Origin of the sequence: Thermobrachium celere DSM 8682, assembly GCF_000430995.1 — a bacterium.
Classification (GTDB): domain Bacteria; phylum Bacillota; class Clostridia; order Clostridiales; family Caloramatoraceae; genus Thermobrachium; species Thermobrachium celere.
On the sequence record NZ_HF952018.1, the window covers coordinates 581,897 to 639,567 of the forward strand.

The following is a 57,671-nucleotide window of genomic DNA, read 5'->3' on the forward strand; positions in this document are numbered from 1 at the left end:
AATGAATCAAAAGCTGCTTTACATGTTATGCTTTCTTATAATAGCGATTTAGCTATTGCTCATGCATTAAAAGAAAAGTTATTAAAAATTACTGAAACTGCATCTTCTTCTAAGGAAGCTCGTACTTTATTAAAGGAATGGATAAAACTTGCTCAAAATAGTGGTCTTAAAGAATTCAAAAAATGTGCTGATACTTATATTAGATATTTCGATGGAATAGTTAATTCTTTTGATATTCCTTACACAAATGCTTGTATAGAAGGATTTAATAACAAGATTAAAGTTATTAAAAGAAATGCCTTCGGCTTTAAAAATTTTGATAGGTTTAGAAATAGAATACTTCATTGTTGTAACTAAATTTTATAAAATATTATATTTAAAAGAACCCAACTACCGTTGGTCTTTTTGTCATGCAAACTTTTAGGCAAACTCCCTCAAAACCAATTTATCTTTCTAAAATTCCTCTCAAATAAGAAAGGACAGGCATTCTAAATGAATACCCGCCCCAACTATTGACAAAGAGCCAAAATAAAAAGGCAGAGACTATCTCTGCCTTCTACATTTCTAGCACCTTTATATATTCTACATTTGGATCCTCTGTTCCTTGAACGTATAGGTTTGCATCCTTTAGAGCCTGAACATAATCCAATACTTCTTCGTTTATTATTTCACCAGGGCAGATTATTGGAATTCCTGGAGGATAAGCAAGTAAGAACTCTGCAGAAATCAATCCTGTACTTTCTTTTAATGGAACAACTCTCTTCTTGCCATTAAATGCCTGTCTTGGAGTTACAGCTCTTTGAGGTATTCCAGGTAAATCAATCACTGTTCCAATAGTAGGCCTTGTTCCATAATATTTATCTGAAATTTCCTTGAGTGCAGAAATAAACTTATCGATCTTTTCCTTAGTATCTCCAAAGGAACCAACAGCAAGTATGTTGTATAAATCTGATAGCTCCATTTGTATATGATATTCATCAGCAAGTATCTGATCAAGCTCATATCCTGTAAGTCCAAGTCCCTTACAATTTACTGTAATCTTAGTTGGATCAAGGGCAAATACTCCAGGTTGACCAAGTATTTCCTCACCAAAACAGTATAGCCCTGGTATTTTATTTATCTCACGTCTTGCATAATTTGCAAGCTCAATAGCCTTATCTAATAGTTCCTTTCCTTTTGTTGCAATTTGCATTCTAGCCACATCTAATGACGCCATAAGAGGGTAGGATGGGCTGGTAGTTTGAAGCAGGTTCATAATCTGCTGAACTCTATTTATATCAACCCTTCCAGACTTAACTTGTAAAAATGATGCCTGTGTCATTGCACCTATAATCTTATGGGTGCTTTGGGCACAAATATCTGCACCTGCCTGCATAGCAGACATAGGAAGCTTATCGTTAAAACCACAGTGTGGTCCATGGGCTTCATCTACTATAAGTGGAATGTTGTAGCTGTGAACAATATTTGCTATTTTCTTAATATCAGTTGCAACTCCATAGTATGTTGGATTAATAATTAAAACAGCCTTTGCATCTGGGTTTTCCTTTAGAGCCTTTTCAACAGTCTCTGGAGTTACATTATGTGCAATTCCTAAATTCTTATCAACCTCAGGCTGCATATAAACAGGTACAGCACCTGATAAAATTATACCTGCTGTAACAGACTTATGTACATTTCTTGGGATTATTATCTTATCTCCTTCTCCTACAACAGACATAATCATTGCTTGAATTGCACCACTTGTTCCATGTATTGAAATAAAGGCCATATCAGATCCATAGGCATCAGCTGCAAGAAGCATTGCCTCCTTTATAGGCCCCTTTGGATGGTGCAAGCTGTCAACTAACTTAAACACAGTAACATCAATTGAAAGGATGTTTGTACCAACAAACTCCTTAAATTTGTTGTCCATTCCATCGCCCTTTTTGTGCCCAGGTACATGGAAGGGAATTGTTTCACGGTTATAATATTCCATTAGAGCATCAAAAATTGGTGTTCTAGTTTGATCCATCTTATACAATGTGATATCCACCCTCTTTCTATAAAATTAAAACCTTAATTATTATAGTCCTCTTAAATTAAAAATTCAATTACTTATTATAAATTTTTTCCTTAAATTTTAATAATATTCTATGTATAAAAAAAGTTAAATAGGGAAAACTCCTCTAATGTAGTAGATTGTTGTAAATAAAAAGGAGGAGTAGATATGCAAATAGAAGCAAGACTTAGAGAAAAGATATCCAAAACAGAAAATCACAGATTAAGAAAACAAGGAAGGCTTCCTGCAGTTATATATGGGCTTAACAAACAGAACTTCAACATCGAAGTTGCAATGGCAGATGTATTTGAAGTATTAAAACATGATGGTCCCCATGCAGTAGTTGATTTAAATGTTAACGGAGCACATGAAAATGCAATAATAAAGGATATACAGAGGGACCCAATAGATGGAAAAGTACTCCACATTGATTTTGAAAGAATAGAAGGTAACAAAAAAGTACATACAAAGGTTCCAATTAACTTCACAGGTGAAGAATACCTTAAATCTAGAGGCCTTCTTATCCAAAAGGAAATATCCTATGTAGAGGTAGATGCTCCAGCAGATAGAATACCAAAGAACATAACAATAGACGTATCAAGCATAACTGGAAGCTATAAAGTAACTTTAAAGGACGTTGAAATTGCAGAAGAGATTGCAATAGATCTTCCAGAGAATGCAACAATAGCTCAAATTTACTATTATAAAGAACAAGTTGAACAGGATACAAAAGAAGTGCAGAGCGAATAGGCTCTGCTTTTCCTATGTTAGATTTATTAAAGTAAATTAGGATTATTTAAAAATAATTACATATATTGCAAAATATAGTTATTAAATTGTGTTAAATAGGAGGTATTCGAATGAAAAGAATTAAAAAAATTGTTTTACTAATTTTAGTGATAACATTCTTAGTTCTTCCGTTAATTCAAATTGGTGCACAAGCAAAAGAAGTTCTTCCAAAAGTAAAAATAGTATCAGTAGTTAAATCTTCATATCTTGTTTATGAACCAATTTCAGTAACAGTAAATTCAAATTATTTAGGTAAAGTTCAGTACAGAGCCTATATTAAGAATGTAAAAACAGGAAAGGTATATGATGTATTTACAATAAGTAAGGATAAATACTCAACTGTTGTTAATGGAGGAGAAAACTTCAAATTTACAATAAGAGCAACTACAGCTGGTACATATCAAGTAGTTGTTATGGTAAAAAGAGAAGGTGTAAAGAAGAACTATGAATCAATTGTTTACTCAAGAAAAATAACTATAAAGGATACAAAGGCAGCAATAACAAATGTTAGCCTAAAGATAAATGGGAACAAAGTAATAACAGGCGTAACTGCAGGGCATACATTTTACTTTAACTTATCAAGCCTAAAGGATTCAGACAGAGTGACAAGACTTATAATTACTTCAAACAAGGATGCGAAGGTTAGATTAGCTGGAAAAGATATACCTCTTACTGCATATCAACCAAAGGAAATTTCACTTTCAATGCTTGGAATAAAGGATAATCCTCCAGAAGGTGCAACTCTTAAATCAATAAGAAATTTTAAGGATTCAAATGGATACTTAACAGGCAAGATTGAATTGTATATAAACGGTAAAATATACAAAACGTATGATGTAAAGGCCAAGGTAAATTAAGCTGCTGAGAATTTCTGCAGCTTTTTTTACAAAAATACCTTTAATATCTCTAAAAAAGTCAAATTCACTTTCAATAAATCCCATTTCATATTATTGTAAAATAAAAAAAAATATATTAAAATAAGTTTGATAAAATAAAAAAATGGGGTGATTTGTTGAAATATATAGACTACATAAAAAAAGAAGTAGAAAGGCTTTTATTTATAGAAACAAATAAGGATTTAACATTTAAAATAAAAAATTCTTTTGTATTAAAAAAGGGAGAATATCCAATTAATGTTGATAACTTAAAAGATATGGCTTTAAATGGTACATTTAACATAAACTTAAGCTATATATTAGATGGAATTATAACAATTCTCGGAGTGGATGAGAATTTTAAATATAAAGATGACTACTTTTCTATATTAAAAAGCATCCAAGGAATTGAAAGTTACATAATTTCACAGATTGAAGCGAATAGAGAGAAAAACATAAAAAAATCACTCATTTATGCAAATACATTAATTAAGCTTTCACCAAAGGAATCAAACCTTATAAATAGAATATATCTTTTATTTGACATTCAGCAAAAAACAGGACTGGACTTTAAAGATGAAATTGAAAAATCCCTAAAAGAGGTTTTAGATATAAATCCAGACAATCCAACAGCAAACTACAATTTAGCACTTTTATACCTAAATAATGACAACGATTTAGCAAAATACCACTTAAGAAAATGCCTACAAAGTCCGACGACAAAAAATGAGGCACAAGAGCTTCTTGAAAAAATAGAAATTGTCGAAAGCTTCGACAAGGCTGTTGATCTAATAAAATCACAACAATACAGACAAGCTCTTGCAATTTTAATTCCACTAATTGAACAACAGCCAGAAAATCTTAATGCAATATACTATACAGCTTTGTGCTATAGAAATCTAAACGCAAACCAAAAAGCTCTATACTACCTAAACATGTTAAAAGGATGTCCAGAAAGACCAGAGGTTTTTGTTGAAATTGGTTTAAACTTAGCCTCTCTTGGGTACTTTGAAGAGGCTCTTAAAAACTTTAAAGATGCTCTAAAACTTAAGCCAAACGACAGTACAATAATATGCAACATTGGTGTCTGCTATTACTATTTAGGACAAAATGATAAAGCTAAGGAGGCCTTTGAACTTTCATTAAGGCTTAACAAAGATGATGAAGTAACAAAAAAATGGCTGGAGCTCTTAAAGGAGGACTAAAAAATGGAACAAGAAATGACGATTGATTTAACAGAACTTTTTGCAATCATAAAAAAGAGAATTTGGCTTATAATCGCTATAACACTTGCTACAACATTAATTTCTGCTGTTTTAAGCTTTTTTGTCTTAAAGCCAGTGTACGAAGCGAAAATAAGCATAATTATAGGAAGAGCAGAAATAGGTGAAAAGGTTAAAACTGACTACAACGAAGTATTGATGTATCAAAAACTTGTAAAAACATACGCAGAAATTGCAAAGTCAAAGACAGTTGTAGAAAAAACAATAAACGAATTAGGAAAAAGTGTACAAGCAGATGATTACCTAAAAAACATAACAGCAATACCACAACCAGATACACAAATACTTGTTTTAAAATATCAATCAAAGGACCCTGTTGATGCAGCAACAACAATAAACACACATGCTAAAAACTTTATAGAGGAATCAAAAAGATTTTATCCAGATGGTAATATACAAATAATAGACGCAGCACAAGTTCCAGAAAATCCAGTAAAACCAAAGAAAATGCTAAATATAGCAATAGCCTTTGTGCTTGGAGTTATGCTATCACTTGGACTTGTATTTATACTTGAATACATGGATACAACAGTCAAAACAGAAGATGATGTAGAAAAACTACTAGATCTTCCTGTTGTAGGTATAATACCAAATAATAAAGATGAGTAGTTTTAGAAATTTTATTTTGTAATCATCTTGAATAGTATTTTAAATATGTTCAAATATTATCAAACATTACAGATGGAGTAATAATTGTTTTATTAAGAGATGGTAAAAGAAATTTGTAAGGAGTATAAAGGATCTACTAAATAAAGTTATTGTAAATATAAGTCTAGAAAAGATATGCTTACTATTATTACTATGGTGAAGAAGGAAGTGCTAAAGGATGATAGATATACACAGCCACATACTTCCAGGAATTGATGATGGTTCTAAGGACTTAGAAACTACTTTAAAAATGATAGAAATATATAAATCTCAAGGGGTTGACACTGTAATATCAACCCCGCATTTTTATCCATCCTATTTTGAAAACACAAAGGAAGTTGTTAATAAAACACTATATGAGATAAATGAAAAGCTAAAGGCGATGAATATTGACTTTACTATTTACCCAGGAAGCGAAGTCTTTGCAACACAAGATACCTTAAAATACGTAAAGGAAGGATATATACAGACTTTAAACAATTCAAGATATATATTAATGGAGTTTGATTACAAACATTTTCCAGAATATGGACTTGACTTAATATATGAACTGCACCTTTTAGGATATAGAGTAGTGGTTGCACACCCCGAGAGGTATTATTATGTAATAAAAGATATAACCTTTTTAAACGAATTAATTGAAGAGGGTTGCCTCATCCAAATAAACACATCCAGCATCACAGGATTATTTGGAAGAGAGGTTAAAAAGACAGCACTTAAGATAATTGAAAACGGCTCCTTTAACTTCATAGCAACAGATGCCCATACAACCAATGGAAGAGGCCCATATTTTGAAGAGGCTTTTAAGTTGATTAATAAATTTAAAAAAGATTATCGACAAACATTAGCGAATAATATAGAATTACTAATAAAAAATGTAAATATATGTAACAAACTTAACAAAATGGAAAAAAACAAAAGCTTTATTGATATATTAAAAGGAATTAGGAGGTAATTTCTACTAATTCCTTATTTTTTTTGTAAAGAAGCTGTATAGTTGTTTTAACAAAATATGTATTTCATGTTATTATTAAGGAGCTGGTGATCGATGAAGCTTACTCTGTATCTGGGCCCTTGGAGTAAGTCGAGATAGTAGGGCACCCACCGCCAAGCAGAGGGTTTATGTGTTGGGGGTGGTCTATTGGAAATTCAAGATATACTGCACATCATAAAAAAGCGTATTGTACTTATATCATCTATCACAGTTATGTCAGTTATAATATCAGCACTTATATCCTTTTATCTAATAACACCAGAGTACAAATCAACCTGCAGTATAGTAGTAACAAAACATATGGAAAAGGATGGAGAAAAGCTGCAGTATAACGACATAATGATGTATCAAAAACTTGTTAAAACATATGCAGAGATAGCAAAATCAAGAAAGGTTGCAGAAAATACAATAATCAGCATGGGGCTTAATATAAAGCCTGAGGAGCTTCAAAGAATGCTTACAACCAATATTGCACCAGATACAGAAGTTATGTATATATCAATTCAGCATAAGGATAAGAAGTTTGCAACAAATGTTGTAAATAAACTCTCAGAGGAGTTTATAAAAAGGGCAAATGAACTTTTGCCGGGGGGGAATATTCAAATAATAGACTATGCTAAGGTGCCAAAGTCACCAGTTAAACCTAAAAAGGTTCTTAATATGGCAATTGCATTTGTTCTTGGACTTATGACATCTCTAGGATTGACATTCCTTTTAGAATATCTTGATACAACTATTAAGACAGCAGATGAAATAGATTCATATCTTGATATACCAGTTATTGGATTAATTGCAAAGGTGGGTGAATAATGTGGTTGGGGTTGATTTAGTTACAATTGAAAAGCCAAAGAGCCCTATAGCAGAGGCCTATAGGACATTAAGAACAAATATACAGTTTTCATCCCTTGACAAAAAGGTTAAAAAGATTGTTATAACAAGCTCTGGTCCAGGAGAAGGTAAAACAACAACAGCTCTTAACCTTGCCGTAACACTTGCACAAAATGGACATAAAACACTACTGCTGGATTGTGATATGAGAAAACCAAGTATACATAAGAGACTTAGGATATCAAACTTAAATGGACTATCTAATATATTGGTTGGAGAAGTTTCTTTTGAAGATGCTTTAAATAAAGGACCTGTTGATAATTTAGATGTAGTAACATCAGGAACAAGGCCTCCAAACCCAGCAGAGCTTTTATCTTCCCAAAGGATGATAAACTTTATACAAGGTCTTGATGAAAAGTATGATTACATAGTTATAGATACGCCTCCTGTTCTAATGGTAACAGATGCACAGGTTCTTTCAAAATATGCAGATGGAACTCTTCTTGTTGTAGCATCTGGTGAGGCAGAAAAGGATGCAGTAAAAAGAGCTAAGGAACTATTAGATAAAGTTGATGCAAATATACTTGGGGTTGTTTTAAATAAACTTGATACATCAAGAAAGGGCTATTATGGATACTACTATCAATACTACTACGGACACGATCAAGATAAGAAGGAAAAGAAGAGAAAAGGGCTATTCTTCGGTAGGTAGGAATAAACTTAAAAGATTAATCAAGATTAGAAATTAAACAAGTATAAATCAATATTTTAAAAAAGAGAGGTGTTATTATGCAACCTCAGGTAAGTCATGAATATTATATTGATGAATACACACGTGGACAATTGTATGAAATTACAAAGCGATTAATAGATATTATAGGTTCTTTATTTGGAATTATATTATTATCGCCAATATTTATTATTACTGCAATAGCAATAAAGTTAGATTCAAAGGGACCAATATTTTTTATACAGGAGCGTTGCGGTAAAGATGGTAAAATATTTAAAATGTTTAAATTCCGTTCAATGTGTGTAGATGCAGAAGAAAAATTAAAGGAGCTTATAAAGAAAAATGAAATGTCTGGACCAGCTTTTAAGATGAAGGATGATCCAAGGATTACAAAGGTAGGAAAATTTATAAGGAAAACAAGCATAGACGAACTCCCGCAATTATTCAATGTATTAAAAGGTGATATGAGTCTTGTTGGTCCAAGGCCACCAATAGTAAGAGAAGTTAAACAATACACACCTTATCAAATGCAAAGGCTTCTTGTTAAACCAGGACTTACTTGTTATTGGCAAGTTATGGGTAGAAATAAAATAAATGATTTTGATGAATGGGTAGAACTTGATATAAAGTACATAAAAGAAAGAAGTTTTTGGCTCGATATGAAGCTTATATTTAAAACATTCTTTGTATTATTTGGAGATGAGAATGCTTGCTAAGGGAGTGAAGTAAATGCTTTGTGGACTTATAATGGCTGGGGGAAAGGGTGAAAGATTTTGGCCTCTATCAACAGATGATAGACCAAAACAATTCCTAAACCTTTTAGGCAAAGATACAATGATTCAAATGACAGTAAAAAGACTAGAAGGTCTTATACCAATAGATAGAATATTTGTAGTAACAGCAGAAAGGTATGTTGGACTTGTAAAGGAGCAGCTTCCTAATTTGCCAGAAGGAAATATAATTGTTGAACCAGTTGGAAGAAACACTGCACCTTGTATTGCGCTTTCTGCATTTTATATAAACAAAAAAATTGAAAATGCAACAATTGCAGTCTTACCATCAGACCATTTAATAAGGGATGAAGGAAAGTTTAGAGAGGTTTTAAAATCAGCCTATGAATATGTAAACAAAAACAAAGATGCAATTGTGACACTTGGAATGAAACCAGATAGACCAGAGACAGGTTATGGTTACATCAAAAGGCTTCATGAAGTAGAAAAAATAAATGAAAATTCAATACATAAGGTAGAATGTTTTGTTGAAAAACCAAATAAAGAAACAGCAGAAAAATACATACAAGAGGGTACATATCTTTGGAATGGTGGAATGTTTATATGGAAGGCATCAACTATATTAAAATGTACAAATCAATATCTTCCAGAGACATTTGAAGTTCTTGCAGAAATTGCAGCGGCAGATGAAGATTTCGAAGAAGTTTTAAAACAAAAATATGAAGAAGTTGAAGATATTTCAGTAGATTATGCCATAATGGAAAAGTCAAATGATATATACGTCATCCCTTGTGATTTTGGATGGGATGATGTTGGTAGTTGGACAAGTCTTGAAAGATATAGAGAAAAGGACGAAAAGGGCAATGTAGCAAATCAGAATTGTATTGCAAGGGATTCAAGAGGAAATATTATAATGGCAAACAAGAAGGTAATCTTAAATGGTATAGAAGACATTATAGTAGTTGAAACAGAGGATTGCATAATGATTAGCTCTAAAGATAGAGCACATGAGATAAAGGAAATAAAGAAAATGGTAGTGTGAGGTGTTGTTGTGAAGATAGCATTAGTACATGATTGGTTAACAAACATAGGTGGTGCAGAGAGAGTTGTTATAAATTTTAAACAACTCTTTCCTGAAGCACCTATTTATACTACAATATATAATCCTGATAATTTAGATGATGAATTAAAAAATATCGATGTTAGAACATCTTTTTTGCAAAATAAGAGAAAGGCAAAAACTAATCATCAAAGATATTTTCCATTTATGCCAATGGCATTTGAAAGTTTTGATTTAAATGAATATGATGTTGTTTTAAGTAGTAGTTCCTCATGTGCAAAAGGTGTAATAACAAATCCTAATACAGTTCATATTTGTTATTGCCACACACCTATGAGGTATGGATGGGAATTTTACTATGAATATTTAAACAAAGAAAGGTTAAGTGCTCTTAAAAAAGTAATTATGAAATATTTTATGAACTATATGCGTATGTGGGATAGAATTTCTGCAGATAGAGTAGATTATTTTATAGCAAATTCGCAAAATGTTGCAAAAAGGATATGGAAACATTATAGAAGAGAAAGTGTTGTTATACATCCTCCTGTTAGAACAAAGCTTTTTAATATTAGTAATGTTGATGAAGAATATTTTTTAATTGTATCTAGGCTAGTTCCATATAAAAGAATTGACCTTGCTGTTGAAACCTTTAATGAACTTGGATTGCCTTTAGTAATAATAGGCGATGGTTCAGAAAGGCAGAGACTTCAATCAATGGCAAAATCAAATATTAAATTTTTAGGTCGACAACCAGATGAAGTAATAAAAGAATATTATTCAAAATGTAGAGCATTTATTTTCCCTGGTGAAGAAGACTTTGGAATTACCCCACTTGAAGCACAAGCTAGTGGAAGACCTGTAATTGCTTATGGTAAAGGTGGGGCGCTTGAAACAGTAGTTGAAGGTAAAACAGGTATATTTTTTAAAGAACAAAGTGTTAATTCATTAAAAGAAGCAATAAATAGGTTTAAAAATTATGATTTTGATAAAATAGAAATAAGAAAACATGCAGAACAGTTTGATGAGGAGATATTTAAAAAGAAGATTGAAGAATATGTTAAATATTGTTATGAAGAACATAATTTAAAGATAAATAGTTTTAAGGTTTTATAATATTGTTTTAGATAGGTGATGATATGATAATATTTAATGCATTACAGACTTCTTTAAGTGGAGGCATAGGTCGCTATTCCTATGAAGTTGCTAAAGGAGTTTATAATTTAAAAGAAATTGATTTTAAGATAGTTATTAGAGAGCAAGATATAGATAAATTTAATTTTGCTAAAAAAGAAGATTTAATAATAATGAAAAACATAAATAATAGTAAGCAAAGAAATTATGTTGAACAATTTGTATTACCTAAAATGATTTATGAGAAATATCCCGATGCTATTATACATTATCCTGATACAATGGCACCAATATTAGCTAAAAACAAAGTGATAATTACAATTCATGATCTAGCATTTAAAGCATTAAAAAATGAATTTACATTAAAGACAAGGTTATGGAAAAATTTTATAACAGATTTTTCTGTTAAGAAGGCAGATAAAATTATAGCGATTACAAATTTTACAAAAAGTGAAATAGAAAAATATTATCCTTTTGCTAAAGAAAAAATAAATGTTATTTATAATGGATTTAATGACTTTTCAAAGGATCCAATTAATGAAGAAAATTTAAGGAAGGATTTTGAAAATATTATTTCGAAGAAATACATTTTAACGGTTTCTACTATTTCACCTAGAAAAAATATAGATGGCTTAATCAAGGCATTTAATTTAATAAAAGCACAAATACCTCATAATTTAATAATTGCAGGCAAAAATGGTTGGAATTATGAGCATGTTTTCAAATTAGTAGATGAATTAAATTTAAAAGAAAGGGTTATTTTTACAGGAGCAGTTACAGATGATGAACTAAAATTATTATATAAAAATGCAGATTTATTTGTTTATCCTTCTTATTATGAAGGTTTTGGTTTACCACCTCTTGAAGCAATGGCATGTGGTTGTCCAACATTAGTATCAAATCTAACCTCATTACCAGAGGTTGTTGGAAATGAGGAGATGACATTTGATCCTTATGATGAAAAAGAAATAGCAATGAAAATTATGTATATAGTAAATAATAATTTAATACTAAAGACTTTTATTGAAAATAGTTTAAGAATTGTAAAAAGATTTAATTGGGATAAATGTAGTTATGAAATGTTAAATATTTATTTAACTATTTAATGATGAAGAATAATAAGTTGATAATTGATATATATAACGTTAATAAAATTAACTAAATAATATTAATTTATAATTTAAAGTATTTATAGTATATTAGAAGTAATTAAAATTATTATACTTACTTAGTAATTTTGTTAGTTCTAAATATTTAATTTTAAGTAATTATATATAGTATGTTATTTAAAAAATTTTAAAATAAAAATTATGTAAAATAAATAATAAAAACAAGTGTTTAAAATATATTTCAAATACAATATTTTTATGTAGTAGTTTTTATATCGTAAAAAATTATTTGTTATGATCAATATATTTATTAATTTGATTAATACGTGTTAAAAAGCTAATTGTTTATTTAATAATATATAAAGAAATTACAATTAAAGTTATATTAGAATTATTATTTTAAAAATTTATGTTCTATTTAAATAAATTAATTTATAGGAGGATTTCTTGTGATCTATAGATTTCAATTGCTTAGTTTAGAAAATAAAATATTATATATTTCCAATTTAATAGTTTTTATTGTATATGCAATAAATAAAATATTAAAGAAGAAATATATAATTTCTCCTTTTAACGTAAATTTTTTTATATTTATTTTTATTTATTTATTTATTGGATTATTTCAATTTGATAATAAGGCTTGGTATGCATTAGGTTATGAAAGTAGTGATAAATATTTATTATATCTAAATTATAATTATACTATTAACTTAATTGGACTTTTAACAGTTTTAATAACATTATTTTATTATGAATTTAATACAATCAAAAAAATAAATTTAAATAAATTTACTAAAAAATTTAATGATATTACATCATTAAATGAAGTTATTACTATTTTATCTATATTTTTATGGGTATTTATTGTTTTTATATATTTAAAGGTTAATCCATTGTATAATAGGACATTTATTAATGAATATCCTTCTATACGACCAATTTATAATGCATTAAATAATATATTATATATTTGTTCAATAGTTACATCAATTAAATATTTAAATTTAAACAAAAAAAAATATCTATTATTATATATTTTAGCAGTTATAGTACTTTTTTTAACTGCTAATAGAGGACCTTTAATATCAGTAATTTTTATATTTTACATTGTAAAAACTCAAAAAAAATATGGGTTTAATTTTAAGAGTATGCTTAAAGTCTCAAAATTTATGATTATATGTTTAATCTTAGGAATTTTGATTGAATTTATAAGGAGTTCATCTTATTATAGTAAATTTTATATTTATGATATTGTAGATAAAATTATTTATGGAAATACTTTTTCTGATATAAGAGATGGTGCATATGTATTATATGGATTTAAAAATCTTTATGATAATTACTTGTATGGATTGAATTATATAGCAGATTTCATTTCTTTTATACCTAGAAAATATATACAATTTAGAAATATATATTCATATGGTATTTTTTCAACAAATACATTATTTGGAATGAGTGGGCATTATGGATTACGTGGAGGTATGTTTTTAGAACCATATATAAATTTTAGTTATGTAGGAGTGGTTATAGTTGCTATTATAGTTGGTTATTATTATGGGAAAATAGAGAATACATATTTTTATTTACTCAGTCAAAACAAAATAAAATCTAGCGATATTTTAGCTTTGGTATTTTTAAATTTTTTTATAAATAGTTTATGCATAAGTTCAGCTTTTCATACATTTTATGTTTACTTATTTATAATTATGTTAGCGAAAATATTTAATATTTTATTGAAGAAAATAGTTAAATATAGTTAAGCTTTATTTTAGTAACGAAATATTTAACTAAGCAAAATGTGTGATTAAAACTTATTGAAACATAACATTAATCAACAAAAATTAAATAATAACTATATAATGAGAAATACTATTAGATTTCTTTTTTAAATAAAAATTTAAACAAAAAATTGGTTGTATTTAAGAAATGTTTTTAATTACCATTAAATACTTGTATATAATGTGTTATGTCTTTTATAGTTTTTGTGCCACTAAATTCATATAAAATGATAAAATCCATTAAATTTATAAAATTTGTATGAATGAAAATAAACATTATTCTTGATTGTATACAAATAAGATTAATTTCTTTTTCAATATTTTATTCTAACTTATCATATTGTTTATTTTAGATAAATTTATTTATAAAGGTAGAATAAATTATATTATAAAAAATTAATGTGTAAAGTGATTGCAGTAATAAAATGTAGAAATGGTTATAAAAATATAATATTAAAAAGTTTGAGTTTTTATTATTAGTAAAAATAAATATATTTTATATATTTTATTTATTTTATTTATTTTATTTAAAATTATTAATAAATAAAATATTCATAGAAATAAAATAATTATTGATATTTATGTTTATGATATTTATTATAGCTAAAAAAATTAATTTAGTTTATTTTTAATAAATTAAATAATTGCGTGATAATAATTATGATGAATAAAACTGTATACATAATTTTAATGAACTATAATAGCTATAAAGGTACTACTTATTGTATTTAAAGCTTAATAATAAGAGACAATGTGCTACAAAAAATTTTGTTTTATATTAAACAAATATTCTGAAGAAAATAACCAAATCTAAACAAAATTTTGATTTTTTAGGCAGTAATAATTTGGATATAAATATGTTTCATGGCGTAAACTATAAAGTAATGATATTTAAGTAAAACCTGAGTTTATTGAAAATACGCTTAAAAATTACTAAAAATAATAAGAATATAGGTACTATTGTTTGTAAGATAAATTATTATAGTATACTGATAGACAAGTTAATTGGTTTCATTTTATAGTGAGAAAGTTAATAATAAGGATTATATAATTATAAAAAGTTATATTTATAGAAAATTATTATGTGTTAATGTAAGAGTAAATCACAAAACAAAAATAATATTAACAAGAGGTGAAGTTAATGAGTAGAATATTGTTAATTAATACTTTTTATTATCCTAATATGATAGGAGGAACAGAACATACGATAAAATTATTAGCAGAGGGATTAGCATCCAAAGGTCATAATGTAGCAGTATTTACTTGTGATTCAAATAAAGATTTTTTAAAAGAAGAAATTAATGGAGTAACAATTTATCGTGATAAAGTTGTAATTAAAAATAAAGGTTTTTTTAAACCAATTTATAAAGCAATAGAGTTAAATAATAGAATTATATTAAGTAGGTTAGATAAAGTTATAGATGAATTTAAGCCAGATGTAATTAATACACATAATTTATTTTATATATCACCATATATTTGGAAATATATTAAATTAAAATTTAGTATACCTATAGTTCATACAATACATGATTTATGGCTATATTGCCCAAAAGCAACATATTTAAAAAGAAATGGTCAACAATGTGAAAACAAACATTTATATTGTAAATATCATGAATTTGTTAATAAAAAGCATAGTATGTATGTAGATTTTGTAACTTCTCCATCTAGATATGCTATTGATTTTTTTGGTAAAAGAGGATATTTTTTAAAATCTAAAAAGATGGTAATACCAAATAACATTGATATTGACATAGAAAAAACTATTGATTTAATTAAATATAAAAATGAAATAAAAGATAAAAAAGTTAATTTTGTTTTTTTAGGAAATTTATTGTTTTCAAAAGGATTAAATTGGTTGATAGAAACTTTTAAAGAAATAGAAAATAAAAATATTAATTTAATAATATGTGGAGATGGACCTCTAAGAGATTATGTAATTAAAGAAACACAAAATGATAACAGAATTATTTACAAAGGTCATGTTTCAGGAAAACAAAAGGAAGATATACTTGTACAAGGAGATGTTTTAATAATGCCTTCAATTTGTAATGAAACTTTTGGTAGAGTAATCGTAGAAGCTTATAAATATGGTATGCCAGTAATAGGTTCAAACTTAGGTGGTATTCCAGAAGTAATTAAAAATAATGAAACAGGGCTTATAGTTGAAGCAAGTGACAAAAAACAATTAAAAGATGCAATAGAGTATATGGTATTAAGAAAAAATCAAATTAAATTTAGAGATAATATTACAAAATATATCAATAACTACAATAATAGTGAACATATAAAAAATTTTGAAAATGTATTTAGTGAATTATGAAATTAAAACTATGATTAAAAGGTGAGAAATATGAAAATTGCAGTAGCAGTAATGGGATATGTAGTCAATGGTTGTGCTTTTATCACAATATAATGAAATTGTAGTTGTTGATGTTCTACAAGAAAAAGCTGATATGGTAAATTATAAAATTACTCTAATAGTTGATAAGGAGATACAGGAGTTTTTACAAACAAAGGAATTAAATTTAAGAGCTACAACTGATACATATAAGGCATATAAGGATGCTGAATATGTAATTATAGCAACTCCTACAGATTATGATCCAGAGAAAAATTACTTTAACACAAGAACACTAGAGAGTGTCATAGCTACAGTTCTTGCAATAAATCCAGATGCAGTTATGGTTATAAAATCAACTGTACCTGTTGGATATACAAAAAGAGTTAAAGAAATGTTCCAAACAGATAATATAATATTTTCACCAGAGTTTTTAAGAGAAGGAAAGGCACTTTACGATAACCTTTATCCTTCAAGAATAATAGTAGGAGAAAAGTCAGAGAGAGCAGAAAAGTTTGCAAATCTGCTTCTGCAAGGTGCAATAAAGAAGGATGTACCTGTGTTATTTACAGATTCAACAGAGGCAGAGGCTATAAAGCTTTTTGCAAATACATACCTTGCTATGAGGGTTGCCTTCTTTAATGAACTTGATACCTATGCAGAATTAAGAGGATTAGATACAAGACAAATAATAGAAGGTGTTTGTCTAGATCCAAGAATAGGTAATTATTACAATAACCCATCCTTCGGATATGGTGGATATTGTCTTCCAAAGGATACAAAACAACTTCTTGCAAACTATCAAGATGTACCAAATAACTTAATAGAAGCAATAGTAAAGACTAATACAACAAGAAAAGATCATATAGCAGAAATGATATTAAAGAGGAATCCAAAGGTTGTAGGTATTTATAGACTTACAATGAAAACAGATTCAGATAACTTTAGACAATCAGCAATACAAGGAGTTATGAAGAGGATAAAAGCAAAGGGAATAGAAGTTGTTTTATATGAGCCTGTATTAAAAGAGGACAAGTTCTTTAATTCGAGGGTAATAAGGGATTTAAATGAGTTTAAAGAAATATCAGATGTAATAGTAGCCAATAGAATGTGTGTAGAGTTAGAGGATGTAAGAAATAAAGTTTATACAAGAGACATATTTTCAAGGGATTAGAGGTGGCTGAATGAAAAAAACAGCAATTATAATAATGGTAATAACAGTATTGTCTAAAATATTAGGATTTATAAGAGAAGTTTCACTTTCATATTTTTTTGGGGCAAATAATATTACAGATGCATATTTAATTTCTCAAACAATACCTACAGTATTGTTTTCTTTCATAGGTGCTGCATTAGGTACTGGATTTATACCTATGTTTAGCGAAATTAAAGTTAAAGTTGATGAAAAAAAAGCTATTCAATTTACAAATAATTTAATAAATATATTTATATTTTTATGTACATTTTTAGTAAGTTTAGCTTATTTATTTACAGAACCACTAGTAAAAATGTTTGCATTTGGATTTACTGGAGATACATTAAAATTAGCAATAAATTTTACTAGAATTAGTATATTTAGTATATATTTTTCTGGTTTAGTATATATTTTTATTGCGTATTTGCAGATTAAAAATAACTTTATAATACCTGCATTAATAGCTTTTCCAATGAATATTATTATTATTTTATCAATGTATATAGCTACCAAAACAAATTTTTTATATTTAGCTGTTGGAACTGTTATATCTTTTTTGGCACAATTATTATTTATTTTACCTTTTACTTGTAGTAAGGGATATAAATATAAATTTTATTTTGATTTAAAGGATAAATATGTTCTTACTTTATTCAATATTGCAGTTCCAGCAATATTAGGTGTATCAGTTAATCAATTAAATGTATTAGTTGATAGAACCATAGCTTCAAAAATTGTAGAAGGAGGCATATCTGCACTAAATTATGCCAATAAATTAAATGGATTTGTTTTTGGTATTTTTGTTATTTCTATAAGTACAGTCTTATTTCCATCCATATCGAAAATGGCTGCTGAAAAAAATTATGATGGTTTAAAAAAATCTTTAAATGAATCTATTAATTCAATAAACTTACTTGTTATTCCTGCTACAATTGGATTAATGATGTTTTCAACACCTATTGTTGAAATGCTTTTTGCACGTGGTGCCTTTGATGAAAGGGCAGTTAAGATGACATCAAGTGCATTGTTATTTTATTCAATAGGTATGATTGGGTATGGACTTCGTGAGGTTCTATCTAAAGCTTTTTATTCTTTGAAAGATACAAAAACTCCAACTATAAATGCTGTAATATCTTTGATTATGAATATAATATTGAACATAACATTATCAAGATTTATGGGAATTGCAGGACTTGCTTTTGCTACAAGCATTTCAGCAATTGTTTGTACAGGGTTATTGTTTATATCTTTAAGAAAAAAGATAGGTGGATTTGGGTTAAAAGAAATAATTATGTCTTTTATAAAGATATTTATTTCATCTATAGTTATGGGAGTAGTAGCTAAGGCTAGTTATAGTTTGCTTCTACAAGGTTTTAATAAGAATTTATCTTTAATTATTGCAATAATATTAGGTATAACGGTGTACTTTGCAATAGTTCCTTTTATGAGAATTAGAGAAGTTGATGATATAATTTTAAAGTTAAAAATAAAGTTGAAAAATATAAATTTAAAATATTAATGATATTAAAGATTTTTAAATAATTATTAGTGCTATCCTATATGGATAGCACTAATAATTACTGCTATATATTATTTATTTAAGGAGGATTAATATGCTTTATCCTTTATTTTTTAAACCAGTCTACAAAGAAATAATATGGGGTGGGCAAGGTTTAAAGAGAATTTTTAAAAGAGATTTGCCTTTTGAAAAAACAGCTGAGAGCTGGGAAGTATGCTGCCATAAAAATGGAATGAGTATAATAGAAAATGGAAAATTGAAGGGGAAAACCATTAAAGAAGCAATAGATTTATATGAGGAAGATTTAATTGGAAAGAAAGCTGTAAAATATGATAGATTTCCATTATTAATAAAATATATAGATGCAAATGATAAACTATCGGTACAAGTTCATCCTAATGATGAATATGCTTTAAAACATGAAGGTGAATTTGGAAAAACTGAGATGTGGTATATTGTAGATGCTAAAGAGGATGCCAAATTAATCTATGGCGTTAGAAAAGGTATAACTAAGGAAGAATTTCAAAGGTCACTTGATGAGAAAAAACTAGAAGAATGTTTAAATTATGTTTCAGTTAAAAAGGGAGAAGTAATATTTATTCCATCAGGTACTGTACATGCTATATTAGAGGGAATAGTTATAGCAGAAATTCAACAAAACAGCGATACTACATATAGGGTTTATGATTGGAATAGAGTTGACAAGGAAGGCAAAACAAGAGAATTACATATAGACAAGGCTCTAGATGTAATAGATTTTGATATAAGTGGTAAAGTTGAAACTCCAAATAAGATTATTATGGACGGCTATAGTATTGCTAATTTAACAAAGTGTGAGTATTTCAATGTAGATGAGATAGATATTGGAAATGTTTATAAGGACAAAACAAATGGAGAAATATTTTTTATTTATATGTGTATTGAAGGAGAAGGAATTTTAAATTATAACGGAGGTATTTATAATATATCTGCAGGACAAACATTTATGATACCAGCAAAAGAAGGTGAGTTTAAAATAGAAGGCAAATTAAAATTGCTAAAGGTATATTTATAATTATGTTTTAAATTTATTCGTATATATTAAACAAAATTTTTTGTCATCCTTGAAAAAAATTCTAAAAAATGATAATTTATTATCAGTTAAATTTTGATAGATTGGGGGAATCAATGTGGAATACATGTCAATGTATAAAAGATGGTTAGAGTTTGATGAAGAAACAAGAAGGGAACTTGAGGGGCTTGATGAAAAGGAGATAATGGAAAGATTTTATAAAGAGCTTGAGTTTGGTACAGGAGGATTAAGAGGTATAATTGGTGCTGGAACTAACAGAATGAACGTGTACACTGTTAGAAAGGCAACACAGGGCCTTGCGAACTTTATACTAAAGCAAAACATAGAAAATCCTTCTGTTGCTATAGCATATGATTCAAGAAAATATAGTGATGTTTTTGCTAAGGAGGCTGCACTTGTTTTAAATGCAAGTGGTATAAAGACTTACATATATGATGAACTAAAACCAACTCCAATGTTATCCTATGCAGTAAGACACATGAAGGCAACAGCAGGAATAGTTATAACAGCAAGCCACAATCCAAAGGAATACAATGGATATAAGGTTTACTGGTCAGATGGCGGCCAAGTTACAGAGGAACTTGCAGAGGGAATATTAAATGAGATAAAAAATGTAGACTACAGTGACATAAAGAGAATGGATTATGATGAGGCAATAGAAAAAGGGCTATTTAATTTTATGCCAAAGGAAGTTGAGGATACATATGTAAAGCTTGTTAAGGGTCTTACCGTAAATAAAGAGCTTGTTGAAAAGATGAAGGACAAGGTAAAGGTTATATACACTCCACTTCATGGAACAGGTAATAAGCCTGTAAGAAGGGTACTTGAGGAGCTTGGATACAAGAATGTATATGTTGTAAAGGAGCAGGAAAATCCAGATCCAGCCTTTTCAACTGTTAAATATCCAAACCCAGAGGAGTCAGAAGTATTTACAAGAGCAATGGAGATGGCTCGTGAACTTGATGCAGATGTAATAATAGGAACAGACCCAGACTGCGATAGAGTTGGCGTTGTTGTTAAAAATTCCGAAGGAAACTATGTAGTTTTAACAGGAAACCAAACAGGTGCACTACTAACTCACTATATGCTTGAAAACCTAAAGGCGACAAATACAATACCAAAGAACCCTGTTGTTATAAAGACAATAGTTACAACAGAGTTTGCAAGGGCAATATGTAAGGATTATGGTGTTGAAATACTTGATGTTTTAACAGGATTTAAGTATATAGGGGAAAAAATAAAGGAATTTGAGATAAATGGGGATATGAACTTTATACTAGGATTTGAAGAAAGCTATGGATACCTTGCTGGAACATTCGTAAGGGATAAGGATGCTGTAATAGCATCAATGCTAATTGTTGAGATGGTTTGCTACTACAAGGATAGGGGTATGAGCCTATATGAGGGACTAATGGAACTATACAATAAGTATGGTTTCTATAAGGAAGATCTTGTTTCAATTACCCTAAAGGGAATTGAGGGAAGCGAGAAGATAAAGAAAATAATGGAGGATTTAAGAAGCAACCCTCCAAAGAAGGTAGCAGACCTATCTGTTAAGCTTGTGAAGGATTATAAGATGAGTGTTACAAAAAATGTTGTAAGCGGAGAAGAGGAAGTGATTGAACTTCCAAAGTCAAATGTAATTCAGCTAGTTTTAGAGGATGGAAGTGTAATTACTGCAAGACCATCTGGAACAGAGCCAAAGATAAAGTTCTATTTTATGACAAAGGGAGAAACACTAGAAAAGGCAGAGGAAAACATAAAGAGGTTTAAGGAAGAGATTTTAAAGATGGCAGAGTAATAAAAGTGCCACCCAAGTGAAATGTGAAATTATCCATTTCTTGGATTTTACATTGTCACATGGGTGGCAAAGTTTTATGAGAGTTTTTTATTGGTTAGGAACATAATTAACATATATGTAATAGTTTGTTAATTTTATATTATTAACCTTGTAGGAAGCATATATCTAGATTATAGAATTTTAAATTATGATTCAAGTAGTATTTAATTTTAAAGGGGGACAAGTAATATCATTGGTTACTGCTGTTGCAGGCTGTGGAGTATTTGGAGACCACTGTTCGCCATTATCTGATACAACCATTCTTGCTTCAACAGGATCTGCTGCAGATCATATTGACAATGTTAAGACTCAACTGCCGTAAGTAATATTAAGTAATAGTTTGTGTTTTGATTGTTTAGATAGGATTTTTAATAATGGGATTGATTAATGTAAAAGTTGTTTAAAAATCCGTCTAAAAAATTAAGATCAGATTTTTTTAAAAATTTAAACTGTTAGATTTAGAAATTTTGTGTTATAATATTATTGCTGTTTATAGTTAGTATTTATGTAAATTTATGTTGCTTTGGGGGAGGAGTTAGTGTGAAGGTTAGAAAGGCAATAATTCCAGCTGCAGGGCTTGGAACAAGATTTTTACCAGCAACAAAGGCACAACCTAAAGAGATGCTTCCAATAGTAGATAAGCCAACTATTCAGTACATAATAGAGGAAGCTGTTGAGGCAGGAATAGAGGAGATACTTATAATAACAGGTAGAAATAAAAGGGCAATAGAGGATCACTTTGATAAGTCTGTTGAACTTGAGCTTGAACTTAAGGAGAAGAAGAAGGACGATCTTTTAAAGATGGTTCAGGATATTTCAAACATGGTTCAGATACACTATGTAAGACAGAAGGAACCAAAGGGACTTGGACATGCTATTTTATGTGCAAAGACATTTGTTGGGAATGAGCCTTTTGCAGTTATGTTAGGAGATGACGTTGTTGATGCAGAGGTACCATGCTTAAAGCAGCTTATAGATGTGTATAATGAGTATAAGACAACTATATTAGGTGTTCAGCAGGTACCAATGGCGGATGTAAGTAAGTATGGAATTGTAAAGGGAATGCATATTGAAGATGGTGTATATAAGGTTAAGGACCTAGTTGAAAAGCCAAGCAAGGAACAGGCTCCAAGTAATGTTGCTATACTTGGAAGATATATTATAACTCCACAGATATTTGAGATACTAGAGCACACTCGCCCAGGAAAAGGTGGAGAGATTCAGTTAACAGATGCATTGAAGGAGCTTTTAAATAGAGAGGCTATGTATGCGTATACATTTAAGGGAAGAAGATATGATGTAGGAGATAAGCTTGGATTCCTTCAGGCGACAGTAGAGTATGCATTAAAGAGGGAAGATTTGAAGGATGAGTTTTTTAAGTATTTGAAGGATATTGTAAATAATTATGAGGCTTCCTTTGAGGCTGCAGTAGATACAGATAAGGAGTAATTAATGGGTGCCACCCAAGTGAAATGTGAAAAGTCTTGCGACTTTATCACATTGTCACCAGGGTGGCACCTAGGGTATTTGAGGGGTGTTGATTAAGGTGTGATACCTAAGTGAAATGTGAAAAGTCTTGGGACTTTGTGACATTTCACTTGGGTTTTGGATTTGTATGATTGTTTTTAGGATGTTTTTATGTTATAATCAAGTAAAATTTTACTATAGTTCTAAAGGCTACTATGGAAATAGACGATAAATGTAAAGAATACTACATAAAGGGGTGTTATTATGAAGGCAAGAAAGTTTGCTCTAAGTCTTGCATTAGCTTTAACTGTATTTTCAACTACCTTTGCAAGTGCTGCAACAAAGCAGGATGTAATTAATGCTTTAAGAAGAGTTGGTGCCAATAGTGCAATTATCACTATGGCTGAAAATTATTTAAAGACTGTAAGTATTTCAGAGGATAAGCTTGATTTAGTAGTTCAAAACATCAATGATGTAAAGGCTCTAATGGATGCAAGAGGGGTTACAGATGTAACAAAATTAAGTAGAGAAGATAAGGAAAAAGTTATAGCAGAAATTCAAGATTCAGCAAGAATAGTTGGTCTTACTGCTGAAATTGTAACAGGTAAAAATGGGGTAAGAACAGTAAAACTTGTAAATGAAAAGGGAAAGATTGTTGCTGTTGTTGCTGGAAATGGGAAAATAATGAAAAAGACAGGAACAGCAAATGCTCTAGGTATGGCTGTAGGATCACTTACTGCTGTAGCAGGACTTTTAGCATTAAGAAAGAGAAAGTAATATGAGCTTTATGAAAAGGGGAGTTCGTCACTGGACTCCTTTACTTTTATATGCATTAGGTTTAGCCATTTTGTCCTACAGCTTTATAAATATGTTTTTTGATAGAATTGTTTATTTAGATTTACTATTTAAAAAATCTAAAATTGAAAGTGGGGTAAAAAGCGAAAAGTTTAAGATAAATGGGTATTTAATTGATTATCCTCTTTGGGGAGATGTTATAGGTAAGATAGAGATTAAAAGGTTAAATATATCTTCAGTTATATATCAAGGAGATGATGACGAACAGCTTATTAAGGGTGTTGGACACTCGTTTGCAAGTTTAATCCCAGGTGAAGGTGGAAATTGTATATTAGCAGGGCATAGAGATACTGTTTTTAGAAGGCTAGAAGGAATAAGGGTTGGAGATGAAGTTGTAATTTATACAACTTATGGTACATATAAATATAGAGTGAAGAATATAAAGATAGTAGATAAAAATGATGAAACTGTTATAGTTCCATCAGATAAGGAGATGCTTACAATTTACACATGCTATCCATTTAACTATATAGGTGCTGCACCGAAGAGATTTGTAGTAACCTGTGATTTTGTTGAGTCAACAAGAGATATAAATTTAAAGTAGGGTGGTTTTATGAGGATTTTAAAAAAGTTGACGGTTATTTTAATTTCTTTAGTTATATTTTTAGATCTATTTGCGATAGGTTTTAGCGTATTTGTTAAAAGAAGAGTTTTAAATGCAGAGTATTATTTGGGGGTATTTAAAAGTAACAATTTATATATACATATAAAAGATTTAATATTAAAGGATTTAAAAGCAGTTGCACTGGAAAATAACTTAAGTAGTGATATTTTAAATGGATTAGTTGACGAAAAGATGATAGAGGATAATATTAAAAGATTGACCTATGGTACAGTAGATTATTTCCTAAAGGTTGAGGATACTTTGCCAAAGCCCAACCTAAGTTTAGCTCAAGTTGTTAAAAGGGATGTGGAGGATTATTTTGTTAAAAGAGGATTTAAGATAAACAGCCTTTTAAAGAATGAAATAGAGGGCATTGGAGATGAGATAAACACGTTAGTTGAAAATCATATTATGTTTTTAAATTTAGGTGGATTAGAGAATAATAAGTATTTAATATTTGCTAGGGATGTATTGAACAATGTTTATAGAAATATAAATATATATATAATGGTAATGCTTATATCATTATCAGTTTTATTTTTAACATCAAAGCAGGATGCATTAAATGTTTTATCAGCAGTTTTTGAGGTGGCAGGGATAACTTTATCTGTACCATTATATACCCTCTATTTTATGAAGTATATACAAAATATTTCAATAGGGGATGAGATATATAAAAAGGTTGTTGTGGATTTGTTAAATGGTTCTATATTATATTTAGCCAATTTAGGAGTTTTTTTAATAGTATTAGGTTTTCTTTTTTATTTATTTAGTGAATTTCTTAATAAAAAGGGAGCGTAATAATTGTAAAATTAAGCGTAATAACTTTAAAATTTAAGTTATTACGCTTAATTTTATGTGTAATAAATATGTTTTTATATTTATTACGTTTTGGAATTATTTTATAAAGTCTTTTACCATATACTCATCCGGCCGGAAATAAATTTTGGAGGGGTTAATATGGATGAGTATATGTTGATTAAAAAGTATGAACCGCTTATAAAAAGGGCAATAAAGATGTATATACGTGATAGAAACTACTATGAGGATGCATATCAGGAGGCGGTTTTGGCAATTCTTCAGGTTTTAAGAGGTTTTGATGAGAAGAAGGGAGATTTTAATGCATATATAAAATGTGCTGTTATTTATTCTGTTAAGGCCTTTGCCAAAAGGATCAAGGAAAATATAAGCTTAGATGAGGAGCTTGAGGATGGAGGATGTCTATATGATTTAATACCAGATGAAGGTTGTCTTGAAGAGGATTATATAATGGAAGATGATATAAAAAGGCTGTATGAGGCAATTAATAAATTAAACAAAAAGCAGAGGGAGGTTATTGCGGAATATTATTTTAAAGGCAAAAGCATGGTTGAGATTGCCAAAAACAGAAGATGTCATTATAATTCGATTGTACGATTAAAAGAAAGGGCTATAAATAAGTTAAAAGAAGAACTAAAATAATTAAATTTGTTGAAAAATACTGTTATTTAATGTAGAATAGGTCTTAAAGGGGGATGGTTTGATGCGAAAAAAGTTAATAGCGATTTTTACTATATTAATATTATTATTTAACAACTTATCAGTATTTGCTGCTGTAACCCCAGATGTATACTATACAAATATTAGGGTTGCATTAAAGTCAATGTCATCAAAACAGATGAAGGTAACTTTAAATGGAGATTATGTTTTAAGACTTAAGGTAAAAAATCAGAGTGGACAAGAGTTTGAAAGTTTTAAAACAAATTTAAAAAGTGATAGTATAGTTGATTTTAAAATAGAAGGTGGGAAGATAAAATATTTAGATAAATTATGTGATGTATTAGAGCTTGAACCAGTTTTAAATAACTCAACGCTTACTTTACCAATTCCTTCATCTACAGATAAAACAAGAACATATTTAGGGGATTTTAGGTTTGTTATAAGTGGTGAAAATATTTTACCTATAAATACAATAGACGTAGAAAATTATCTTGTTGGAGTAATTGGAAATGAGATGGGATTTGATGTACCAGGAGGAGCTTCAGAAGCTTATAAAGTACAAGCTGTAGCTTCAAGAACATATGCACTAAAGAATATAAAGCCAAGTAGTAGTTTTGATTTATATGATGATACATCATCTCAAGTTTATAAAGGAATTATGTCAGGAAAAGAAACAAACTTTGATAATATTATAAAGGCAATAAATGAAACCAAGGGTGAAGTGTTGACATACAATGGAGAATTAATAAATGCATACTTTTCAGCAAGTAATGGAGGATATACTGAGCTCAGTGGAAATGTATGGTCTACTAATTTTTCATATTTAGAAACAAAGTATGATGAGTTTGATGATCCTGCTAAAACTTCGAATATTAGAAAAATGCAGTGGACAAGAAAGCTTACAACAAGTCAAATGGAAGCCAATATGCTTACAAATGGAACTCTTGCAGCAGGACACAAGTTTAGTAAAATAGATTTAGGATCAATATCAAAATTTACAAGTGGAAGAATAAGTAACATGAATTTAGAGTGTTATTTTAATTTAGATAGTGGAAAGATAAAAAGTTTAATTGGTACTGATAAAGATATAATAAATGTTGCTTTTAATAAGATAAATAATGAAGATGTATATACATTTACTTTAACTGAAGGAGAAATTACTTTAAAGGGAGCAGATATAAACAAAAAGTTAAAGGATTTAAAATATTTAAATGGAGTTGATAGCTTCAAAAATATTAATATATCTGGAGTAAAAAAGGATTTAGAGGGAAAGGTAATAGAACTTTCAATATACTATACAAAGACATTAAACAAATCAACATCAAGAAACTTTTTAGATCTTGTTGAGGGTAATAAAAGGACAAATACGTTATTAAGTACTTTATATAATGTAACATATGATGCTTCTACAGGTACTTATACATTTAGTGGCAGAGGATTTGGACACGGTGTTGGAATGAGTCAATATGGTGCAATAAATAGAGCATATGTGGGACAAAAATATAAGGATATTTTGGCATTTTATTATCCTAATACTAAAATAGCTAATTTAAATGTTATATTAAAGTCTATTGGAATTGATAAAGGAGAAGTTTTAGTTGGACAACCTGTTAAGATTAATGTTTATACTTATGATTCAAATAATCAATTTTCATTTATAATTTATAACAATGATAGTGAAGAGGTACAAAGAACAGAGTACTCACAAAGTAGTTTATTAGAGTTTACACCAAGTACAATTGGAAATTATAAGGTTGTTATTAATATTAAACAAGAAGGTTCTAATAAAGAATATGATGTAAGACAAACAGTTAATTTTAAAGTATTTGATGTACCAAAGATAAGTAAAATTACAATTCTACAGGATAAGATATATGAAAAAAAGGCTGCAAGCTTTAGGGTTGATGCAGTAAATGGGACTACAAAAGGTAAGTTTTATGAGTTTGAAGTTGTTAAGGATGGAAAAAGTATATTTAAGAAGAGTCAGGATTCAAACGTGCTAAGTTATATTCCATCATCTATAGGGGAATATATTTTGAAAGTTAGGATAAAGGATAAGATGAGTACAAATCAGTTGGATGATGAAAAGGAGATTAAGTTTAGTGTACAAAAAGAGCCTATTAGACTGAATATAAACAGAACTCTTAAAAAGGGCATGAAGGGTGCAGATGTAAAGATACTTCAGGAGGCCTTAATTAAGTTAAAATATTTAAAGTATTCTAAGCCCAATTCAGTTTATGATACTGCAACATTAAATGCAGTAAAAAACTTTCAAAAGGCAAATAAGTTAAAGGCAGATGGAGTGTTTGGTGCTGGAGCCAAAAAGGTTTTAGAGGACAGGTTAAATGGTGTTGCAATAGGATCTATAACAAATAGGACAGTAACTTCAACAAATATTATATATTTAAATGTAGGTTCAAAGGGACAAGATGTTTTAAAGCTTCAAAATAGACTAAAGCAGCTTGGATATTTAAATGCAAAATATGTTACAGGATATTTTGGAACAGTAACACAAAATGCCCTAAAGGCATACCAAAAAGCAAACAAATTGACTCAGACTGGGGTATTAGATAGTGCAACATATAATAAGTTGTATAAATGATATATGGGGAAGCCCATATATCATTTATTGTGTATATTGAATTTTTGACATGATAGACAAATAAAGGTGGGGTTGATGTGTATAAAAAAACATTATTTTCTTTAATTTTAACCATTTTTATTATATTAAATATTTCAAACAATATTTATGCTAAAGATATAAAAGGTAAAAAAGTTTATTATTCAGGTAAAGCAGTTGTTTTAACCTATCATCATATTAGTAATGAGAGGTTTAGTAGTATAACTGTTACACCTGAAAGATTTGAAGAAGATGTAAAAATGCTAAAGGAAAATGGTTTTAATATAATAAGCTTATCTCAACTTCTAATGGCAATGGAGGGGAAAGCAAAGCTTCCTGATAATGCAGTTGTAATTACTTTTGATGATGGTATAGAAAGTTTTTACAAATATGCATATAAAGTATTAAAGAAATACAATGTTCCTGCTACGAATTTTATAATAACATCAAGAACAGAGTCATATAGGCCATCTACAAAGGATTTTAATCCATTAAGTAAAGAAGAAATTCAAGAAATGGTTGACAGTGGTTTAGTAGAAATACATTCTCATACACATGATAGCCATAGTTACGTGTACAAAGATTCTTCTCTAAAAAAGGGTGGCAAGTTAGCTACAAGAATATATGATCCTGTTAAAAAACAGATTGAATCAAGAAATGATTATTTAGACCGAATTGAAAAAGATTTATACAAGTCAAAAGAACTAATTAAGAATTATACTGGTAAAGATACAAATGTTTTATGTTTCCCTTTTGGACAATACAATAGCGACGCTATAAATGTTTCTAAAAAAGTTGGATTTAAATATTTTGTTACAACGATATATGGTGTAAATAAAGAAAACACAAAAACAAAGTATATATACAGAATAAGAGCTGGAGAATATAAAATAATAACTGAAAAGTTAAAGCAGGATATAATAAAATGTGGGATAAGAGAATAATAAATATAATCGTGAGTTTTACGAGTTTAATAGTATCTTTAAAACTAAGTAAATTTTTGATAAAATTATTAATATGCACTTGTTGAATACTCTCTGGATGTGTAATATTACAAAGCATCTAAAAAGATGCATATTTTTTTGTAAAAATATGTTGGGGCTATACCCCAACATTTATTATAGAATCAATTAAAATTTATTAACGTTCAAAGATATTTGTGATATAATCAACGATGATTTTGATTATGAATAGGGGGTTATTTATGAAGGTTTTAGTTATTTCTCATATGTATCCTTCTAGTTTTAATAGAATATCAGGCATATTTGTTCATCAACAAGTAAAGGCTTTAATTAATGCTGGCTGTGAAGTTAAAGTAGTAAGCCCTATTCCTTATGCACCATATATTTTAACTTTAATAAATAAAAAGTGGAAGGCTTATAGGGATGTGCCATATAAAGATAGTCTTGAGAATGTAGATATCTATCACCCAAGATATATAGAATTCCCTAGAGGGTTATTTTTTGATAAGTCTGGAAGGCTTATGGCAATAGGAATTAAAAAAATAGTGAGGGATATAAATAAAGAGTTTAAGTTTGATATCATACATTCACATGTTGCATTACCAGATGGATATGCAGGAATGATCATTAATCAAAAATATAAAGTTCCACATGTAGTAACAATTCATGGACAAGATTTTCAAAATACAATATATAAAAGTGAGAAGTGTAAAAAGCAACTTTTTAAAGTTTTAGATAATGTAGATTATATAATAACTGTTAGTAATAAATTGAAAAAGATAGTAGAGGGTGAGAGTTTTTATAGTAAAATTGTAACTATTAATAATGGTATTGATAAAGAAATTATAGTAAATCAATTTAAACCTAGACAAAGTGATAATAAAATAAAGATAGTCAGTGTTTCGAATTTAAAGAAAACTAAAGGTTTGCAATATAACTTATATGCATTAGAAAGATTGGTAAGAAAGTATAAAGATGTATATTATGACATAATTGGAGAAGGAGAATACAAAAGTGAGTTAAAAAGATTAGTTGATGAATTGGGATTAGTAAATAATGTAAGGTTTTTAGGGAAAATGGACCATTCAAAAGTGATTTCAATTTTAAAAAACTATGATATATTTTCTCTACCAAGCTATAAAGAGGGATTTGGCATGGTTTATCTTGAGGCAATGGCACAGGGGTTACCTGTAATTGCAGTCAAAGGGGAAGGTATAGAGGATGTTATAAATAATTCAATTAATGGTTTTTTAGTTGAAAGAGAAAATATAGATGAACTTGAAAAAGTATTAGAAAAATTAGTTTTAGATACAAATTTAAGAATAAGCATAGGAAAAAAAGCATTAGAAACAGTAAAAAATAATTATACTTGGGAAATTAATTCTTATAAAATTATTGAATTGTATAAACAACTTCTCAATAAGGAGTGATCTGTTTATGAAAATTTGTATGCTTACGTCTGGGCATGATATTTTTGATAATAGGATATATTACAAAGAAATTTTATCATTGAAGAAACAGTTTAATGAAATATATTTGGTTGCACCTGGAGAAAAGGACTTTGTAACTGAAGATGGTATTATAGTAAAATGCTTCCCAAAGAGAAAAAATTGGATTGATAGATTTGAGCCAATGAATAGAATGTTCAAGATTGCGAAGGAAATAAATGCTGATATATATCATGCACATGAGCCAGATTCATTTCAAGTGGCAGTTAAGCTAAAAAAAGAATTAGGTTGTAAAATTATTTATGATTCTCATGAATATCATCCAGAAGGTTTTGCAGAGCATTTCAAATTTGGGAGAAGTATTATTAAAAAAGTTATTTATTTATATGAAAAGCATTTAGGAAAGCAGGCAGATGCAATTATAAGTGTTAATGAATTGTTGATTAATAAGTTTAAAAGATATAACAATAATGTTGTGATGCTTCCCAATTATCCTGTTTTAAATGAAATAAAAATTGAAAAAGAGTATGAAAAAAAACCAATGTTTGTTTATATTGGAGGTCTTAGAGAAGACAGAGGAATTTTAAAAATATTAGAAGCGATAGAACTTATAAAGGATGAAGATTATAAATATTTATTCATTGGTCCATTTGAAACTTTTGATTTTGAACAAAAATGTAAAAAGTTTGCTAAAGATAGGTTAAGGAATGTTGATATTAAATTTACTGGTAAAATACCACATATGCAAGTCTTTGATTATTTAAAAAAAGCATATGCTGGTTTTGTGCTTTTACAACCAACAAATTGGAGATATGTTAATTCTGAACCTATTAAGATATTTGAATATATGGCAACTAAAACAGCAGTAATTTCAAGTAATTTTCCAATGTTTGAAAAAATAATAAAAAATCCTGATGCAGGAATATCAGTTGATCCTACTAATACTCAAACAATTGCTGATGCAATTAAATATTTAGCTAGTAATCATGGTAAAGCAAAAGAACTTGGAGAAAACGGTTATAAAAAAGTTTTAGAGTTGTATAATTGGAGTGTATGTGAAGACAGGCTTTTAAAGCTTTATAATGAATTATATAAATAGGAGGAGTTATGGAAAAAGAGATTAAAAATGTAGCAAAAAATAGTTTAATAATAACAGTAATACTTATAATTAGTAAAATGACGGGATTTTTAAGGGAGTTTATAGTAGCAATACAACTTGGAGCTACAGCAGAATCCGATGTGTTTAAAACGGCAAGCACAATGCCACAAGTTTTTTTTAGTGCTATTGCTGCAGCTCTTGTTACGACATTTATACCGATATTTTCAGGTATAAAAAATAATAAGCAAGAGGCAGTAAGATTTTTTAATAATGTATTAAATATTATTGTAATTTTATGTACTGTTTTAGCAGTTATTGCAATTTTTGTATCGCCCCAGCTTGTAAAGTTGTTTGCTGGTGGTTTTAAGGAAGATTATTATAAAATAACTGTGAATTTAACTAGGGTTTTGATGCCATCAATTATATTTCTAGGTATAAGTGGATTATACACTGGTTATTTACAGTCTTATGGCAATTTTATTCAACCAGCTTTAACAGGAATAGTTGCAAATGTAGTTATAATGGTAGGGCTTATAGTTTTTTATAAATATTTTGGTTTATATGCAGCTATAATGTCAGTTTTTTTAGGTGCAGTTGCACAAGCCTATAGTCAAAGACCTTTTATGGGAAAGGATTATAAGTATCAATTTATTTTAGATTTTAAGGATAAGAATGTAAGAAAAATGATGCTTCTTGCAATTCCAATTTTAATTAGCAGTGCAGTATCCCAAATTAATTTAATGGTAGCAAGAAATTTTGCCTCATACTTAGTTGAAGGAAGTATTTCAGTTATTGACTATGCAAGTAAGTTTAGTACAATTATAAATCAAGTTTTCATAGTTTCAATAACAACAGTTATTTATCCAAAACTAACAGAAAAAAATGCACAAGGGGATATACGTGGTTTCAATGATATTGTAGTAAAATCAGTAAATATTGTACTTTTAGTGACAATTCCACTTGTATTTGGTTTATTTTCATTGAGTGAACCACTAATAAGGTTAATTTTGGAACATGGTAAATTTGATAGGAATGCAACTATTGTGACATCTTATTGTTTAAAATATTTAGTTTTTTCAGCAATTGGATATTCTCTCATAGATATTTTGGGAAAAGTATTTTTTGCTATGAAAAATACACTAACACCTATGATAAATGGGTTTATATTGGTAGTTGTAAATATAGCATTTATATATTTATTAGGTCCAGTTTTAAAAGTAAATGGTATAGCATTAGCCACAACACTATCAGTAAATATATTAGCTTTAATTTTACTTATAGAAGTGAAAATAAAGATAAAGAGCATAAAGTATAAAAAAATTATTATTACATCTTCAAAAATGTTGATTTCTGGAATTATTATGACAATTGCTGTTAATTTAACTTATTCTTTTATAAAAAGTATTTTACAAGATAGTAATTTAAATATTTTTATTAACATGCTTATATCTTCATTAGTTGGTGCTTTTGTTTATATAGTTATGCTTATAATTCTAAATGTAGAAGATTTGTTTGATTTAATAAAATTTAAAAATAAAAAAGGGTGATTTAAATGAATAAAAACAAAAAAAAGCTCTTTATTTATTCTATATTAACAATTTTTTTACTTATTGTTTCGTTGTTTTATAAAATTAATTTAAAAAAGATAGATGAGTTAAAAGTAGAAGAAGATTTAAAAGAAAAGGTTATTATAAGGCTTTGGATGAAAAGTAGTATAATAACACCCACAAGAGGGTATCAAATAGAAAAATTCAATAAGACAAATTCAGATAATATATATATAGTTTATAATGACTATAAAGAAGATTACTATAACTTATTGAGAGTTGCATTAGCAACTGATAAAGGTCCAGATATTTTTGAATATGGTTTTACATCTTTGATAAAAAACAATCAGATTGCAACATTAGATGATATAGGGTTTGATTATAGTAATATTGATAATTCTAGTGTAGTTAGATATATGGATAAAAATATTGGTGTAAAACTTACAGAAACCAATGTTAAATTGATATGGAATAAGGATATATTCAAAAAAGCAGGTATAAATCCAGATCAACCACCAAAAACAATTTATGAATTAATTAATTATGCTAAAATAATAAAACGAAAATTTCCAGATATAATACCATTTGCTTTCCCAATTTCTGAGTATAAAGATATAAAAATCTCAATTGGTGAAGCATGCGTAAGTAATAATAATATTTATACAAGCTTTTGGGACTATAAAAGGGGTATTTACGATTTTAAGTATGCAGAGGATTTACTAAAATCCTATCATGAAATGTATTTATTGGGGTTAATAGACAAAGATTTTGATAAAAAAAGCAAAAATCAATTAAGATCAGAGTTTTATCAGGGCAAAATTGCAATTCTTATTAGTACATTTGAAGATAAATCATATTTTTCAAATATTTTACCTCTAAGTTTTGATATAGGTATATCAGATGTATTTAAAATTAGAGATACGGATATAAAAGAATATTATTACGTAGATAATGATAAATTTTTTGTAATTAATAAAAAGTCAATAGAAGATCCTAAAAAGAAAATTGCAATTAAAAAGGTTTATGAATTTTTATTAAGTGAAGAGACTAATAGAGAAATTTTATCTACAAGAAATGCTTTGCCTTTAAATATTAAAGATTACAATGTCAAAAATGATATTTATAAAGAATATAATCATGTAGTTAATTTCAAAAATGAAAATTATGATCCAACAATATTTTTAAGTAGAAATTCGTCATATGAAATCAATCAAATCATAGGTGCAATAAAAGGTGATATAAAGGTAGAACAAGCTATTAAAAATTTGAATGACCAGTACTTTGGATATATTAAATTTGCAACTGAAAAAGAAAAATTTAATTTGAGTTTTTATAAAAAATAATCATTGGGAGATGATAGTTTAATGAAAACAATTTTATTTGAGCTAAAAAAATATAAAAGGATAATTTTGTTCTCTTTGTTTGCTTCATTGTTTTTGAGTGCTATTTTATATTTTAAATTAGGTTTTAAGAATTCAGCAATTTTATTTGTAAGTTTAAATATTTTGTTAATTAATATATTTTTTATATTTATAGATAAAATAAAATCAATTATAATGTTTATAGTATTACTACCAATCTACACTACGGTTAGAAGATTGTGTTATTTTGACATTTTCTTTATTAAGGTTACTTTTGAAACCATTTATATTACTATTTTATTTATAAGCAGTTTAAGAGATATTTTTAGATACATAAAACAGCAATTTAAAATAGATTCTTCAGCATTCAATTTTATTTTATATACTTTAATGTTTCTGATTTTTTCTTTCAACAGTAGTTTTTTTTCAGACAATATTTTAAAGAGTATGAGTGAAGTATATATAGGGATTTTTATACCTTTAGCTTTTTATTTTACTTTTGTTGTATATTTTAATAAAAATTTAAAAAAGTTTATTTATTTTGCTTTGTTTATTGCTTTGGATTTCAGTTGTTTATATGGTTTTATTCAAATATTTTTAAGGATAATTAAAACTGGTCAAATTAAAATTGATAGGGTATATTTAACATTTGGTTTTCACAATGTAAACATTTTTGCAGGGATATTAATTTTAATAATTCCTCTTATATTAGAGTTTATTCTTTTTAGAGAAAATAATAAAAAAGAAAAAGTATTTTTAATCTCTTCATTTATGCTTTATACTATTTCAATTTTTATTACGTTTAGTAGAGGAGCATGGCTATGTTTTATAATGGCCGTAATTATAAGTCTAATAAGTAAAAAGTACTCAAAATTATTAATTACTGTTTCTATAATATTAATTTTTATATCAAAGCCTCTTTTTAGTTTTATAATAACAAGAGGAACGTCTACATCTTTTTTACAAAATGAATCTGCTGTAGCAAGACTTCAATCAATTTTTACTGATTTTGAAATTATTAAAAAATATCCATTTGGAATTGGTGGAGGCCAATTTAAATATTTGTTTAAGGAATATGCAGTAAAAGGATATTTAAGTATGCCAGAATCAATAAGATTTAATTCAACTGTCGCTCATTATGCACTTGAGCATGCTCATAACTTAATATTACAAATTTGTGTTGAATTTGGTATTATTGCAACAATATTATTTTTGTTAATCATTATTAATAGACTAAGAAGTTCATTTATAGATTTTAATTTTAATAGAGGAGCTTTTACTTCTATAATTGTTTATTTGTTTTTTTCAATAATTACAGGAAATGAGTTTAACCATAAAGGTGTAATAACAGGAACTATTATTCTTTATTTAATTTTTGGAATTATAGAAATTTCTATAAAAGACACAAATGAAGGGAGAAATTAGTATGAAGATTTTATTTTCACCACCAGATATTTCAGATTTAGAAATAAATGAAGTAGTTGATACATTAAAATCTGGGTGGATAACAACAGGCCCGAAAACTAAATTATTTGAACAGAAGATAGCTGAATATACAAATACTAAAAGAGCAGTGGCATTAAATTCTGCAACTGCTTGTATGGAACTTACTTTAAGATTGCTAGGTATTGGTGAAGGAGATGAAGTTATAACTTCTGCTTATACATATACAGCATCTGCTAGTGTAATTGAGCATGTTGGTGCAAAAATAGTTCTTGTTGATACTGCAAAAGATTCATACCAGATGGATTATGAAAAGCTAGAGCAAGCCATAACAGAAAGAACTAAAGCAATAATTGCTGTAGATTTAGCAGGTGTTATGTGTGATTATGATAAAATTTATGAGATTGTAGATAGAAAAAAACATTTATTTAAGCCAAAAAATAAAATACAAGAGGCAATAGGAAGAGTTATTGTTATAGCAGATGCTGCACATTCCTTTGGGGCTATGAGAAATGGGAGAAAAAGTGGGGAAGTAGCAGATTTTACTAGTTTTTCTTTTCATGCAGTAAAAAATTTAACAACTGCAGAGGGTGGTGCAGTTACTTGGAAAGAAATTGAAGGAATAGATAGTAATGAAATTTATAAAGAATACATGCTGTTATCTCTTCATGGACAATCAAAGGATGCATTATCTAAAACAAGATTAGGTTCATGGGAATATGATATAATATATACAGGTTATAAATGCAATATGACAGATATAATGGCATCTATAGGATTAGCACAGTTAAAAAGATATGCAGAATTACTAAAAATTAGAAAAAGAATAATAGAAATGTACAATGAAGGTTTAAAAGATCTCAATTTGCATATTTTAGAGCACTATGGAAATAACTTTTGCTCAAGTGGACATCTATATTTAGTTAGATTATTAGGTAAAGATGAAAAATATAGAAACATGTTTATTGAAAAGATGGCTGAAAAAGGAATACCTACAAATGTGCATTATAAACCTCTTCCATTATTAACAGCATATAAGAAATTAGGTTTTAAAATAGAAGATTATCCGAATGCTTATAATATGTATAAAAATGAAGTTACATTACCGCTTCACACACTTTTAACTGATGAACAAGTTGCTTATATTATAAACACATTTGTAGAAATTTATAAATAACTAAGGAGGCAATTAAATATGAAATTACAATTATTAGATTTAAAGGCTCAATATGAAACCATTAAGGAAGAAATAAAAGAAGCTGTAATTAATACTATTGAATCTGGCCATTATATATTGGGGCCACAAGTTAAAAAGCTAGAAGAGGACATTGCAAAATATTGTGGTGTAAAGCATGGTATAGGTGTTGCAAATGGTACAGATGCATTAGTTTTAACATTAAAAGCCTTTGGTATAGGTGAAGGTGATGAGGTTATAACAACACCATTTACATTTTTTGCTTCGGCAGAGACTGTTTCACAAGTTGGAGCAACTCCAGTGTTTGTGGATGTAAGACCTGATACATACTGTATAGATGCAGATAAAATTGAAGAAAAAATAACATCAAGGACAAAGGCAATAATTGCTGTACATATTTTTGGTCAAATGTGTGATATGGATAAAATAATGGATATAGCAAATAGACATAAACTAATTGTTATTGAAGATGCTTGTCAAGCAATAGGAGCAGAATATAAAGGTAAAAAGGCAGGATCTATAGGTCATGCTGCATGTTTTTCCTTTTTCCCAACTAAAAATTTGGGTGGATATGGAGATGGAGGAATGGTAGTAACAAATGATGATGAGATTGCACAAAAAATAAGGATGTTAAGATTTCATGGAAGTAAAATTAAATATTATCATGATATGATAGGATATAATAGTAGATTAGATGAAATTCAAGCTGCTATATTAAATGTAAAATTTAAATACATAGATGAATGGAATAATGCAAGAAAAGAAAAAGCCCATGTTTATAATGAATTGTTAAGAGGAACAAAGTGTGTTACACCATATGAAGACAGTAAGTGTAAGCATATATACCATTTATATATACTTCAACATGAAAACAGAGAAGAACTATTAAAGTATTTAAATGAAAATGGGGTTGCAACAGGTATTTATTATCCGGTACCATTACATCTACAAAATGTTTATAAAAATTTAGGATATAATGAAGGAGATCTTCCAGTTTCAGAAATGCTTTCAAAGAGAACATTTGCAATTCCTTTATATCCTGAAATTACATTTGATCAACAAAAATATGTTGCAGATTTAATTAAAAAATTTGACAATAACTAAATAAAAGGAATATAATTTAAATTGACTACAGAGTATGGGAGGTATTAGGTGTGAGTTATAAAGAACAATTATTAGAGAAAATTCAAAATAAGACTGCAATAATTGGAGTAGTAGGATTAGGATATGTTGGTCTTCCACTTGCAGTTGAAAAAGCAAAAGCTGGATATAAGGTTATAGGATTTGATATTCAAGAAAGTAAAGTTAAGATGGTCAACGAGGGACATAATTATATAGGAGATGTAGTTGATGAAGAATTAGAGGACTTAGTAAAAAGAGGAATGCTTAAAGCAACAACAGACTTTTCTTTTGTAAAGGATGTAGATTGTGTTGCAATAGCAGTTCCTACACCACTTGATAAGTTCAAACAACCTGATGTTTCTTATATAATAAATTCAACTAAGGATGTTGCAAAGTATTTACATAAGGGGATGTTAGTTGTTTTAGAATCAACTACTTATCCTGGAACTACTGAAGAGATTGTGAAACCAATTCTTGAGGAGACTGGGTTAAAGTGTGGAGAAGATTTCTATTTAGCTTTTTCACCTGAAAGAGTTGACCCAGGTAACAAGTATTATAAAACAAAGAATACTCCAAAGGTTGTAGGTGGGGTAACTAAGGATTGTACAGAAATTGCTGCAACACTTTATGGAAATGTTTTAGAAGGTGAAATATTTAAAGTTTCATCTCCAAAGGTTGCGGAAATGGAAAAAATTTTAGAAAATACTTTCAGACATATAAATATTGGTCTTGTAAATGAAATGGCAATTTTATGTAAAAAGATGGGTATTGATGTTTGGGAAGTTATAGAAGCTGCAAAGACAAAACCATATGGATTTATGGCTTTTTATCCTGGCCCAGGACTAGGCGGACATTGTATACCCCTTGATCCATTCTATTTAACATACAAAGCAAGAGAATTTGATTATCACACAAGATTAATAGAAACTGCAGGTGAAATAAATGATTATATGCCTGAGTTTGTTGTAGAAAATGCAATGAAATTACTAAATATGCAAAAGAAGGCAATGAATGGATCAAAGGTGCTTCTTTTAGGAGTTGCATATAAAAAGGATATAGACGATTATAGAGAATCACCTACATTAAAGGTAATAGAACATTTAGAGAAAAATGGTGCTGAAGTTTATGTAGACGATCCATATATTCCGCATTTTAAACATAACGGTAAAATATATGAAACAATTAATTGGCAAAATGTAATAGACAGTGCAGATATAGTTATAATAACAACTGATCATTCATGCTATGATTATGAAAAGATAGTAGAAAGAGCAGCAATTGTTTATGATACAAGAAATGCAACTAAAGATGTTATAAATAATAGAGAAAAAATTCATAAACTTTAATATATTAAGGCTGCCATTGGCAGCCTTAATATTAGAACAGAGGGAAGTGAACATATGAATAAAAAAATAGAGCAAATTTTATATGCTTTACTTGATATAATATTTATACATGCTTCAATATTTGCAGGATATTTTGCAAGATTTTCTTGGAATATACCTACTGAATATTTAAAAATTTATAGGTTATCAGCAATACCAATTACTTTTATAATGATTTTTTCATTTTATGTATTTAAGTTATATAAAAGTATATGGAGATATGCAAGTATTAATGAACTTATTTCTGTTATATTAGCAGTAACTTCAGGAGCAATTTTTTCATATGTTTACGGAGAAATAATTGGTTATAGACTACCTTTAAGTGTATATTTTATTATGTGGGCTTTAACAATACTCGCATCAGGAGGAATTAGATTTTTAAGAAGGTTAATTTCAAGTATAGAAATGTTGCCTAAAGACGTTTTAAAAAAGAGCGCAAGGGTATTAGTTTATGGTGCTGGTGATGCAGGTGCACTTGTTGTAAAAGAGATGAGGAAACATCCTGAATTGGGCTATATACCAGTAGGTTTTATTGATGATGATAAGAATAAATGGGGAAAGTCAATTAATGGTATAAATATTTTAGGTGGAAGAGAAGATTTGGATTCAATAGTTATAAATAAAGATATTGACGAGATAATAATTGCTATACCTTCACTTAATAATGAAGATAGAAAAGAAATTTTAGAGGTTTGTAGCAAAACAGGTTGTAAGCTAAAAATACTGCCAGGTGTATATGAATTAATAGAGGGAAAAATAAGTATAAATCAAATTAGAGATGTAGAAATTGAGGATTTACTTGGAAGAGAACCAGTAGAATTAAATATAGAAGAGATTGCTGGATATTTAAAAAATAAAACAGTTCTTGTTACAGGTGGTGGAGGCTCAATTGGTTCAGAGCTGTGTAGACAGATTGTAAAGTTTAATCCTAAAAAATTACTAATATTAGATATTAATGAAAACGGAGCCTATGAGTTACAAACAGAATTACAGTTTAAATATGGTAAAAATATTGATTTGGATGTTATAATAGCTTCAATAAGAGAGAAAAATAGACTTGAAGAGATATTCAATAAGTATAAAATAGATGTTGTTTTCCATGCTGCAGCACATAAACATGTTCCTCTTATGGAAGCAAATCCAAAGGAAGCAATTAAAAATAATATTATTGGAACTATGAATTTAGCAGAAGTTTCAAGTAAGTATAATGTAAATAAATTTGTTCTCATTTCAACAGATAAGGCTGTTAATCCAACAAATATTATGGGTGCAACAAAGAGATTCTGTGAAATGATAATACAAGCTATGGATAAAGTTAGTAAGACTGAATTTGTAGCTGTAAGATTTGGTAATGTATTAGGAAGTAATGGAAGTGTAATTCCTCTTTTTAAAAAACAAATAAAGGAAGGCGGACCTATAACAGTTACACATCCAGAAATAAATAGATATTTTATGACCATACCAGAGGCGGCACAGCTTGTAATTCAAGCAGGTGCAATGGCTAAGGGTGGAGAAATATTTATACTTGACATGGGTGAACCTGTTAAGATTGTTGATTTAGCAAAAAATCTTATTAGACTTTCAGGACTTGAGCCAGAAAAAGATATAAAAATTGTTTTTACTGGCTTAAGACCTGGTGAAAAGTTATATGAGGAACTTTTAATGGATGAGGAAGGTTTACAAAAAACTGCACATAAGAAGATATTTGTTGGTAAGCCTGGTAATTATGATATAAATGATATAAAAACAAAAATTGAAATTTTAAAGGAAAATTTATCTGCTGATGATGAAACTTTATTTACAATAATGGAGGAATATGTACCAACTTATAAAAGGAATAAATAGCGGAGGTGCAATATGAATAAATTAAAATTTGCAATAATCGGTTGCGGAAGAATATCATATAAACATGTGGAAGCAATAACAAATAATTTTGAAGATTCTGTTTTAGTAGCAACATGTGATGTTGTTAAAGAAAAAGCAGAAGAAAAAGCAAAAGAATACAAAAATAAAACAGGATTAGATGTGGCAGTTTATATTGATTATAAAGAAATGATAAAGAATGAGGATATAGATGTAGTAACAATAGCAACTGAGAGTGGATATCACCCAGAAATAGCAATATATGCAATGGAACAAGGAAAACATGTTATTGTTGAAAAACCAATGGCACTATCAATAAAAGATGCTGATTTAATGATTGAAACAGCTAAGAAAACAGGAGTTAAATTAGCTGTTTGCCATCAAAATAGGTTTAATAAACCTATTCAGATGCTAAGAAAGGCTATTGAGGAAAATAGATTTGGAAAGTTGATAAATGGTATGGCAAGTATTAGATGGAATAGAAATATGAACTACTATAAACAAGCACCATGGAGAGGTACATGGGAACTTGATGGTGGAACACTTATGAACCAATGTATTCATGATATTGATCTTTTACAATGGATGATGGGAGGAGAAGTCGAAACAGTTTATGCACAAACAGGTAATTTTATAAGAGATATAGAGGCTGAAGATTTTGGTGCTATTATTATTAGATTTAAAAATGGTTCCATAGGAATAGTTGAAGGTAGTGCATGCGTTTATCCAAAGAATTTGGAAGAAACATTAAGTATTTTTGGTGAAAAAGGAGCTGTTGTAATAGGAGGGCTTGCAGTAAATAGGATAGAGACATGGAGATTTGAAGATGGAAAAGATTCAGAAGAGGAAATACTAAAAAATCAAGAAGATGATCCAGATACAGTATATGGATATGGGCATACACCTCTTTTTAAGGATGTAATTGAAGCAATAAAAAATAATAGAGAACCTTTAATAAATGGTATTGAAGGAAAAAAGGGAATGGAAATTATTTTAGCAGCTTATAAGTCACAAAAAACTGGCATGCCAGTTAAATTGCCACTACATGATTTCTCAACATTAGATATGAAGGAAGTTAACCTAAGGCGATAAGCCTTAGGTTGTATAATAGGAGGGGTTTTTATGTATTATATATCAGAAAAAGCTCATATTGGTAAAAATGTTAAAATTGGAAGGTTTACAACAATTGAAGATGATGTACATATAGGAGATAATTGTGTTATAGGGAATAACGTTGTAATACATAAAGGAACTATTATAGGAAACAATGTAAGAATAGACGACAATACTGTTATAGGTAAGAAACCAATGAGAGCGATAAATAGTATTTTTAAAGATGATGGAGAATTCTCACCTTGTAAAATAAGTGATGGATGTTTAATAGGAGCATGTGTAATCATATATTGTGGATGTGTAATAGGAGAAAATACTCTTGTTGCAGATTTATCAACTATTAGAGAAAACGTGGAGATAGGAAGCAAAACAATAGTTGGTAGAGGTGTTGCAATTGAAAATTTCTGTAAGATAGGTTCAAATTGTAAACTTGAAACTAATGCATATATAACAGCATATTCAGAACTTGAAGACTATGTTTTTATTGCACCAGGTGTAGTAACTTCTAATGATAATTTTGCTGCAAGAAGTAAAGAGAGGTTTAAACATTTTAAAGGAGTGACTATAAAAAAGGGAGGAAGGGTAGGAGCACAAGCTACTATACTTCCAGGTAAGGTTATATATGAAGATGGTTTTGTTGCTGCTGGTTCAGTTGTAACAAAGGATGTTAATCCTAGACAAATTGTTGCAGGAAACCCAGCTAGATATTTAAAAGATGTTCCTAATGATCAGTTATTAGAAAATCAAGAGAGGTGAAATATGAAGACAGTATCTGTTGTTATACCTTGTAGAAATGAAAGAGAATATATATCTAAGTGTTTAGATTCCTTTATAAATCAAACATATGATAAAAGATATTATGAAGTATTAGTTTGTGATGGTATGTCTACTGATGGAACAAGAGAAATTGTAAAGGAATATGTAAAAAAATATTCCTTTATTAAACTTATAAATAATGAGGGTTTGACAGCACCAAAAGCAATGAATATAGGTATAAAAAATAGTAAAGCAGATATTTTAATTATATTTAGTGCACATGCTTTTGCTAAAGAAGATTTTATTGAACAAAATGTAAAGTTGCTTGATAACAAGGAAATTGGTTGCGTGGGAGGACCTATAGAAACAATAAATAATGATAAAAAAGGTAAGGCAATTTCCCTTGCTATGAGTTCTCCTTTTGGTGTAGGTAATGCTCTTTTTAGATATTCAACCCAAGAAAGGTTTGTAGATACAGTACCTTTTGCAGCTTATAGAAGAGAAGTGTTAGATGAAGTTGGTTACTTTGATGAAGAATTAGTTAGAAATCAAGATGATGAAATAAATTTGAGAGTATCTAAAGCAGGATATAAAATATTACTTTCACTTAAAATTAAATCATGGTATTACGCGCGTTCTTCATATAGAAAACTATGGAAACAATATTTTCAGTATGGCTTTTGGAAAGTAAGAGTCATGCAAAAACATGGTAAACCAGCTTCACTTAGACATCTTGTGCCATTAATTTTTATTCTTGTTAATATTTTAGGTATTATTTTTGGTTTAATTAATAAGATAATATTTTATCTATGGTTTTTTCAAGCTTTATTGTATTTAGTGTGTGATATATTTTTTTCTGTTAGAGTATCAAAAAATGATAGAGGGTTAATTAAGTATGTTATTCCTACATTTCCTATATTACATATAGGCTATGGATTAGGTTTTTTAGAAGGACTATTTGTGTTTTATATATTAAAATCAAAAAGGATAATGGAAAAAAATACAAAACTTTCGAGATAAAATATGGGGGTAAGATATATGCAGCAAGTAAATATAGATGAGATAAAGAAACAACTTGAAAAGAAAAAAATACAATTTGCAATAAAAAGGTTATTTGATATTGTTTTTTCTTTAGCGCTTTTAATCTTATTAAGTCCACTTTTTTTAATACTAATTCTATGGATCAAACTTGACTCTGAGGGTGAAGCAATATTTAAACAAACACGAATTGGTAAAAATGGTGTTCCATTTACTATTTATAAATTTAGAACGATGGTAAAGAATGCGGATAAAATGTTTAATAAAAAGGTAGATAAGGAAAATTTAAAAAGCTTTGTTTTTCAAGATAAGGATGACCCAAGAATAACAAGATCAGGAAAATTTTTAAGAAAAACAAGTTTAGATGAACTTCCACAGCTTATTAATATAATAAAGGGGGATATGAGTCTAATTGGTCCAAGGCCAGAAATACAAGATATAGTGAATTTATATTCAGATTATGATAAAATAAGATTATTAGTTAAACCAGGTGTTACAGGACTTGCTCAAGTAAATGGAAGAGGGGATTTATCTCTTGGTGAAACAATAGAGTATGATGTAAAATACGTAAAAAATTTTTCTTTATGGCTTGATATTAAGATTTTCTTTAAAACATTCAAAGTTGTTTTATTAAAAGAAGGTGCATATTAAAAGCAGACAAATGTCTGCTTTTTTATGGAGGATAAAAATATGACAAGGAAAAATATTTTAAGTGTATTTTTGTATATGTTTCTTTTTTGGGTTCCTATATTACCAATTAAAGAAAAAATAAAAGGTATACCTATATCGGCTGATTTTTTCTTTGGTTCTATTATTTTAATTTTATTTATTATCTTATATTTAAAAGACATATACAGATTTGAGTTTTTTAAAGACAAGCTAATAAAGAGATTAACTGTTTTATCAATTTTATTTATTTTATTTTCTGTATTTTCAATAACTTATGCTAAAAATAAGTCAATTGTTGTTAGTGAAACATTGCGTTTTACAGAATATATTTTATTATTTATAGCTTGTATATATTTTATAGAAAAAGATAATGCTAAAAGAGGATTTATAGTTTTTAATATATCTATGTTAATATCAGCATTTTATGGGTTAATTCAATTTGTATTAAACAAATCAGAATTTAAAGATTCAATTTTATTATTTGGAAGGGGAAGGGTATATTCAACGTTTGTAAATCCCAATTATTATGGAGCCGCTATAAACTTAATAATTTACTATTTTATTATTAATCTTATAGAAGATGAAAAAAATAAAATAATTAATATTTCTATAATATTATTATACTTGATTAATTTAATATTAACATTGACTAGAGGTTCATGGTTTGGTTTTATCATAGGTTTGATTGTAATTTCTATGTTGAAATATAGAAGGCTTTTATTTTCTATACCATTTGGTTTGTTTTTAGTAGTTTTAATTCCAAGTTTAAGAGCAAGGTTTATTTCCACTTTTGATTTAACTAATTTGACAAATAGTGAACGATTAAAGTTGTGGAAAACAGGATATTTGATGTTTAGGGATCATGTACTAACAGGAGTTGGTAATGGCAATTATCTTTATAGATATGCTGAATATATTAAAAAATATCCTGAATTGAATTTAGGGAGAAGTCAATTTAGTGTTCATAATTCTTATTTGAAAATGTTTGCAGAGCTAGGTGTTTTTGGAGGTTTATTATTTATATTTATATATGGCATATTAGTTTTTATGAATTATAAAGTTTATAAACATACCAAAATAGAAAAATTAAAAAATCTTGCTTTAGCAAATTTAGCCTTTTGGGGAGCATATCTCTTCCAAAATTTCTTTAATAACTTGATGTTTATACCACAGCTTAATGTGTTTGCATGGGTTTTAACAGCTATTGTTTATAAACTATATTTAATCGAAGGGCGTGAAGTTAATGGTGAAGGAACAATATAAAAACGTCGCTGTATTTGGACAAGGTTTTGTCGGTCTTCCTCTTGCATTAAGCTTTGCTATGCGTGGATGTAATGTATATGGTGTGGATGTTGTAGAACCACTTGTAAATGATATAAACAATGGAATTACTCATCATACTGAAGAATTTGAAGGAAAGGGAATAAGAGAAATTTTAAGAGAACAGCTTGATGCAGGAAGATATAGAGCAACAACTGATATGGAAGAAGCTCTAAAAAAGTGCAACAATATAGTTGTAACTGTTGGAATTCCAATAAGAAATGGGGAACATGATTTAAGTGATCTTTTAGGTTGCGTTACTGTTATAGGTAAGAACCTTAAAAAAGGGGATTTAGTAGTAATAAGAAGTACAGTAATACCAGGAACAACAGAAGAAAAACTTTTACCAATTTTAGAAAAAGAATCAGGTATGAAGGCAGGAGTTGATTTTTATCTTGCGTATTCATCAGAGAGAATAGCAGAAGGTAAGGCCTTTTATGAATTTGCTTATATGCCAACTGTTGTTGCTGGTATAAATGAAGAAAGTGCAGTGAGGGCAAAGGAACTTTTAGAGGTTGTATGTAAAGCTGATGTTATTGTTGCAAGTGATATGAAGATTGTTGAAACATCTAAGGTATTTGAAAATGTTCAAAGAGATGTAAATATAGCTATGGTACAAGAGTTTGCTAGATTTACTGAGGCTCTAGGAATAGATATATATGAGGTTATAAAGGTTGCAAATACTCATAAGAGAGTAAACCTTTTAACCCCGGGACCAGGGGTTGGAGGATACTGCATACCAAATGCATATCACTATTTAGAACCAAAGGCTAGAGAACTTAATGTAGATTTAGATTTATTAAAATTGGCAAGACTTAAGAATAGTAATTTACCAAATATTATGGTAAATATGCTTGAGTCAATGTTATTAAAAGAAGGTAAAACATTAGAAGGATCAAAGATTGGTGTGCTTGGTCTTGCTATGAAGGATTATTCAAATGACGATAGAATAAGCCCTCCAATTGAAATTGTAAAGATTCTACAAAGAAGAGGAGCGTTGGTCTTTGCATATGATAGTGCTGTTCCTACAGAATATGATTTTAAGGTTTGTGATATAATAGATGCCTTAAAGGATAAGGATGCAATTATGATACTTGCAAAGCAGAAGGATTATGACAATTTTGATGATAAGTATCTAGAGGTGATAAGTAGGGGAACAGTAATTTTAGATACAAGAAATTTATTTGAAGGTAAAGAAGAAAAATTAAAGGAATATGGAATAAAACTTATGAAGATCTGATGGAGGCAATTATGAGGGTGCTTCATATTATAAGTGGTGGTGAAAAGGGAGGGTCAAAAGTTCATCTTTTGACCCTTTCATTAGAGTTTAAAAGAAGAGGTATAGATAGTACAATAGTTTGTTTTTTAGAAGGAGACTTATATAGAGAAGCTAAAGAATTAGGACTTGATATTGTTCTTATAAAACAGAATAAAAGGTTTGATTTGTCTGTAGTAGATAAAATTTGTGAATTATGTAAGGAGAAAAAGATTGACATAATAAATTGCCATGGTGGAAGAGCAAACTTTATAGGATATTTTTTAAAAAAGAGATATTCAGCATTATATGTAACAACCATACATAGTGATTATCTTCAGGATTATAGAGGAAATAAATATAAGACACTTGTGTATAGTAATATAAATAGGTATGTTTTAAAAATGTTTGATGGATATATTGCAGTTTCTAATAGTTTTAAAGATATGTTAATTGATAGGGGATTTGAAAGAGAAAAAATATATGTTGTGTATAATGGAATAGATTTTGACAAAAAATTAGACTTTGATAAGAATGAGATTTTGAATAAATATGGTATACATGGTTACGATGCATATATAACTATGATAGCAAGGATGCACCCAATAAAGGGCCATAGCATACTTCTTGAAGCAGCAAAGAAGGTTGTAGATAGAGGTTTTAATCCTCTTTTTATATTAGTAGGTGATGGGCCTATAATGGATGAGGTAAAAAATAAAGCATATGAATTAGGTCTAAGGAATAATATTTTATTCACAGGATTTAAGAAGCCCGATGAATATATTTATATATCTGATTTTACGCTTTTAACATCATATTCAGAGAGTTTTCCACTTGTAGTTTTAGAATCTGCAAAATATAATAAAACTGTGGTTGCTTCAAATGTTGGTGGTGTTAAGGAAATCATAATAGATAGAGAAAATGGGTTGTTATTTGAACCTGGAGATGTAGATGGGCTTTTTCATGACATAATATACTTAATTGAAAATAAGGATATTGCATATATTTTAGGACAAAGGCTTTATAAACATGCATCAAGTAAATTTTCAATAAAAAATATGGCAGAGCAATATTTAAGTGCATATGAAGAATTTTTAAATAAGGAGAGAGACTTGATGTATATTGAAAGGTACTTCGGAGTAGAGGTCTGTGCAATAGACATGGAAGAGGCTCTAAAAGAAGTAGATGAAATAATCAAGGATAAAAAACTAAGTTTTGTTGTTGCTATAAATCCAGAGAAAATAATGAAGGCTAAAGAGGATGAAGATTTAAGGAGTTTATTAAATAGTGCTAGACTTAAAATACCAGATGGAGTTGGTGTTTTAATTGCCTCAAGATTGAAGGGTGGAAAAATAAGAAAAAGGGTTACAGGAATTGACTTAATGCAAAATATATGTAAAAGAGCTGCAGAAAAAGGCTATAGAGTGTTTTTATTAGGTGCAAAGCCTGGTGTTGCAGAAAAGGCTGCAGAGATTTTAAAGGAAAGATATAAAGGGCTTGATATTGTTGGTGTAAGAGATGGATATTTTGAAAGTGAAGATGAGGTTATAGAATATATTAAATCAAAAACACCAGATGTGTTATTTGTTGCGATGGGAAGTCCAAAGCAAGAGTTATTTATTAAAAGGAATATGGAAAGATTAGGTGTACCACTTCTTATGGGAGTGGGTGGAAGTTATGATGTAATTTGTGGTAATATAAAGAGGGCTCCAAAATGGATGCAAAGTTTAGGATTAGAGTGGATGTACAGGCTTATTAAGGAGCCATGGAGATATAAAAGGATGATGGTGCTTCCAAAGTTTTTATTTGAAGTTATACTAAAGGAAAAGAAAGGAGAAGGCAATGACAAAGCAGAATAATGTAAAGAGGACTACGTTTTTTCTTATGATAATTTATTTTTTATCCAGAATACTTGGCTTTATAAGAGAGATGATTATAGCTAAGGTTTTTGGAAGAAATTCTGTAACTGATGCTTTTTTTGCTGCCTTTACTATTCCAGATGTGATGTACGATTTGCTTGTTGCAGGTGCTTTAAGCTCAGGATTTATGCCTGTATTTAATGAGCATCTTGCAAAGGAAGATGAAGAGGGAGCATGGAAGGCTGCAAATACTTTTATTACTGTTGCTCTTATTTTTATAGTAATATTTAATATTTTATACTATGCCTTAGCAAAATATCTAATTCCTCTTGTTGCAATTGGTAATGCAAAGGATCCTGCAACGTATGCATTAACAGTAAAGCTTACTCGTTTTATGACAATATCAGTTAGCTTTACTGTTTGTGCAGGGCTTACGATGGGAATTTTGAATTCATATAAAATATTTACAACTCCGGCATTAGGTCCTGTTTTATATAATGTAGGAATTATTATAGGAGCTATTTTATTAGGTGGAAAGTTTGGTATATATGGACTTGCAACTGGTGTTATACTTGGAGCCTTATTAAATTTTGGGGTTCAAGTTCCAAACTTTTTAAAGGTAGGAAAGAGATTTAGATTTGAATTAAATACTAAAAATGAAAGCTATAGAAGGATGCTTAGACTTATGGGGCCAGCACTTTTAGGGCTTGCAATACTTAGAATAAACCTAGTAGTAAATCAAAACATTGCATCTATATTAGACCAAGGAAGTATAACAGCCCTAAGATATGCGCAAAGAATAATGATGCTTCCTGTTGGAATATTTGGAGCTAGTGTTTCAACAGCAATTTTTCCAACACTAAATGCACACATTGCAAGAAAAGAGTTTGATGAGTATAAAGCTGTGATTTCTCAGGGACTAAGAACACTAATATTTATTACTATACCTGCGACAGTTGGACTTGTTGTGTTAAACAAGCCTATTGTTAGGCTTCTATTTAAAACAGGTAAATTTACAGAGCAGGACGTTTTAGTTACTGCCTTTGCACTTTCATTTTATGCATTAGGTATATTAGGGCAGTGTGCTGTTCCGGTTTTAACAAGATCTTTTTATTCACTTCAGGATACAAAAACACCTGTTAAGATTGGAGCATTAATTGTTGTATTCAATATAACTTTAAATCTACTATTTGTTAAATTTAGTGGCTTAGCAATAGGAGGAATTGCTCTAACAAGCTCCTTAGCTGCAATACTTCAGATGGTCCTTTTATACAGAATGCTTGGAAAGAAGGTAAATGGACTAAGAACAAGGGAAGTTATTGTTTCTCTAACTAAATCTATAGCTGCTTCAGTTGCAATGGGTGTAGTTGTGTTCCTATCAAGTTTAGTTGTTGAAAAGTTTATTGGAAGTGTATCAAAATTAGCACAGCTAATCAATGTAGGTATTTCAATTACACTTGGAGTTTTAGTTTATGGTTTAGCAGCATACCTCTTCAAAATGGAAGAGCTTCATGATGCTGTTAATATTATAAAGAAAAAAAGAAAAAGAGCTTAATTTAGGAGGTTGTGGGAAATGGAGATTTTAAACAAAAAGATTGATGAACTAAAGGAAGAAATAGTAAAGAGCACTCAGGAGATTTGTAGGATTAAGAGTGTTGAAGGAGAACCAAGGGAGGGGATGCCATTTGGTGAAGGAGTTGCTGAGGCTTTAGATTATGCGCTTAAGCTATCAGAAAGGTTAGGATTTAAGACAGCTAATTTAGACGGATATGTTGGATATGCTGAATATGGAGAAGGGGAAGATTATGTGGCTGTTTTAGGTCACCTAGATGTTGTGCCAGAGGGAGATGGATGGATTTACCCACCATATGCTGCAGAGATTCATGATGGAAAGATATATGCTAGAGGAACAATGGATGACAAGGGGCCAATTATTGCGGCATTATATGGTTTATATGCCATTAAAGAACTAGGGATAAAATTAAATAAAAGAGTTAGAATTATATTTGGTACAAATGAGGAGACAGGCTCTAAGGAGATTGGATACTATTTAAGTAAAGAAAAACCACCTGTATTAGGGTTTACACCAGATGCAGAGTTCCCATTAATATATGCTGAAAAGGGGCTTACTGTGTTTGATATAGTTAAGGATTTTAAAAGAAAGCCAAGCAATATTAAAGTGGAGTATATAAAAGGTGGAAATAGGCCAAATATGGTTCCAGATTACTGTGAGGCAAAGATTAAGGGAGATTTAGAATATATAAAAGATGTAGTATTAAAGCATGTTGAGGAAACAGGGCATAAGATTGAGTTTGTTGTAGAGGAAGATGCGATGATTATTAAATCCTATGGAGTTTCAGCCCATGGAAGTACACCAGAGCTTGGTAAAAATGCAGTAATGCAAATGATAAATCTTTTAGCAAAGATGAATATAGAAGATAGTGATGTAAAGGATTTCATAATATTCTTTGATGAGTACGTAGGATTTGAAACAGATGGAAGAAGCTTTGGAGTATACTTAGAGGATGAGCCATCAGGAAAGTTATCATTTAATGTTGGAACAATAGAATTAAATGAAGATGGAGTAAGAGTTGGATTAAACCTAAGATATCCAGTGACATTTAAACTAGATGATATGATGAATCCTTTTAATGAAAGGATAAAGGAAATTGGTATTAGAGTTGAAAACTTTGAACATCAGGCACCACTTTATTTCTCAAAGGAACATGAACTTATAAAGAAGCTTATGAAGGTATATGACGATTATGTTGGAAAGAGAAATGAGCCAATTGCGATAGGTGGAGGAACATACGCAAAGGAGATGCCTAATACAGTTGCATTTGGTCCACTATTCCCAGGACGTGAGGATGTTGTACATCAAGCAAATGAATATATTTCAATAGAGGATTTAATTGCTTGTGCAAAAATTTATGCAAATGCTATATATGAATTAGCAATATAAAAAAGTGCCACCCAGGTGAAATGTGACATTATCCATAAAATAAAATGGATAAGTATTTTTGCCTGGGTGGTATTTGAATGTGAGGTGATAAAATGAGGGTTCTTAAGGAAACTCTGTTTTTTACTCTGTTCCAAATAATATTTTGCCCAATTTTAGCAATTTATTTAGTCTTTTATGGTCCATTTACAAACATAAAGGAAACATTTGTTACTTCTGCAATGACTACATTAAGGCATCAGTATTTGGCTAAGTTGTTTTTGTCTGATGAGGAAATAGAAAAAATTTTAGAAAAAAATAGAGCAGGGATAGAAATAGAAAAGCAGCAGGATGGAGAAGTTGTAGTTTCAAAGAGGGATAATAATATTGAGTTTGTGATGATAGAAACAAAAAAGTTTAGAGGTTACCTATTGATAGTTGATAATCCAAGTAGGATTTCTGTTGGAACAACAGATGGATTAGGAGATAGGGGGATGACATTAAGTCAGATAGTTAAAAAATATGGTGCCGTGGCAGGTGTAAATGCTGGTGGATTTGCAGATAAGAATTTTACTGGTACAGGTGGACATCCAACGGGAATTGTTATAGAGAATGGAAATATATTATATAAGGATGATGGTAATAAATTTGGAATTGTTGGATTTGATGATAATGACGTTTTAATTGTAGGGACATATTCATTGAAGGAAATAAAAAAGAAAAAGATAAGGGATGCTATAAGTTTTGGTCCTCCACTTATTGTAAATGGTAAGCCAACAATAAAAAGAGGTGATGGGGGTTGGGGAATAGCACCAAGAACAGCAATAGGACAGAGAAAGGATGTAACAGTTCTTCTTCTTGTTATAGATGGTAGACAGAAGGATAGTATTGGTGCAACTTTAAAGGAAGTTCAAGATATTCTTTTAAGATATGGTGCATACAATGCATCTAATTTAGATGGTGGTTCGTCAACTACCATGTTTTATGATGGAAGGGTTGTAAACAAGCCTTCTGATATTTTAGGAGAGAGAGCAATTCCTACAGCTTTTATTGTGAAATAGGAGTGATGGCTTATGAGGTTTGTAAAAAAGATATTTATTTATGCTTTAATTGGAGTAGTTTTGACTGTGCTGCCTTTGTATTATGTGAATAATATTCTTTTGGCTGAGGCGTCGGCAGATGAAATAAAGGAAGTAGCTTTAACAAATATTAAGAGTGTTTTAAAGAAAAATGGGATAACTATTCCAAATGGGGCAGAGTTAATATCTCTTACCAATGATGAAAATGTAGTTGCATATCTATTAAATGGACAAGTTATATTAAAGGATATTAAATCTGATAGTGAGGTTGAAAGAATAGTAGAAGACAGTGATATTGTCTATTTTAAGCCCCTTTATGATAGAAATATTATATTGTATTTTATTTATAGCGATAATCAGATTAAGATAATGACGTATAATATAGATACAAAGGATAAAATGGAGCATAAATCATTTAGAGTTGACAATTTTGTTAGGGTGAAGGATATAAAATATTCAAGCTTAACAAATGTTATTTATGTTTTGGTTGAAACAGGTACAGAGAATGGTTCGTTAGACAAGGTGTATAGAATAGATATTATGAAAAATGTTAGTCTGTTTTTAAAGGATAAGAATGGAATAAAGGATATGGAGCTTCTAAATAAAGAGGACAGGCTTACTTATCAAGATTTTAATGGGGCTGTTTATGATAAGGGTAAAAGAGTCGTTTTGAAGGTTAATAAGACAAGATTTAAGGAGTTTGATATTTTAGGTATAGATGAACTGGATAATTTATATTTGTATGAGAAGGGTGAAAAATCAATTTTTGTATATAAAGATAAGGAATTTGTAGATGGAAAGTCTATACCAGATTTTGAATTTGATAGGATTATTAGTAAGAATAATAGGATTTATTTAGTCAAGGGCAAAAGGGTTTATGATGTAATTAATTTTAGAGAATTTACAATAGATGAAGCGGATGAAATAATTGATATATTGAATGGAAGAGTGCTTTATAAAAGAAATGGTATATATGAGTGCCACCCATGTGAAATGTGAAATTATCCATTAAATGTAAGTATTGTTTCCAAAAAATCGTTTAGGCATAAACCTAAACGATTTTTATTTTATTATGATATTTTTAAACCCCATATCCTTTAGCATGTTTCTTAAAAACAAATCAGCCTGTTTATTAACTTGATCTAATATTCCTTTTTCTAGGGCATCCTTTTCAATTTTCTTTTTTTCTTCTATTATTGCATTGTTATAATCTTCTATTTTTAGAGGATTTAATATGTTCATGCTTTGATCATATACTTCAATACTTTTTTCATCTATATATACATCAATTATTTTAGGCTCAGGTAGTGTTATTTCAACTTTGTCTTTATATACGTCAATTTTTACACCATTCATATCAATACCAGCTTTAACATATCCGTTATATTTAATTAAAAAGTGTTTTGATGTAAGGGGGAGGCTTACGTCACCAAACGTAAGGTTATTTTTGAAGCTTATGATACCTGTATAGTTGTATTGTACAAGTGAAATATCTTTAATTTGAACTATTTTTTCAAATATATTTGATGATGTATATAAGGGGACATTTGTTTTTATTTTTATGATAGATATATATCCTATTAATACTAGATTGGTTATTAGTAAAAACAATGTTATTTTTGTTGGTTTAAACTTAGACACAAGACCACCTTTAAAATTTATCTAATAAATAATATGCCTAAAGCTGTTGTTGATGAAACTGAAATAAGAAATTTTGAGTTAAAATATAGGGTGTTTTGTGTAGTGGGAATTAAAAATTGTAAGAGGGCGGATTTATGAAATGAAAATGTTAGTTGAATAGTTGAGGTGAAAAATTAAAAAGATTAATTGTAAGTTTGAGAAAATTAAATTTACAGCAGGATCATGCAATATATTAAAAGTTAATTTTCGTTTGGGTGATGATTGGAAAATTTCACATTTCACTTGGGTGGCACTTATATGTATATTTTTTCAAAATGTGGTAATAATTAAGATAGGAGGTGAAAAGGTGAGGGAACCAAGATATCATTTTGAAGGTGCAATATATCATGTTACTACTAGATGCAATAATAAAGAATATATTTTAGAAAATGATAATTATAAAAGATTTATAATAAAGCAGTTGAAGGACTATAATAAAAAGTTTGATTATGAACTTTTAGGATATGTAATTATGAACAATCATTATCATTTGTTGATAAGGACACATAAAGATTCTATTAGTACAATTATGTTTAATTTAAACAATGTAATTGCAAAGTTTTTGAATACTGCACTTGAAAGAACAGGTCATGCACTTGAAAAGAGGTTTCATTGTAATTTGATTGAGACAGACAGTCAACTATTTGCTACCTTAAGGTATATACACAGAAATCCTTTAAGGGCAAATATATGTGAGGATGTAGATAAATATTTATGGAGTAGCCATTGGTTTTATAAAAGAGGAATAAATTCATTTGTTAATATAGATTTTATTTTAGATATGTTAAGTAATGATAGAAAAAAGGCTATTAAGGTATACACAGAGCTTTTACAAGTAGATGGAGATGATAAATTATTTGTTAAAGAGTCTAGTATTTTTTCTAACTTACTTGGTATAGTAGAAAAGGAGTTGTACTATGATAAAAATATATATAACAAATTTGAAAAGCCTAATAGGGCATCTTTAGAAGAAATAAGAGGTAAGCTTAACATTTCTGACTGGGTACTAGAAGAAATAAGAAGAGGAAGTAAAAATCATGTTTTGACACAAATAAAGACAATATTTGTATTGGAGGCTTTAAAAGAGAAATATTCCCACGTAGAAATTGCGGAGTTTTTGAATATGGATAGGTCAAGTATAAGTAAAATAGCAAGAAAAAATAAATAGGTGCCACCCAAGTGAAATGTGAAATTATCCAAATTTTGTTTGGAAATTTTATGATGAAAGATTTGGTGATAAGTTTTTTAAAGTGATGAATAACAAAAATGTGATATTAATTCATAATAGAAAACATTGTTTAAAATAATAAATATATAATTTTAAAATATTTATATCAGATGATGTATTAAATGCTTTAAAAGAGAAATAATTATAATACAACGTTTAAAATTGTAGAGTAATTTAATAAAAATATTAAAGCTGTTATTTATTAAAAACAAAATAAATTTTTAAATTTAACCCCTTCAAACAAACACCTAAACCCAACTTCAGAAGTTTGTAATAATAAAAAAGCAAAGGCCCCTAATATTAAAGGGGACTTTTGCTT

Annotated in this window: 47 protein-coding genes and 2 pseudogenes; 47 read left to right on the forward strand and 2 right to left on the reverse strand. The window is 28.9% G+C overall.

The window, feature by feature from the left end; all coding sequences use genetic code 11:
- Positions 1–357, forward strand: a 357-nt coding sequence (locus TCEL_RS13795; RefSeq protein ID WP_198010639.1) for a transposase, incomplete at its 5' end; no start/stop codon positions are given.
- Positions 358–556: 199 nt separating this feature from the next.
- Here the strand turns inward: TCEL_RS13795 and TCEL_RS03335 are convergent.
- Entirely contained in the window at positions 557–2,020 is a 1,464-nt protein-coding gene (locus TCEL_RS03335; protein WP_018661112.1) for an aminotransferase class I/II-fold pyridoxal phosphate-dependent enzyme, read from the reverse strand.
- Between the two features lie 186 nt (positions 2,021–2,206).
- Here TCEL_RS03335 and TCEL_RS03340 point away from each other — a divergent pair, with 186 nt between their 5' ends.
- The 45 genes and pseudogenes from TCEL_RS03340 (at position 2,207) to TCEL_RS03560 (ending at position 55,443) form a co-directional block, all read left to right on the forward strand.
- Entirely contained in the window at positions 2,207–2,788 is a 582-nt protein-coding gene (locus TCEL_RS03340; protein ID WP_018661114.1) for a 50S ribosomal protein L25, read from the forward strand.
- A 110-nt stretch (positions 2,789–2,898) separates the two neighbouring features.
- Positions 2,899–3,684 carry an RICIN domain-containing protein gene (locus TCEL_RS03345; protein WP_018661116.1) on the forward strand — a complete coding sequence of 262 codons (786 nt, stop codon included), beginning with the start codon at positions 2,899–2,901 and terminating at the stop codon, positions 3,682–3,684.
- Positions 3,685–3,839: 155 nt separating this feature from the next.
- Positions 3,840–4,907 carry a tetratricopeptide repeat protein gene (locus TCEL_RS03350; RefSeq protein WP_018661118.1) on the forward strand — a complete coding sequence of 356 codons (1,068 nt, stop codon included), beginning with the start codon at positions 3,840–3,842 and terminating at the stop codon, positions 4,905–4,907.
- A 3-nt stretch (positions 4,908–4,910) separates the two neighbouring features.
- The gene (locus TCEL_RS03355) at positions 4,911–5,594 is read left to right on the forward strand and encodes a YveK family protein (protein WP_018661120.1); all 684 of its coding nucleotides are present in this window, start codon (positions 4,911–4,913) and stop codon (positions 5,592–5,594) included.
- 217 nt (positions 5,595–5,811) lie between these two features.
- Positions 5,812–6,588 (forward strand): tyrosine-protein phosphatase, encoded by a 777-nt coding sequence (locus tag TCEL_RS03360; protein WP_018661122.1) that lies wholly within the window; start codon positions 5,812–5,814, stop codon positions 6,586–6,588.
- Positions 6,589–6,774: 186 nt separating this feature from the next.
- Positions 6,775–7,437 carry a YveK family protein gene (locus TCEL_RS03365; protein ID WP_018661124.1) on the forward strand — a complete coding sequence of 221 codons (663 nt, stop codon included), beginning with the start codon at positions 6,775–6,777 and terminating at the stop codon, positions 7,435–7,437.
- Between the two features lies 1 nt (position 7,438).
- Positions 7,439–8,167 carry a CpsD/CapB family tyrosine-protein kinase gene (locus tag TCEL_RS03370; protein WP_018661125.1) on the forward strand — a complete coding sequence of 243 codons (729 nt, stop codon included), beginning with the start codon at positions 7,439–7,441 and terminating at the stop codon, positions 8,165–8,167.
- A 77-nt stretch (positions 8,168–8,244) separates the two neighbouring features.
- Entirely contained in the window at positions 8,245–8,901 is a 657-nt protein-coding gene (locus tag TCEL_RS03375; protein ID WP_018661126.1) for a sugar transferase, read from the forward strand.
- 13 nt (positions 8,902–8,914) lie between these two features.
- Positions 8,915–9,958, forward strand: a complete 1,044-nt coding sequence (locus TCEL_RS03380; RefSeq protein WP_018661127.1) for a mannose-1-phosphate guanylyltransferase — start codon at positions 8,915–8,917, stop codon at positions 9,956–9,958.
- A 9-nt stretch (positions 9,959–9,967) separates the two neighbouring features.
- Entirely contained in the window at positions 9,968–11,089 is a 1,122-nt protein-coding gene (locus TCEL_RS03385) for a glycosyltransferase family 4 protein (protein WP_018661128.1), read from the forward strand.
- A 23-nt stretch (positions 11,090–11,112) separates the two neighbouring features.
- Positions 11,113–12,213, forward strand: coding sequence for a glycosyltransferase family 4 protein (locus TCEL_RS03390; RefSeq protein WP_018661129.1), 1,101 nt, complete (start codon positions 11,113–11,115; stop codon positions 12,211–12,213).
- A 452-nt stretch (positions 12,214–12,665) separates the two neighbouring features.
- Positions 12,666–13,979 carry an O-antigen polymerase gene (locus TCEL_RS03395; protein ID WP_018661130.1) on the forward strand — a complete coding sequence of 438 codons (1,314 nt, stop codon included), beginning with the start codon at positions 12,666–12,668 and terminating at the stop codon, positions 13,977–13,979.
- A 1,159-nt stretch (positions 13,980–15,138) separates the two neighbouring features.
- Positions 15,139–16,323 carry a glycosyltransferase family 4 protein gene (locus tag TCEL_RS03400; RefSeq protein ID WP_018661132.1) on the forward strand — a complete coding sequence of 395 codons (1,185 nt, stop codon included), beginning with the start codon at positions 15,139–15,141 and terminating at the stop codon, positions 16,321–16,323.
- A gap of 30 nt (positions 16,324–16,353) precedes the next feature.
- Positions 16,354–17,515, forward strand: a pseudogene (locus tag TCEL_RS03405) (nucleotide sugar dehydrogenase).
- A 10-nt stretch (positions 17,516–17,525) separates the two neighbouring features.
- Positions 17,526–19,055, forward strand: coding sequence for a murein biosynthesis integral membrane protein MurJ (murJ, locus tag TCEL_RS03410; protein ID WP_018661136.1), 1,530 nt, complete (start codon positions 17,526–17,528; stop codon positions 19,053–19,055).
- Positions 19,056–19,149: 94 nt separating this feature from the next.
- The gene (gene manA / locus TCEL_RS03415; RefSeq protein WP_018661138.1) at positions 19,150–20,109 is read left to right on the forward strand and encodes a mannose-6-phosphate isomerase, class I; all 960 of its coding nucleotides are present in this window, start codon (positions 19,150–19,152) and stop codon (positions 20,107–20,109) included.
- A gap of 115 nt (positions 20,110–20,224) precedes the next feature.
- On the forward strand, positions 20,225–21,928 hold the full coding sequence (locus tag TCEL_RS03420) for a phospho-sugar mutase (protein ID WP_018661140.1): 1,704 nt from the start codon (positions 20,225–20,227) through the stop codon (positions 21,926–21,928).
- A 223-nt stretch (positions 21,929–22,151) separates the two neighbouring features.
- Positions 22,152–22,283, forward strand: a pseudogene (locus tag TCEL_RS14050) (Na+/H+ antiporter NhaC family protein); the annotation flags it as partial.
- Positions 22,284–22,507: 224 nt separating this feature from the next.
- On the forward strand, positions 22,508–23,416 hold the full coding sequence (gene galU / locus TCEL_RS03425; RefSeq protein WP_018661144.1) for a UTP--glucose-1-phosphate uridylyltransferase GalU: 909 nt from the start codon (positions 22,508–22,510) through the stop codon (positions 23,414–23,416).
- A gap of 282 nt (positions 23,417–23,698) precedes the next feature.
- Entirely contained in the window at positions 23,699–24,211 is a 513-nt protein-coding gene (locus tag TCEL_RS03430) for a hypothetical protein (RefSeq protein ID WP_018661146.1), read from the forward strand.
- A 10-nt stretch (positions 24,212–24,221) separates the two neighbouring features.
- Entirely contained in the window at positions 24,222–24,833 is a 612-nt protein-coding gene (locus tag TCEL_RS03435; RefSeq protein ID WP_198010640.1) for a class D sortase, read from the forward strand.
- 9 nt (positions 24,834–24,842) lie between these two features.
- Positions 24,843–25,694 carry a hypothetical protein gene (locus TCEL_RS03440; RefSeq protein ID WP_018661150.1) on the forward strand — a complete coding sequence of 284 codons (852 nt, stop codon included), beginning with the start codon at positions 24,843–24,845 and terminating at the stop codon, positions 25,692–25,694.
- Positions 25,695–25,853: 159 nt separating this feature from the next.
- Positions 25,854–26,354: a sigma-70 family RNA polymerase sigma factor gene (locus TCEL_RS03445; protein ID WP_018661152.1), complete on the forward strand. Its 501-nt coding sequence runs from the start codon at positions 25,854–25,856 to the stop codon at positions 26,352–26,354.
- A 61-nt stretch (positions 26,355–26,415) separates the two neighbouring features.
- Positions 26,416–28,974, forward strand: a complete 2,559-nt coding sequence (locus TCEL_RS03450; RefSeq protein ID WP_018661154.1) for a SpoIID/LytB domain-containing protein — start codon at positions 26,416–26,418, stop codon at positions 28,972–28,974.
- A 77-nt stretch (positions 28,975–29,051) separates the two neighbouring features.
- Positions 29,052–29,936, forward strand: a complete 885-nt coding sequence (locus tag TCEL_RS03455) for a polysaccharide deacetylase family protein (RefSeq protein WP_018661156.1) — start codon at positions 29,052–29,054, stop codon at positions 29,934–29,936.
- 260 nt (positions 29,937–30,196) lie between these two features.
- Positions 30,197–31,384 carry a glycosyltransferase gene (locus TCEL_RS03460; RefSeq protein WP_018661159.1) on the forward strand — a complete coding sequence of 396 codons (1,188 nt, stop codon included), beginning with the start codon at positions 30,197–30,199 and terminating at the stop codon, positions 31,382–31,384.
- A gap of 7 nt (positions 31,385–31,391) precedes the next feature.
- Positions 31,392–32,501 (forward strand): glycosyltransferase family 4 protein, encoded by a 1,110-nt coding sequence (locus TCEL_RS03465; protein ID WP_018661162.1) that lies wholly within the window; start codon positions 31,392–31,394, stop codon positions 32,499–32,501.
- A gap of 8 nt (positions 32,502–32,509) precedes the next feature.
- Positions 32,510–34,048 carry a murein biosynthesis integral membrane protein MurJ gene (murJ, locus tag TCEL_RS03470; protein ID WP_018661164.1) on the forward strand — a complete coding sequence of 513 codons (1,539 nt, stop codon included), beginning with the start codon at positions 32,510–32,512 and terminating at the stop codon, positions 34,046–34,048.
- A gap of 5 nt (positions 34,049–34,053) precedes the next feature.
- Positions 34,054–35,391, forward strand: coding sequence for an ABC transporter substrate-binding protein (locus TCEL_RS03475; RefSeq protein ID WP_018661166.1), 1,338 nt, complete (start codon positions 34,054–34,056; stop codon positions 35,389–35,391).
- Between the two features lie 465 nt (positions 35,392–35,856).
- The gene (locus tag TCEL_RS03480) at positions 35,857–36,834 is read left to right on the forward strand and encodes an O-antigen ligase family protein (protein ID WP_242823434.1); all 978 of its coding nucleotides are present in this window, start codon (positions 35,857–35,859) and stop codon (positions 36,832–36,834) included.
- A 1-nt stretch (position 36,835) separates the two neighbouring features.
- The gene (locus TCEL_RS03485) at positions 36,836–38,029 is read left to right on the forward strand and encodes a DegT/DnrJ/EryC1/StrS family aminotransferase (protein ID WP_018661170.1); all 1,194 of its coding nucleotides are present in this window, start codon (positions 36,836–36,838) and stop codon (positions 38,027–38,029) included.
- An 18-nt stretch (positions 38,030–38,047) separates the two neighbouring features.
- Entirely contained in the window at positions 38,048–39,151 is a 1,104-nt protein-coding gene (locus tag TCEL_RS03490; protein ID WP_018661171.1) for a DegT/DnrJ/EryC1/StrS family aminotransferase, read from the forward strand.
- Between the two features lie 50 nt (positions 39,152–39,201).
- Positions 39,202–40,515 (forward strand): nucleotide sugar dehydrogenase, encoded by a 1,314-nt coding sequence (locus tag TCEL_RS03495; protein ID WP_018661174.1) that lies wholly within the window; start codon positions 39,202–39,204, stop codon positions 40,513–40,515.
- A gap of 54 nt (positions 40,516–40,569) precedes the next feature.
- The gene (locus TCEL_RS03500) at positions 40,570–42,399 is read left to right on the forward strand and encodes a polysaccharide biosynthesis protein (RefSeq protein ID WP_018661176.1); all 1,830 of its coding nucleotides are present in this window, start codon (positions 40,570–40,572) and stop codon (positions 42,397–42,399) included.
- A 12-nt stretch (positions 42,400–42,411) separates the two neighbouring features.
- Positions 42,412–43,509 carry a Gfo/Idh/MocA family protein gene (locus TCEL_RS03505; protein WP_018661178.1) on the forward strand — a complete coding sequence of 366 codons (1,098 nt, stop codon included), beginning with the start codon at positions 42,412–42,414 and terminating at the stop codon, positions 43,507–43,509.
- 30 nt (positions 43,510–43,539) lie between these two features.
- Positions 43,540–44,286 (forward strand): N-acetyltransferase, encoded by a 747-nt coding sequence (locus tag TCEL_RS03510; protein ID WP_018661180.1) that lies wholly within the window; start codon positions 43,540–43,542, stop codon positions 44,284–44,286.
- Between the two features lie 3 nt (positions 44,287–44,289).
- Complete coding sequence (locus TCEL_RS03515) at positions 44,290–45,306, forward strand: glycosyltransferase family 2 protein (protein WP_018661182.1); 1,017 nt, start codon at positions 44,290–44,292, stop codon at positions 45,304–45,306.
- 18 nt (positions 45,307–45,324) lie between these two features.
- Positions 45,325–45,975 (forward strand): sugar transferase, encoded by a 651-nt coding sequence (locus TCEL_RS03520; protein ID WP_018661183.1) that lies wholly within the window; start codon positions 45,325–45,327, stop codon positions 45,973–45,975.
- Between the two features lie 39 nt (positions 45,976–46,014).
- Positions 46,015–47,256, forward strand: a complete 1,242-nt coding sequence (locus tag TCEL_RS03525) for an O-antigen ligase family protein (protein ID WP_018661185.1) — start codon at positions 46,015–46,017, stop codon at positions 47,254–47,256.
- Positions 47,237–48,553 carry a nucleotide sugar dehydrogenase gene (locus tag TCEL_RS03530; RefSeq protein WP_018661187.1) on the forward strand — a complete coding sequence of 439 codons (1,317 nt, stop codon included), beginning with the start codon at positions 47,237–47,239 and terminating at the stop codon, positions 48,551–48,553. Before TCEL_RS03525 ends, TCEL_RS03530 begins: the two co-directional genes overlap by 20 nt.
- A gap of 11 nt (positions 48,554–48,564) precedes the next feature.
- The gene (locus TCEL_RS13160; RefSeq protein ID WP_018661189.1) at positions 48,565–50,427 is read left to right on the forward strand and encodes a WecB/TagA/CpsF family glycosyltransferase; all 1,863 of its coding nucleotides are present in this window, start codon (positions 48,565–48,567) and stop codon (positions 50,425–50,427) included.
- Positions 50,411–51,982 (forward strand): murein biosynthesis integral membrane protein MurJ, encoded by a 1,572-nt coding sequence (gene murJ, locus TCEL_RS03545; RefSeq protein WP_018661192.1) that lies wholly within the window; start codon positions 50,411–50,413, stop codon positions 51,980–51,982. Before TCEL_RS13160 ends, murJ (TCEL_RS03545) begins: the two co-directional genes overlap by 17 nt.
- Positions 51,983–52,000: 18 nt before the next feature.
- On the forward strand, positions 52,001–53,389 hold the full coding sequence (gene pepV, locus TCEL_RS03550) for a dipeptidase PepV (RefSeq protein WP_018661194.1): 1,389 nt from the start codon (positions 52,001–52,003) through the stop codon (positions 53,387–53,389).
- Positions 53,390–53,481: 92 nt separating this feature from the next.
- Positions 53,482–54,426, forward strand: coding sequence for a phosphodiester glycosidase family protein (locus TCEL_RS03555; protein ID WP_018661197.1), 945 nt, complete (start codon positions 53,482–53,484; stop codon positions 54,424–54,426).
- 12 nt (positions 54,427–54,438) lie between these two features.
- Positions 54,439–55,443, forward strand: a complete 1,005-nt coding sequence (locus TCEL_RS03560; RefSeq protein WP_018661201.1) for a hypothetical protein — start codon at positions 54,439–54,441, stop codon at positions 55,441–55,443.
- 63 nt (positions 55,444–55,506) lie between these two features.
- On the opposite strand, the gene TCEL_RS03565 is transcribed toward TCEL_RS03560, so the two are convergent.
- Entirely contained in the window at positions 55,507–56,085 is a 579-nt protein-coding gene (locus tag TCEL_RS03565; RefSeq protein WP_040683735.1) for a DUF4230 domain-containing protein, read from the reverse strand.
- A 346-nt stretch (positions 56,086–56,431) separates the two neighbouring features.
- On the opposite strand from TCEL_RS03565, the gene TCEL_RS03570 reads away from it, so the two are divergent.
- On the forward strand, positions 56,432–57,292 hold the full coding sequence (locus TCEL_RS03570) for an REP-associated tyrosine transposase (protein WP_018661205.1): 861 nt from the start codon (positions 56,432–56,434) through the stop codon (positions 57,290–57,292).
- Positions 57,293–57,671 lie beyond the last annotated feature (379 nt).

Excerpts from the sequence above, each read along its gene's own strand:
- TCEL_RS03360 (WP_018661122.1), top strand. The coding sequence starts at position 5,812 with ATGATAGATATACACAGCCACATACTTCCAGGAATTGATGATGGTTCT.
- TCEL_RS13160 (WP_018661189.1), top strand. The coding sequence starts at position 48,565 with ATGAGGGTGCTTCATATTATAAGTGGTGGTGAAAAGGGAGGGTCAAAA.
- TCEL_RS03490 (WP_018661171.1), top strand. The coding sequence starts at position 38,048 with ATGAAATTACAATTATTAGATTTAAAGGCTCAATATGAAACCATTAAG.
- TCEL_RS03450 (WP_018661154.1), top strand. The coding sequence starts at position 26,416 with ATGCGAAAAAAGTTAATAGCGATTTTTACTATATTAATATTATTATTT.
- murJ (WP_018661164.1), top strand. The coding sequence starts at position 32,510 with ATGGAAAAAGAGATTAAAAATGTAGCAAAAAATAGTTTAATAATAACA.
- murJ (WP_018661136.1), top strand. The coding sequence starts at position 17,526 with ATGAAAAAAACAGCAATTATAATAATGGTAATAACAGTATTGTCTAAA.
- TCEL_RS03465 (WP_018661162.1), top strand. The coding sequence starts at position 31,392 with ATGAAAATTTGTATGCTTACGTCTGGGCATGATATTTTTGATAATAGG.
- TCEL_RS03515 (WP_018661182.1), top strand. The coding sequence starts at position 44,290 with ATGAAGACAGTATCTGTTGTTATACCTTGTAGAAATGAAAGAGAATAT.
- TCEL_RS03430 (WP_018661146.1), top strand. The coding sequence starts at position 23,699 with ATGAAGGCAAGAAAGTTTGCTCTAAGTCTTGCATTAGCTTTAACTGTA.
- TCEL_RS03505 (WP_018661178.1), top strand. The coding sequence starts at position 42,412 with ATGAATAAATTAAAATTTGCAATAATCGGTTGCGGAAGAATATCATAT.
- TCEL_RS03440 (WP_018661150.1), top strand. The coding sequence starts at position 24,843 with ATGAGGATTTTAAAAAAGTTGACGGTTATTTTAATTTCTTTAGTTATA.
- pepV (WP_018661194.1), top strand. The coding sequence starts at position 52,001 with ATGGAGATTTTAAACAAAAAGATTGATGAACTAAAGGAAGAAATAGTA.
- murJ (WP_018661192.1), top strand. The coding sequence starts at position 50,411 with ATGACAAAGCAGAATAATGTAAAGAGGACTACGTTTTTTCTTATGATA.
- TCEL_RS03445 (WP_018661152.1), top strand. The coding sequence starts at position 25,854 with ATGGATGAGTATATGTTGATTAAAAAGTATGAACCGCTTATAAAAAGG.
- TCEL_RS03530 (WP_018661187.1), top strand. The coding sequence starts at position 47,237 with ATGGTGAAGGAACAATATAAAAACGTCGCTGTATTTGGACAAGGTTTT.
- TCEL_RS03345 (WP_018661116.1), top strand. The coding sequence starts at position 2,899 with ATGAAAAGAATTAAAAAAATTGTTTTACTAATTTTAGTGATAACATTC.
- manA (WP_018661138.1), top strand. The coding sequence starts at position 19,150 with ATGCTTTATCCTTTATTTTTTAAACCAGTCTACAAAGAAATAATATGG.
- TCEL_RS03380 (WP_018661127.1), top strand. The coding sequence starts at position 8,915 with ATGCTTTGTGGACTTATAATGGCTGGGGGAAAGGGTGAAAGATTTTGG.
- TCEL_RS03555 (WP_018661197.1), top strand. The coding sequence starts at position 53,482 with ATGAGGGTTCTTAAGGAAACTCTGTTTTTTACTCTGTTCCAAATAATA.
- TCEL_RS03480 (WP_242823434.1), top strand. The coding sequence starts at position 35,857 with ATGAGTGAAGTATATATAGGGATTTTTATACCTTTAGCTTTTTATTTT.
- TCEL_RS03390 (WP_018661129.1), top strand. The coding sequence starts at position 11,113 with ATGATAATATTTAATGCATTACAGACTTCTTTAAGTGGAGGCATAGGT.
- TCEL_RS03355 (WP_018661120.1), top strand. The coding sequence starts at position 4,911 with ATGGAACAAGAAATGACGATTGATTTAACAGAACTTTTTGCAATCATA.
- TCEL_RS03435 (WP_198010640.1), top strand. The coding sequence starts at position 24,222 with ATGAAAAGGGGAGTTCGTCACTGGACTCCTTTACTTTTATATGCATTA.
- TCEL_RS03460 (WP_018661159.1), top strand. The coding sequence starts at position 30,197 with ATGAAGGTTTTAGTTATTTCTCATATGTATCCTTCTAGTTTTAATAGA.
- TCEL_RS03500 (WP_018661176.1), top strand. The coding sequence starts at position 40,570 with ATGAATAAAAAAATAGAGCAAATTTTATATGCTTTACTTGATATAATA.
- TCEL_RS03340 (WP_018661114.1), top strand. The coding sequence starts at position 2,207 with ATGCAAATAGAAGCAAGACTTAGAGAAAAGATATCCAAAACAGAAAAT.
- TCEL_RS03560 (WP_018661201.1), top strand. The coding sequence starts at position 54,439 with ATGAGGTTTGTAAAAAAGATATTTATTTATGCTTTAATTGGAGTAGTT.
- TCEL_RS03375 (WP_018661126.1), top strand. The coding sequence starts at position 8,245 with ATGCAACCTCAGGTAAGTCATGAATATTATATTGATGAATACACACGT.
- TCEL_RS03510 (WP_018661180.1), top strand. The coding sequence starts at position 43,540 with ATGTATTATATATCAGAAAAAGCTCATATTGGTAAAAATGTTAAAATT.
- TCEL_RS03520 (WP_018661183.1), top strand. The coding sequence starts at position 45,325 with ATGCAGCAAGTAAATATAGATGAGATAAAGAAACAACTTGAAAAGAAA.
- TCEL_RS03400 (WP_018661132.1), top strand. The coding sequence starts at position 15,139 with ATGAGTAGAATATTGTTAATTAATACTTTTTATTATCCTAATATGATA.
- TCEL_RS03525 (WP_018661185.1), top strand. The coding sequence starts at position 46,015 with ATGACAAGGAAAAATATTTTAAGTGTATTTTTGTATATGTTTCTTTTT.
- TCEL_RS03485 (WP_018661170.1), top strand. The coding sequence starts at position 36,836 with ATGAAGATTTTATTTTCACCACCAGATATTTCAGATTTAGAAATAAAT.
- TCEL_RS03475 (WP_018661166.1), top strand. The coding sequence starts at position 34,054 with ATGAATAAAAACAAAAAAAAGCTCTTTATTTATTCTATATTAACAATT.